Below are 47,623 nucleotides of genomic sequence, written 5' to 3' on the forward strand. Positions count from 1 at the left end.
AGAAGACAAGCCCTAGGGGGAGAACGTGTATGGGCCTCATCGGGCCTCCAGGGGGTTAACGAGTTTCTAACACGTGTTAATAATCGGTTACCTGAAGGGTGTCAAGACCCCCTCGTCCCCCGGCTGGCGCAATCCCTGGGTTTGACTTCTCGTAACGTTCGGCCGAAGGCCCGAGGGCCTGCCGACCGTTCCCGGCGGCTCCGAGCGCGTGACCCCAGAGCCCCCGTGAGTGCTCCGGCGGTCTGATCAGTGCCGCCCGGCTCCTGGCTCTGCCGGCGCGAAGGTCACCGCGCGCTGTCCGATCCGCGACCCGATCCTCGCGCGAACGCCGCGGCCTTCGTGTGGCAGCGTCCTAGCGAAGGTCCGGCAGGAGCCTTCGGATGGCGTCGGCGATGGCGGGGTCGACGGCGAACGACTGGATGAAGCGGGCGGCTGTCAGCCGCTCGCCGCGCAACTCGCGATGCAGGCCGACATAGAGGTTGGTCAGGGCCTCGTTCAGATGGAACTCGACCGTGTCGTACGGCGGGCCGGCGGGTGGCGTTCCATATCCCGCCAAGTCGCCAGTCACATCGTCGCGCTGCCACACGACCCGCGCGCCCTGGAAGGGGATCCGGGCCAGCTCCACGAGTGTGAAGATCGCGTACTCGACGAAGATCCCATCGGTGAACAGCGCCTTGCGCCCGTTGCGGTCGTTCGCGAAGCTGTGCGCCACCGGACAGGACCTCTGCAGCCAGTCGATGGACTCCAGATAGCGGGGCTTCGCGGCGTCCTCGACGACGACGAAGAAGTCCAGATCGGAGTGCTCGTCGAGCCGATCGTGCTCCGCGCCGGTCGAGCCGAGGCCGAGCAGCGCGAGCGCGTCCCCGCGCGTGGCCAGGTGTGCGGCGAGGTCGTCCAGCCGTCGCAGTATGGGGTGCATCCACGTCATCCCTCCGTGAAGAGTCGACGTTTCAGCCCGTACAGCCCCTGTGGCCGCCGAGGTCGCGACACCTGCTCTTGCGGTCACCGAGCGGTCCGGCCGAAGTTAACAGCCGGTTTCCGCAATGGGAAGACGTTGCAGATAATTGCTGCTTTGTTTCAAGATGCCTTGCGGCGTACAGCGGGAACTCGACCGGCCCCCGACTAGGGACAGATCGCTGCGAAAAAGATCGGATGCCCTCCAGGTCTCCGGAGTGCATGCGCTTAAGCAACTGTCCTCGGGTTTCGTCGTGCCGCCGGCTGGGCGCTCAACTCGCCCTCTCCGATCCCTGCAAGAAATTGCTATGAACGGAACACATTTCGGCTTGTCAGCCGATGTATCCACTCTGACCTGCGGAAATTATTGCAAGACTGTTGACAGTGGGGCAACGTTACCTCCAGTCTTTCGCCCGTAGAACACCTTGGTGGCGCGCAGCATCACGCCTTCCCGTTTCACCCTCCCTGAAGCCCCACCTACTTATGGTCGCCCGGAGGCCGATCCATGACGGCAGACAGTGACGTCCCGCATTCCCCGATCACCCTGGAGAGCGGGAAGGACCCCTTACACGGCGACGTCGTTCTCGGGTCGCCGCGCGCCTGGGCTCCTCACCTTTGGTGGATCAGCCTGCTCGGAGGCGGGGCCGGAGCAGCGTTCGTCTGGCTGGCCACGCCACACGGCCGGGAGATCCAGGCGGTGTGGCAACTCGGCGTCAAGCTGCTGGCCTTCGCCTGCCTGTGCTGCGCGATCGCGTTCTTCCCGTGGGCATCGCGCCGCCTGTACTGGCTGTTGTACGTCCCGCTCGTCTTCTTCACCGGCTACGTGCTCCCCCGGATCAGCTACTTCTACTACGGCGACACCGCACGGGCGCAGGGCGGCAGCTTCTACACGCACCTCTATCTGTTGCTCTATCCGGGGATTGTGCTGAGCGTGGCCGCGGCCTACCGGCTGGGAGGCGGAAGCCCCGGAAACTGCCTCAAGCTCGCTGTGAACGGCGTCATCATCGTGTTCTCCGGCTTCCTCGACATCATGTGGCAACTGGTGAACCCCATCCCGATTCCCGAACTCATCGACGCCCCCCACATCGCGGTGTTCACCGGCGGCCCCATCTCTTTCGGCGCAACGATCCTGTTCGCGCTCGCGCATGTCCCCATCGTCGTCGGAGTCGCACTGCTCCCGCTGGACCGATGGATCGACCGCCTGTTGGGGATCACACCCCCCGCAGTGGTGCGATGACCCGCCTCGCCGCCGGAACCAGGCCACCCGTGTACCCGAAGCCAGAGGAGGTGGAACCATGCTGACCTTTTCCAGTGGGTCCCCGGCCGCTACCCGCACCATCGACGTCTCCGTGGCGGCGCCCGCGTACAACGAGGCGGACACCATCGCGGCGGTGGTGGGCGAATGGCAGGACTACCTGGAGCGGCACCCGTCGGTCGGAGAGTGGGAGATCGTCGTCTGCGACGACGGGAGCACCGACGCCACAAGCGGTGTCCTGGCCGGTCTGTCGGGCGACTGCCCCCGGCTGGTGGTCGTCACGTTCGAGCGCAACCGCGGGGCGGGTGCCGCGATCGCCGCCGCGATCGCCCACACCCGGCTCGACTGGGTGGTGCTGCTCGATTCGGACGGCCAGTTCCCGATCGCCAACCTCGACCGGGTCCTGCCGCGCGTCCAGGCCGGGGAGGCCCTGGCGTTCTCCGGCGCCCGGATCAGGAAGGCCGACGGCGTGGCCTACCGGTGGGGGTCGGCGGCCAGCGGCGCGGTGAGCAACCTGCTCCACCGCACGCGCTACCGCGACTTCAACTCGATCTTCAAGGTGGTGCACGGCCCGCTCTTCCGGTCGCTGCCGCTGGAGTCGGCCGGGATGAACTGCTCGACCGAGATCACCGCGCGGGTCGCCGAGATGGGCCACGAGTGGGTGGAGGTCCCGATCGAGCACCGGGAGCGCGGCGGCGGCACGCGCGGCTGGCGCTACTGGCGCGGCGCCCGCGACCGGGCCCTGTTCGTCGCCTATCTCGGCTACCGCCACTGGCTGCTGCGCCGGGGCGTCCTGCGCGCCCCCGCCGGCCCGGGGCAGCGGCTCGCCGTCAGTGGGACCTCCTCCGGCCCCGGGGAGGCGCGATGAGTGCGGAGCACCTCGAGGGAGCGGCCGTGGTGCTGTTCAGCGGAGGCCGCGGCGGAGCCAGCATCGCTCGTGGACTCGTGCGGACACCCGGGACCACTCTGTCAGTGGTGATCAACGGGTACGACAACGGGTTGTCCACCGGGGTGCTCCGGCACTACCTCCCCGGAATGCTGGGGCCGTCGGACTTCCGCAAGAACCTCCTGCTCCATCTCGACGCCGGGAGTCCGGCGCAGGCGGCGCTGACCACCCTGCTGGAACACCGCCTACCGCCAGGGGCGACACGGCGGGACCTCGCCGCTCTCGTAGGCGCACTTGCCGTCCCGGGGCCGGGGAACGGTCCCCCGTGCGATGGCATCGGCAGCCGCCAGGACTGGCGGATGTTCGCAGCGCTGCCGTCGCGGGTGCGCGCTGCAGCGGTGCGGGACCTGTCGTTCATCGTAGGCCGGCTTGGCAGCCACCCCGAGGGAATCGACCTCACCGACTGCGCGCTGGGCAACCTGCTGTTCGCCGGGGCCTACCTGCGGCTGGGCGAGGACTTCAACGCCGCTGTCCGCGCCTGTGCGACAGTCTTCCAGTCACCCGCCCGCCTACTCAACGTGACGAACGGTGAGAACGCCTACCTGACCGCCCTCAAGCAGGACGGCCGTATCCTTGCCGACGAGGCCGACATTGTCGCGCCTCAGTGCGACACCGCCATCACCGACCTGTATCTGCTACGCGAGCCGATCACCCCGCGGCGCCTGGTCGAACTCGAGGCGCTCCCCGTCGAGCGCATCCGGCGGGCCCTGACCCACGCAGCGGCCGAGGTGACGCTGAACCCCGAGGCGGACCGCGCGATCCGCGACGCCGATCTCATCGTGTACGGTCCTGGGACACCGCACTCCTCACTGCTGCCCACCTACCTCACGCCTGGCGTCGCCGACGCCATCTCCGGCAGCAGGGCCACCACCAAGGTTTTCGTCGTCAACATCCACGACGACCACGACGTCCAGGGACTGGGCCCGCATGCGCTGATGCAGCGCACCCTGTCCTATCTGGGCGACCCATGCAATGAGCGGCGCACGGTCACCCACGTCCTATGCCATCGGGCCACGTCCTCCGGTGCCCCGCCACGCGAGACGGACCGCGGCGACTGGGCGGGCGCACGCTGGATCGTCACCGACCTAGAGGACCCCGAGCGCCCGGGCGTGCACTGCGGCCGGCGCACGCTCTCCGCTCTGGCGGCCATCGTGGGCACGACCGCCGGTGGGGCGGCCCTGGTGAGGGCCGGATGAGCGTGGCCCGCGCCCGGAAGGTCACCGCCACGAACACCACCGGCCCCGTGGACGCCCTTCCGGACGACATCCTGACGTCGAGGCTGGTAGCCACGCGGCGGGTCTGGCTGTGCGATCTGGACGGCACGTTGGTGGACTCCGCTCCGGTCCACGAGGCGGCGTTTCGCGACGCCATCGCCGAGGTCGCGCCGGAGCTGCTCGGCTCCTTCTGCTACGGAGCCCACGCCGGCGCCGCCACGCGCGAGGTGGTGGCCGCACTGGGCGCGGCCCCCGAGGCCGCCGAGCGCCTGATTCGGCGCAAGCAGCAGCTGTACCGTGAACGGGTCGAGGCCGGAATGGTTCCCCTCCTTCCCGGCGCCCGCCGGTTCCTGGAGCGCCTGACCGGCACCGGTCGCATGCTCTACCTGGTCACCGGCGGCAGCCGTGAGTCGGTCCGGCGGGTTTTGTCCGCATGTGCCATGGCCGGCTACTTCCGCGCCGTTCTGACCGCCGACGATGTCGCCAGCGGCAAACCCGACCCTCGCTTCTACCGGCACGCCTGCCTGCTGTGGTCCCTCGACCCGGCCGACTGCCTCGCGCTGGAGGACTCCGCCCACGGGGTGGCCTCCGCCCTCGGCGCCGGACTGGTGACCCTCCAGGTCCACGCGGCCGTAACCGTCCCGGGGGCCGTACCGGTGCGGCACCTGGACCAGCTCACACGCCTCATCGATGCGGAGACGGACGACAGTGAGTGACCTGCGTACCTGTGCGGTGATCCCGGCGGCCGGGCAGGGCAGCCGCCTCGGCATGGAGACCCCCAAGATCATGCTGGAGATCGCCGACGGCGTCACCGTGTGGTCCCTGCTTCTGCGCCGCCTGCGGCCATGGGTGGAGCACGTCCATGTGGTGCTCTCCCCCAGCGGCGAGGCACCGTTCCGGCGGCTCGCGGCGGAGGAGATCGCCCGCGGGGAGGTCTCCGTGAGCGTACAGGCCGAACCCACCGGCATGGGCGACGCCGTGTTCGGCGCGGCTCCATACTGGCGGGACCACGACGCCATCCTGGTGGTTTGGGGCGACCAGGCGAACGTGTCGGCCGCGACGCTCCGCCGGGTCGTCCACGTCCATGGGGAAACGGCCTCACCGGACCGGCCGGGACTCACCATTCCTCTGGTCCCACTGCCGGACCCGTACGTCGAATACGAGTACGACGCCGCGACCTCCGGGCTGCTGGGGGTACGGATGTCCCGCGAGGGCGACCTTTGCCGTCCGGGCGGCCTCGGCGACGTCGGTGTCTTCTGCCTCAGCACCCGGGGACTGACGGAAGCATGGGACCGTTACCTCGCCGAGGTCCTTCCCGGGACGGTCACCGGCGAGGTCAACTTCCTGCCGTTCCTGCCCTATCTGTCCGGGGAAGGCCGGCCGGTGACCGTGGTGCCGGCGGGCGATCCGGACGAGGCGCGCGGCATCAACACCGCGGCCGACCTCGAGTTCGCCCGGACCATCTACCTGCGGCGGGCGGACTGATGGACCGTCCGAACCGGGTCTACGCCGTCTGCTCCGAGGTTCCGCCCGAGGTCGTGGGGGGCCTCGGGCGGTACGCCGAGCGAATGATGGACCCCCTCAGCCGATGTGGCGTCCCGGTCGAGGTATTCGGGGCCGCCGGACGGTGCCGGGCGCCGCGGACCGAACGCTCCGGCGACGTCACACTGCACCGGCTGGCCTCCGCCGGCCTGGGCCTCGTCGGGAATCCCCGTCTGCCGCGGGCGCTGCGGCTGCTGGGCAGGACGGCCGGGCTGCTCGTGTTCAACTTGCGCGCCGCCGTGCGCATCCTGCGCGCCGAGGCGGACCGCTCCGGGCCCGGACGGGCCGGGGCGGCCGTCGCGGTGCACGACTGGATGGGCTGCCCGGCCGGGATCCTGTGCCAGGTGCTCGGCCGCATGCCGGTCGTGTTCCACGTCCACACCCGCGAGCTCAACGCGGCCCCAAGGCAGCACGGCCGGCGCGGGCGGCGCCGTCCCCCGCACGCCGCCGTGCTCGACGCGCTGGAGACGGCCCAGGCCCGGATGGCGCGCCTCATCGTGGTGCCGAGCGCCACGATGCGCGACGAACTGACGGCCCGGGGCTGGCCGGCCGACCGGCTGCGCGTCGTGCCACACGGCTTCGAGGACCCCGAGCTCCTGCGGCTGGCCGGCCTGCCGGGCGAGGAGCGCGACCGGATCCGCTCGGCGGTCCGGCGCCGCTACCTGCCCGGCGGCGAGGGCCGGCTCGTCGTCTTCGCCGGCCGCCTGTCCCCCCACAAGGGCGTCTACACCCTGGTGCGAGCCGTACCTCGGCTCGTCGAGGAGCACGCCGCCACCCGAGTCGTGCTCATCGGCGCCGAGCTCCCGCAAACCGACGACGCCACCGTGCTGGCCCGGCTTGTCGAGGAGACGGGCACCGCCGCACACGTGGTCGCGGGGAACCGGTTCCTGCCGTCCGCCGAGGTGTTCGCGCACTTCCTCGCCGCCGACGTGTGCGTCTTCCCCTCTGTATACGAGCCGTTCGGCCTGGTCGCCGTCGAAGCCATGGCACTGGCCCGGCCCGTGGTCGTCGGCCCCGGCTACTCGCCTGAGGTCGTCGGCGATGGCGCGCTGCGCTGCGCCCACGACGACCCGGAGGAGCTGGCCAGGCTACTGCTGCATTGCCTCCACGACCCCCAGGCCTCGGACCGGCTGGCCCGGAGAGGCTCCGCGTACGTCCGGGAGCGCTACAGCTGGGCCCGGACGGCCGAGCGCACCCTGTCGGCATACGGCGAGGCGGCGCGGTGACACCGGGGCGAACGGCGACCGGCGTGCGGGTGCGGGCCGCCGGACTCCTGGCCGCCCACGGCTGGGCGGTGGGGCCGACCCTGGTGAACGCCCTCGCCAGCGGGGTTTCCGCAGCGACCACCCTGGCCGTGGCCTGGGGCATCGGCGCCGCCGCCTTCGGCCGCTTCACCGTGGTCCTGTCGATCGGGTTGATCGTGGTCGTCCCCATGGTGATGGGCCTGCACTTCGTGATGTACCAGGAACTGCCGCGGACCGAGCCCGCCGGCCACCCGGCCCTTGTGACGACGGCTCTGCTGTCCACGCTGGTGCTGGGGACCGCCCTGTGCACCGCGGGACTGCTGGCCGCTCCCGTGCTGACCGCCGTGTTCGGCGTCGACGTCCGCACGCTCTGCTTCGGGCTCGCCCTGGCACTGTCCCTGACGGCCGCGTACCTGACCGAGAGCTTCCTACGCGGGCTCAGGAGGTACGCCCTCACCGCCGGCCTGAAACTCGCCGTCGCCGTCGCCTACGTCGGCACATCGGCGTACTGCCTGGTCGTCCTCGGGATCAGGGACGCCTACCTCTATCTCGCCGCCCTCATTACGTCTAACGTGCTCTTCGCCGTCGCCTCCGCGGCGGGTTTCCGGGTGGCGCCGCGCCTCTGGTCGGCGGCGCTGGCGCGCTCGCTGTACCGGCACGGCGCCTACCTGACCGCCCTCACCGCCCTCACCGCCGTACTGTTCGGGGTCGACGTCATCTTCCTGAACCACTGGACGACCCAGGCGGACGTCGGCGTCTACTCGATCTACAACAACTTCCCCAAACGGCTGCTCGGCGTGCTGTTCACCGACGGCGTCGGCCTGGTGCTGCTCCCCACGCTGGCGACCATGCACAAGCCCACGGCACTGCGGCGCATCGGCCGCCTGTCCCCCGCAGTCTTCGCCGCGACCGCGCTCGTCTCGTTCGCGGCCAGCGCGGTGTTCTTCCTGCTGCTGCGTGCCGACTACCCCTACTCGCCGGGGCTCATGGCGCTCTCGGCCGCGGGAATCGGCGTCCACACGGTCTTCAATCTGTACTCGCTCGCTCTGCTCATGGACGGGGTGCGGGGGGCGAGGGCCCTCATCGTCGCCCAGGTCGCGAGCACTCCCCTCGTGCTCGGCTGCCAGGCGGCGCTCATCGCCTGGCAGGGCCTGGCCGGCGGGCTGTGGGCGTTCGCGCTGTCCAATCTCGTCCTCGTCGCCGTCATCGTCGCCGTCTGCCGCCGGATGTACGGCCGGGCGGAGGCGGTGGACGACTGACCCGGCCCCGGAGACGTCACCATGAGGATCGCCCAGATCATCACCCAGTTCCCGCCCAACATCACGGCCGGGCTCGGCCGCTACATCGAGGAGATCACCCCTTATCTGGCGGCCCGCCACCGGCTGACCGTGTTCACCCTCAACGACGGCCGCCTTCCGGTGCACGAGCGGATCGACGGGGTCGCCGTGTATCGGCCCATGGGTCGCGTGCTCGGCGCGCTCGGCCGCCGCCGGCGCCTCAACCGCACGCGCGGCACGGACTTCCTCCTGCTCGGGCTGATGGTTGTGACGAGCAACTGGCGTTACTTCCTGCGGCTGTGGGGCGCGGGACGGGATGGGCGGCCCGACCTGGTCGCCGTCCACGACTCGACGAACTTCCTCGCCGGTCTGCTCTGCCACTACGTCCTGCGGCTCCCTGTGGTCCTCCACATCCACACGACGGAGTACGGCGTGGACCGCGGGCGGGGCGGCCTCGTGCGCACGGTGTTCGCGGCGATCGAGCGGTGGCTGGCCCGCGTCGCCCGACGCGTGGTCGTCCCCACCCCCGAGGTCCGGGAGCAACTGGCCGCCGCCGGTTGGGATCGGTCGTCGATCGACGTCGTGTGCCTGGGCGGCACCTTCGAACGGCTTCTGGCCGCCTCCGGTCCCGCCCTGGACGGGCTTCGCGCCGGCAGCGAGGCCCTGCGCACCAGGCTGGGGATCCCCGCCGGGGACCCCGTGCTGCTGTTCGTCGGCCGCCTCGAACGGCAGAAGGGGATTTATCAGCTGCTGGAGGCGATGCCGCGGATCGCCACCGCCGTCCCGGGACTGCGACTGGTGATCGTCGGGGAGGGCGACCATGCCGGAGTCCGGCGGATCGTCGCCGAAAGCGGGCTGGACGGGCGGGTGCTCGACTCCGGCGGCTGGGTGGACCGCCGGGCGCTGCTGGAGTACTACGAGATGGCCGACGTCTGCGTCTTCCCCTCTCTCTTCGAGCCGTTCGGCCTGGTGGCGACCGAGGCCATGGCGCTGGCCAAGCCGACGATCCTCGGCCACGGGTTCTCCCGTGTCTTCCTCGGCGACCGGGACCGGCCCGCCGTTCGGTTCGTGCGCGCCGCCGAGCCCGGCGACATCGCCCGTACGGTCGTCGAGGTCATGACCGACCCGGACCTGCGCCGGGCGCTGGCCGAGCGCGGCGAGCGGCTCATCCGCGAGCGGCTGAGCTGGGCCCGGGCGGCCGACGAGACGCTCACGGTGTACAAGGCGGCTTTGCGCCCGGCTGTCTCGTACGGGTGACCCCTCGCCCGAATAGCACCGTGCAATTGTTTCAGAAACCTTGCAAAAGCTGAAATCGTCGGTTAATGATCGGCGAGGGGCGCGAGGACGATGCAAGTTCGCCCAGTTCAGCAGGCACAAAGCGAGCTCCCGCCTGACGGATGTGATCGAAGACACAGGTACGACGGACGCCCGTCGATCTCGCAGCTAAACGGGCCGACAGTCACGGATTCCGCCGTCCACATGGCGACGAGACCGCGAATCCGTGAGCCGGAACCCGCTTGAGTGAAACGGATTTCGCAAATTTTCAGATTTTTGCGCAAGATCTAGCCTTGCCTTGCAGTGATCGACCCGACGTGGGAGGAACAGGTGACAAGGCGCATCACCCGCAAGATGGCGACTCTCGGCACGGGCCTGGTGTCCCTGCTGGGAGCAGCCCTGGCCACCGCGAGCCCCGCCAGCGCGGACGACGGCGCGGCGCCGAGCTGCGTCAGCTACTACCAGAGCTACTACTACCTGCAGGCCGAGAACACCTGCGATTACGACGTGCACGTCTACGCGGTTTATGCCTCGGGCCCGTCGGCCTCTTCCAACTACCTCAAGGCGCACACCGGCCCGACGACCATCGGCTCGGGATACGGCTTCAGCAACGTGCAGTCCCTGCGGCTGGCCGCGAAGGTCACCGTCTGGGTGCACTACAACGTCGGCTACGGCAACAACGTGGCCATCCGCGGCGACGCCTCGCCCCTCAGCTGGAGCACCGGGCAGGCGTGCGTGAACCGGGCCGCCGATCTGTGGGAGTGCACGGTCAGCGGCATTCCCGGCGGCACCAACTTCCAGTACAAGGTGCTGATCAACGACAGCACCTGGTCCACCGGTTCGAACTACACGGGCGTCAGCGGCCACGGCCACGACATCACGCCCAGCTTCTAGCCCTATGCGACGCGCTCCCGGACGTGGTCCGAGGGCGCGTCGCGCGTGACCTCGCACCCCACCTCATCCCCAGCATCAGGGAGAACCCTTGCGAAGTTCATCCGTGGCCGCCGCTCTTACGGCGGCCGCTCTGCTCGGCCTGCCCGCCGTGTCCGCGGCGGCGCAGACCGATCCCACTCCGCGCGCGGCCGAGGCGGCGCAGGGCGGCGACCACACCGTCACTCTCGTTACCGGCGACACGGTGAAGGCCCGCCTGGAGGGTCACGACCTGCGCGTCCTGTCAGTCGAGCCGGGTGAGGGACGCACAGGCGTAACCTTCTCCGTCACCGACCGCGGCGACCAGGTGTCGGTGGTCCCCTCCGACGCGGCCCCGCTCATCCGGGCCAACCGGGTCGACTCCCGGTTGTTCGAGGTGGGCACGCTGATCGCGGACGGCTACGACGACGCGCGCAGCCAGTCCATCCCGGTCATGACCACCTACCGCAAGAGCACGACCAGCGAGAACGCCGACCGGGCCCGCGACGCCTTCGGCCGCGCGGCCAAGCGCCGGCACGACTTCCCCCGCCTGGGTGTCAGCGCGTTCGCCATCGGCAAGAAGTCCGCCCGCGACGGCTGGCGCGTCCTGACCGGCGGCTCGGCCACCCCCAGCGGCCTGCAGGGCGGCGTCACCAAGCTGTGGCTGGACGGCAGGGTCACCGCCGGCCTCGACCAGAGCGTCCCACACATCGGCGCCCCCACCGCCTGGGCCTCCGGCTACGACGGCACCGGGGTCAAGGTGGCCGTGTTGGACACCGGATACGACACCGACCACCCCGACCTGGCGGGCAAGGTCCTCGCCTCCGCCGACTTCACCGGAAGCACGACCGGTGTCGAGGACATCAACACCCACGGCACCCACGTCGCCTCGACCGTCGCCGGGTCCGGCGCCGCCTCCGGCGGCCTCTACAAGGGCGTGGCCCCCGGCGCGAGCCTGGTCATCGGCAAGGTCCTCGGCGACGACGGCTACGGCTACGACTCCTCCATCATCGCCGGGATGAACTGGGCGGTGAACGACCAGGGCGCCAAGATCGTCAGCATGAGCATCCAGAGCGGCGGTGGCAACCCCGACGCCCCGATCCCCACCGCGATCAACAGCCTGACCTCCCAGTACGACGCGCTGTTCGTGGTCTGCTCGGGCAACTACGGCCCCGGCACCTCCACCATCAGCTCCATCGGCGCGGCCGGGTCGGCGCTGACCGTGGGCGCGGTGGACCTGACCGACACCGTGGCGAGCTTCTCCAGCCGCGGCCCCGTCGGCGACCAGGGCATCAAGCCGGACATGACCGGCCCGGGCGTGGACATCACCGCGGCCGTCCCCGGCGGCGGCTACGGCAGCAAGAGCGGCTGCTCGATGGCCACCCCGCACGTCGCGGGCACGGCCGCGCTCGTCAAGCAGCGCCACCCCGCCTGGGGCGCGCAGCGGCTGAAGGACGCCCTGATGGGCACCACCGCGGCCGCCGCCGGGTCCACCCCCTACACCTACGGCACCGGCCGGGTCGACGTGGCCCGCGCGGTCAGCCAGCAGCTCACCGCGAACCCGCCGAGCGCCGCCCTCGCGGTCACCACCGCGCAGCCCACGGCCACCCGCGCCGTGACCTACACCAACGACGCCGCCACCCCGGTCACGCTCAACCTGGCCGTCTCCGCCACCGATTCCGGCGGTACGGCTCCCGCCCCGGCGGGCCTGTTCACCCTGAGCGCCAATCAGGTGACGGTCCCCGCCAACGGCACCGCGCAGGTCACCGTGACCCTGCACCAGGTCAACGGCACCTACAGCCTGTACGGGGGAGTGCTGACCGCCACCTCCACCGGCGGGGCGTCGGTGCGCACCTCCCTCGGCGCCAAGGTCGAGCCGACGTCCACCACGACGACGGTGCGCGTCCACTACAACGTGGGCTGGGGCAACAGGATCACCATCCGCGGTGACACCTCCCCGCTGACCTGGAGCAGCGGGCAGGACTGCGTCAATAAGGCGGCCGACCTCTGGGAGTGCTCGATCACAGGCATTGCCGCCGGCCAGCAGTTCCAGTACAAGCCGCTGATCAATGACAGCACCTGGTCGACCGGCTCGAACTACTACGGCGTCGGCGGCCAGACCTCCGACGTGTACCCCACGTTCTGACCTGTCCCCGATCGGCGGGATAGCCTCCGGCCGCGGTGTCCTCACACCGCGGCCGGAGGTCGTGTCCCCGGTCGTCAACGGCGGCCACGTACGGTCTCGTAGCCGATCAGGTCGTCCGGCACGGCGTCCGGGACGTGCTCGTCGAACCGCGCCAGCGCCCGGAAGCGGGCCGAGACGAGCACGACCGCGGTGATGGCCAGGCCGAAGCACACGTACATGAACCCGATGCCGCGGCCGGCGCCGACCCCGATGAGGGCGCCAACGCTGTCGGCGAGCGGCCCACCCGGGGCAAGCAGCGGCTCGAAGACCTGCGCGCCGTACGGCGCGACGAGGCCGAAGCCGACGGGCAGGGTGGACCATGCGACCAGCGTGTTGAGCGCGATGACCCGGCCGTGGAACCGCTGCGGCACCTTGACCTGGATGATCGTGGCGTAGACGCCGTTGACCAGGGCGAGGCACAGCGACATGCCGAACGCTCCGGCCGCGATCAGGCCCAGGTCGGCCCGGAGGCCGGTGACCAGGCAGGCCCCGGCGAGGGCCAGGGTCGCCAGCAGGACACCGCGGAGCCTTCGCCGACGCGGGCCGCCCCAGACGGTCATGACCACGCCGCCGACGAACGCGCCCAGGCCGCCGGCGAACGACACCCGTGCCACCTCGGGGAGCCCGGCGAACGCCAGGACCAGCGGTGAGATCATCAGGAACAGCGGTGACAGGAAGACGTTCAGCGCCGCAAAGAATCCGAGCATGCTCCGGAAGCCGCGGCTGCCCCAGGAGTAGCGCAATCCGCCCAGCATCTCCGCCGCGATGCTCTCCCGCCGCCTCGCCGCCATCGTCCGGGGGAACCGGGTCACCAGCACCACTCCGATCGCCAGCGCGTAGCTGGCGACGTCGATGACGAGGATGCCCTTCAGGCCGATGAGCGACATCAGGCCCGCCGCGACGAGGGGGACGACGAGCTGGGCCGTCCCGGTCGCCATCTGGACGAATCCGTTGGCGTGGCCGAGGAAGCGCTTGGGGACGAGCTGCGGAACCGAGGAGGCGTAGGCGAGGCGCTGGAACGTCAGCGCGACGGACAGGCAGACGATCAGGGGGTAGATCTGCCAGATCTCCAGATTGTTCGTCCACAGCAGCGTTCCCAGGACCAGCTGGGTGCCTCCGGCGGCCAGGTCGCCCGCCAGCAGCACCCTGCGCCGGTCGAACCTGTCCACGATCACCCCGGCGAGCGGCGAGACCAGCATGCCCGGCAGCAACCCGAGCACGGCGAACAGTGCGAAGTTCACCAGCGATCCGGTGGTCAGGTAGATCCAGAGCGGTATCGCGAACTCGGTCAGCGCCGATCCGACGATCGAGACCAGCTGCCCGGCCGCCACCGTGCCGAACCGCCGCATGCTCGGACCCGGTTCACGTGCCTTCCCCTTGGGGGATCCCAGGCGCACGGCCGGCAGCGCCTCCTGCTCCGACGTGTCGTGCACCCACCACGTGGACTCATCCGTACGGCCCAGGCGTCCCGGGTCGCCGTCGGCCATCGCCCGGTGGACGGAGGTGAGGATCTGGGCGAGCTCCCCGGCCCGATACCTGAGGAAGAAATGTCCCGCCTCGTCGAGGACGGCCACGCCGGTGCGAGCCGACAGCAGATGCCACTCGCGAAACCGTTCCTGGTAGAACTCGGTGGCCGGGTCACGGTCGCCCACCACGGAGATGATCGGCGCGCGGAGCGGCCGCGTGCCCTCGTCGAACAGCCGGGTGAAGTACCGCTCCGCCTCCCTGGTGCCCTTGCGACGGTTGTCGATCACGAGCTTGAGCTGGTCGCGGCCCAGCTCGTCGACGTCCAGGCCGGCCGCCCGCAGCGCGTTGGCCCACAGCCGGTCGCCGCGCAGCCGGTCGGTGAGCTCCGGCAGGCGGGCCAGCCGGCTCTTCAGCCGGGCGAAGGGGAAGATTCCACCGAGGTAAACGGCGTCCACCTCGCGCCCCGCCGCCTCCAGACCGCGGGCGATCTCCACCGTCAGCATCACGCCGAGGCCGCAATGGCCGTACAGCGCGAGCGGCCCGTCGACGCCGTCGAGGATCTCCTGCACGCACTCGGCCGCGACCTCGTCCAGCGGCCTGGCTTCCTCCCCCAGCTCGTGCCCGGGGACGGCGATCGAGTGCAGTGCCCAGCCGGGGGGCATCTCGTCGGCCAGCGGCTTGTAGATGGCAGCGCTGCCCCCGCCGTACGGCGCGCAGACCAGCGTGGCGGTGGCAGGCCCGGCCGGAGTGAGCCGGTGCAGGAGCCGTCGCGGCCCGTCGTCCTCCCCGTCGGCGAGCCGTGCCAGCGCCCGCACCGTGGGATGCCGGAAGAGGTCCATGACCGTGATCAGCCGGTGCGGCACGACCGTCCGCAGCCGGGCGACCACCTGCATGGCGAGCAGCGAGTGGCCGCCGAGGTCGAAGAAGTCGTCGAGCGCCCCGACCCGGTCGAGCCCCAGCACCCGCTGCCAGACCTCGGCGATCGCCTCTTCCGTCGCGGTCCCCGGGGTGACGAAGCCGGCCTCCTGGTCGGGGCGGTCGTCGCCGGGATCGGGCAGCGCGGCGCGGTCCACCTTGCCGTGCGACTTGAGCGGCAACGCGTCGAGCCACATGTACCGGGACGGGATCATGTAGTCGGGCAGCAGGCCGCGCAGCGTCTCGCGCAGCTCGGTCGCGGCCGGCCGCGACCCGCCGCCGGGATGTCCGAGGTAAGCGATCAGGCGGCCGTCGCGCAACTCCACCACGGCCTGCGCGACGCCGGGAAGCCCGGCGAGCACGGACTCGATCTCACCGAGCTCGACGCGATAACCGCGGATCTTCACCTGGTGGTCGTCGCGCCCCAGGAACTGTAGGTCGCCGCTCGGGAGCCAGCGTGCCAGGTCCCCGGTCCGGTAGAGGCGGGCGCCGGGCCCGCCGTACGGATCGGGGACGAAGCGTTCGGCGGTCAGCCCCGGCCTGCCGAGATAGCCCCGCGCCAGCCGCTCGCCGCCGATGTGGACCTCCCCGGCCACACCCACCGGCACCGGCCACATGTGCTCGTCGAGCACCCGGATCGACGCACCCGGCAGCGGCCTGCCGATCGGCAGCGTCGTGCCCGCACCTTCGCCGCCCGGATCGCCACCGGGCCCGACGGTGAACGTGGTCACCCCCACGGTCGCCTCCGTCGGCCCGTAGTGGTTGACGACCCGGCACCGACCCGCGGCCGCGAGTTCCCTCGCCAGCGACCAGGGCGCCGCCTCTCCGCCGAGGATCAACAGACGCCGGGGCAGCAGTTCCTCGGGCCGGGCGTCGGCCAGGAGGGCGGACAGGTGGGATGGGGTGATCTTCAGGTAGTCGGCCCCGATCCCGGCAAGGTGGGCGGCGAGCGCGGGCGCGGCCGTACGTGCCGGGATGAGATGCAGCGTGCCGCCGGTCATCAGCGACAAGTAGAAGACGGTCACGCCGAAGTCGAAGGCCAGCGACTGCAGCAGGGCGAAGGTGCCGCCCGGCTCGACCTCGAACCGTTCGCGGACGCCCGCCAGGTAGTTCACGACCTCACGGTGCTGCACCGCGACGCCCTTGGGCCGGCCGGTGGTGCCTGAGGTGTAGATCACGTACGCGAGGTCGACGGGCCGGACGTCGCCCCGTACGGGGCCATCGTCCTCGTCCTCGAGATCCGCCAGGCTCACGGCCGTGACGGCGGCGGGGAGGCGGCCACGCAGCCCGGGCGTGACGACGGCGACCTTCGCCGCGGAGTCGGTCACGGCGTGTGCCAGCCGGTCCCGCGGGTGCTCGGGGTCGAGTGGCACGTAGGCGCCACCCGCCTTGAGCACCCCGAGAACCGCCACCGCGACGTCGACGGACTGCTCCATGCAGACGGCCACCCGCTCATCCCGCCCGACTCCGTGGCGCCGCAGGCGTCGGGCGAGCCGGTCGGACAGCCGGTCCAGCTCACCGTAGGTGAGCGTGGCGTCGCCGCAGACGACGGCGGGCGCCGCCGGGTCGCACCCGCGGATCAGCTCGTGCAGCAGCCCCTGCCCCCCGGACGGCGGTGCGGCTCCGAGGGCGAGAACCTCTGACCGCTCTTCGGAGTCAAGCAACTCCACAGCGGACACGGGCGTGCCGGGAGCCTCGGCGACCGAGCCGAGCAGGTTCGCGAAGTGGCGGGCCATCCGCTCGATCGTCGCCGGGAGGAACAGCGCGGTGTTGTAGACGAGATGGCCCTCGATGCCGTCACGAGTCTCGCGGAGGTAGAGAGTGAGGTCGAAGCGGGTGGTCTCCGTCTCCAGTCGGAACTCCGCCAGGCCGAGGCCGGTCCGCCACTCGGCCGGAGCCTGGAAGTTCTGCAGCACGAACATGACCTGGAACACCGGCGAGCGGCTGACGTCCCTGGTCACGTTCAGCTCGCTCACCAGCTGGTCGAACGGCAGCTCCTGGTGGGCATAGGCGTCGAGCGCACCGTCGCGCACCCGGTCGAGCAGCTCCTCGAACGTCGGCTCGCCGGTCAGGTCGGCCCGCATGGCGAGCGTGTTCACGAACAGCCCAACGGCGCCCTCCAGCTCGGGGAGCGCCCTGCCGCTCACGGGCGAGCCGACGGCGAAGTCCCGCTGCCCGGAGTAGCGGAAGAGAAGCACCTGGAAGGCCGCCAGCAGCACCATGTACGGCGACGCTCCACGGGCCGTCGCGAGGTCGCGTACCCGCGCGGCGGTGTCCCGCTCGATCCGGAACCGCCACCCCGCGCCGGTGAACGTCTGCTCGGCGGGCCTCGGCAGGTCGACCGGGAGGTCCAGGGCGGGCAGGGAGGCCAGCCGTTCCCGCCAGTACGCCACGTCCTCCCGCGCGGTCGGCCTGTCTCGCTGCCAGATGGCGTAGTCGCCGTACTGGAGGGGTGGCGGACCCAGAGGGGATCCCGCGCCGACGCGGAACGCGTCGTGCAGCGTGAGGGTCTCGCTCAGCACCAGGTCGTAGGACCAGCCGTCGATCACCGCGTGGTGCGCGGTCAGCAGCAGCACGTGGTCGAGCGGACCGAGCGCGATGAGCAGGCTCCGCAGGAGAGGTCCCTCCGCCAGGTCGAAGGGCCGCGCGAGCTCTGCGGCTATCCGCCGCCTGGCTCCGTCCTCGTCCGCCTCCACGACCGAGAACTCCACCGTGGACGCCTCGTCGATGATGAGGCGGGGACGCCCGTCCTCGGTGGTGGGGAACCGCATGCGCAGGCTCTCATGGCGGGCCGCCACCTCGCGCAGCGCCCTTTCCAGCGCACCGCGGTCCAGCTCACCGGACAGGCGGGTACACAGCGGCACGGTGTAGGCGGTGGTGCCGGGGGCGTACTGCTCCATGAACCACAGCCGCTCCTGCCCGTGCGACAGCGGCGGAATCCGTCCCGGCGGCCGGGCCGGGACGGACGACGAGAGCGTACGGCGGCGCAGCAGACCGGCGAGGACCGCCTGCTTGGCGGGGGACAGACTGCCGGGCGTCTCCGCGCCGGTGTCGGTCCTCATCGGGCGCTCAGCGGACGCATGTCCGTCCAGACCTCATCGATGTGGGCCAGGCAGTCCTCCTTGGCGCCGGTGAACCCGGTGGGCCGCCAGCCGTCCGGGACGTCACGTCCCAGAGGCCAGACCGAGTACTGCTCCTCGTGGTTGATCACTACCTGGTAGGCGCTCACTTGTCCTCATCTGTCACGGGTTCGAGCAGGTGCAGTGCTTCCTCGTCGGAGAGCCCGCTGAGGGTGTCGAGGAGGACCCCCTCGACGGCGGCGGCGAACTCCGCCACCGTGCGGCGCGCGAACAGCGTGCGGATCGGGATCTCCACGCCGATCACCGCCTTCAGCCGCGCCGCGATGCGCACGGCGAGCAGGGAGTGCCCGCCGAGGTGGAAGAAGTCGTCGAACGCGCCGACCGCGTCCATGCCGAGCAGGTCGGCCCAGACCTCCGCGACCAGCGCCTCGGCGTCGGTGCGGGGGGAGACGAACGTGGCGGCTCTGTTCGCGACGGGCGCCGGCAATGCCTCGAAGTCGATCTTGCCGTTGGCGGTCAGCGGCAACCGGTCGAGGGGCACCCAGGCGCCCGGCACCATGTGCGGCGGCAGGTTTTCGGCCCCGTGCCGCCGCAACTCCTCGACCGTCGCGGGTCCCACCACATAGGCAACGAGCGTCTCGTCGCGGGCGACCACCGCGATCCCACCGACGCCGGGGTGGGCCAGGTACGCCGCCTCCACCTCCCCCGGCTCGATGCGGAAGCCCCTGACCTTGACCTGCCGGTCGGCGCGTCCCAGGAACTCCAGCTGTCCGTCCCGCCGCCAGCGGGCCCTGTCCCCCGTGCGGTAGAGCCGGCCGCCGCCCCCGGCGAAAGGGTCGGGGACGAACCGGTCGGCGGTGAGACCGGGCCGACGGGCGTAGCCCCGCGCCACTCCGGCTCCTCCGACGCACAGCTCCCCCGCCGCGCCCGGCGGGACGGGTTCCCCGTGCTCGCCGAGGAGCCACACCGTGGTGTCCCCGATGGGCCGTCCGATGGGCGGGCGCCGGCCGGCTTCCCCGTCCAGGTCTGCCGTCGTCGCGATGACCGTGGCCTCGGTCGGCCCGTACGTGTTGACCAGCCTGATGCCGGGGAAGCGCTCGCGCCAGCGGCCGGCCGCCGCCCCGTCGACCTGCTCTCCGCCGAGGATGACCAGCCGGAGAGCCGGCGGCCAGGCGACGGCGCCGCCCAGATCGACCAGATGGTGCCAGTAGGCGGTGGGCAAGTCGAGCACGGTGATGTCCCGGTCGGCTGCCATCGCCTCGGGCAGCGCGGCGGCGCCGTCCGGAAGCAGGACGAGCGTGGCGCCGGCCACCAGAGCCGGATAGATCTCCTCCACGTGGGCGTCGAAGCCGAGCGAGGCGAACTGCACGACGTGGTCACCGGGTCGCAGCCCGTACTCCTTCACCATCCACACGACGCGCGCGGACAGGGATCCGTGCTCGACGACGACGCCCTTGGGGACTCCCGTGGAGCCCGACGTGTAGATCACGTACGCCGGGTCGCCCGGCGCGGCCTCCTCAGCCGCAGCGCCCGTCCCGATCACGTCCGCGGACGGGACGGGGATGACGGTCACCCCTTCGGGAAGGCGTCCGGCCAGCCGCGGATCGGTCACCATCGCCACCGCACCGCCGTCGGCGTACAGGTGCGCGAGTCTGGTCGGCGGGTGGTCGGCGTCGAGGGGAAGGTAGGCGGCTCCCGCGCGCAGGATCCCCAGCAGCGCGACCACGGCGTCGAGACCGCGCCCGAGGCACACCGCGACCACCTGGCCCCGGCCGATCCCCCGTGCTCGCAGCACCCCGGCCAGCCGGTCCGCCTCGTCCAGCAACTCGGCGTACGTGAGCCAGGCGTCGCCGCACCGCACGGCCACGGCGTCCGGGGTGCGGCGCGCGGTGCCGGCGATCAGCGACGGCACGGCGGCGTGGTCCGGGACGCGGCCGGAGGCGGGCGGCGGCGCGGCCAGCTCGCGCAGCGCGGCTGTGTCGGCGTCGGTGAGCAGCGGGAGCTCGCGCAGGGGGCGGCCCGGGTCGTCGGCGATCCCCCGGCAGAGGACGCCGAACCTGGCGGCGATCCCCTCGACAGTGGCCGGGTCGAACAGGGCGGCATCGTAGGCGAAGACCAGGGACAGGCCGTCGGCATCCCGCCAGACCTCCAGCGTGAGGTCGAGCTTCGCCTGCGTGTGACCGTGCGCGAACGGCTCCACGGAGAGGTCGCCGAACCGGTCCGTCATCAGTGCCCGGTCGTCCTGGCTATGCAGGATCAGCATGGTCTGGAAGAGCGGGGGGTGATCGGCGTCCCGGTCGAGGTCGAGCTCGGCGAGGAGGCGTTCGAAGGGCACCTCCTGGTGGGCCATGTCGGCCAGGACCGCGCGGCGGGTGGCCTCGAGGAACTCTGCGAACGGCGGGTCGCCGCGCAGGTCGCCGCGCAGCGCCAGGGTCCTGGTGAGGTTGCCGACGACGGGTTCGAGCTCGACCCGGTCCCTTCCCGCCGTCACCGAGCCGACGACGATGTCATCCTGGCCGCAGTGGCGGGCGAGCAGGACCTGATAGGCGGCCAGCAGGGTCATGAACAGGGTGGCGCCGTGCTCGGCGCCGAGCCGTTCCAGTCCCGCCGTCACGTCCACTGGCAGGCGCACGGACAGCAGCGCGCCGTCTCTACGGCGCCCCGGCCTCCTCGGCCGGTCGAGGGGAAGGTCGAGGACCGGCGGGCCGGCGAGCCTGTGCCGCCAGTACTCGAAGGTCTCCGCGTGCTCCCTGCCGCGCTGCCACGCCGCCACGTCGCCGTACCGCAGGGCGAGCGGCGGCGGGGAGGCCCCGGCGTAGAGGCTCGCGAGGTCGTCGAGAATGACGTTCAGCGACCAGCCGTCGCCGAGGATGTGGTGGATCACCCAGCACAGCACGTGGTCGTCGTCCGCCAGCCGGATGAGCGTGAGGCGGGCCGGCGGGGTGTCGGCGAGGTCGAGCGGTGCGTTGGTGCGCGCCGCCACCAGCCGGGCGGCCTCGGCCTCGTCCCGTGCGTCGAGGTCCTCCCAGGCGACCGGGCCGGGCGGATCGACCACGACGCCTGGTACTCCCCCTGCCTCGGGGAAACGGGTGCGCAGCGACGCGTGGCGCGCGACCACCGCGGTCAGGGCGGCGGCCAGGGCCGGGCGGACCAGCGGCCCGCGCAGCCTGCGCACCAGGTACATGTTGTAGGAGGGATCGCCGGGATCGAGCCGGTGCAGGAACCACAGCCTCTCCTGGACCGCGGACAGCGGCGGCGCGCCGCCGTCCATCCTGATCGGGATCGCCTCCCGGCCGTCCGGCTCCCGCGCCTCCAGCACGGTCGCCAACGCTTGGACCGTCGGGTACGCGAACAGGTCGCGCACCGGCACGTCGACGCCGAGAGCGACGGACAGCCGGGCGGCGGCCTTCGCGGCGAGAAGCGAATGGCCGCCGAGAGCGAAGAAATCGTCCCGCGCGCCCACGTCCTCGGCTCCGAGCACCTCGGCGAACACCGCCGCCACCCGGCGCTCCATGGCGGTCGCGGGTGCGCCGCCCGCGCCGGAGTTCAGGGCCGCGGGCTCGGGCAGCGCCTGGCGGTCGATCTTCCCGTTCGGCGTGAGCGGCAGCTCGGCGAGCGGCACGAAGACGGCAGGCACCATGTATCCGGGCAGGACGGCACGGGCATGCGCCTCGAGCGCGTCCAGGCCGGCGACGTCGTCCTCGGCTGCGGGGACGACATAGGCGACGAGGCGGTCGGCCCGCACCACCACGGCCGTCCGGCTCGCCGAAGGATGCTCGACCAGGCGGGCCTCGATCTCGCCGAGTTCGATCCGGTGGCCGTGCAGCTTGACCTGCCCGTCGGTGCGGCCCAGGCATTCCAGTACGCCGTCACCATGCCTGCGGCCCAGGTCGCCCGTGCGGTACATCCGCGCGCCGGAAGGTCCGAAGGGGTCCGGCGGGAACCTGTCGGCGGTGAGGCCCGGCCGGTTCAGGTATCCCCTGGCGAGGCCGGAGCCTGCGATGTAGATCTCGCCGGTCACCCCGTCGGGGACGGGGTTCAGCCACCGGTCCAGGACGTGGACCCGGGTGCCGGAGACGGGGCGGCCGATCTCCACCCGGTCCGGCACGTCCGGCGGCACCTCCCAGCACGTGGACCAGATCGTGGTCTCGGTGGGCCCGTAGACGTTGAACAGGCGAGAGACGCGCGGGCGCAGCTCGGCGGCCAGGGCCGGAGGCAGCGCCTCGCCGCCGGCGAGCGCCACGACCCCGGGACGGTCGAAACCCGCGTCGAGCAGCATCCGCCAGCCCGACGGCGTGGCCTGCACGTGGGTGATCCCGTGTCCGGCGACCAGCCGGTCGAGCGCGCGGCCGTCTCCGGTCTCGGTGGCGATGACGACTGTTCCGCCCGAGACGAGCGGGAGGAACAGTTCGAGCGCCGAGATGTCGAAGGAGAGCGAGGTCGCGGCGAGCCAGCGGTGCCCCGGGGAGGCGCCGAGCAGGTCGCGGAACGACAGCAGCAGGTTGGTCAGCGCGGCGTGCTCCACGGCGACGCCCTTGGGCCTTCCCGTGGACCCCGAGGTGTAGATGACGTAGGCCAGGTCGCCGGCCGCCGGGCCGTCCGGCTCGCGGGGTGGCAGGTCGTCGTCCGGCGTGTCCCACCCCTCGAGGGTGATCACGGGCCGATCCCGGGGCAGGCGGTCGCGCAGCCGATCCTGGACGAGCATCAGGTGGGCCCCCGAGTCGGCCAGGACGAAGGACAGGCGGTCGGCCGGGTAGGCGGGGTCGAGCGGCAGGTAGGCCGCCCCGGCCCGGGCCACGGCGAGCAGCCCCACCAGCATCTCCATCGACCGCTCGGCGCACAGCGCGACGATCCGGCCCGGCCCCGCCCCGGCCGCACGAAGGCGGCGGGCGAGACGGCCGGCGGCGGCGTCCAGCTCCCCGTAGGTGAGCGACCGCTCCCCGCACACCGCGGCGACGGTACCGGGATCGCCGTTCACCAGGGCGGTCAGCGACGCCGGGGGGTACGCGGCGGGTCCCCGCGAACGGGCCGAGATCATACGTCGCTCCCCGTCGCCGAGGATGTCGACCCGGGACAGCGGGACGTCGGGATCCGCCACGACCGCGCGCAGCAGCCTCGCGAACCGCGCGGCCATGCCCTCGACCGTTTCGCGATCGAACAGGCCGGCGTCGAAGACGAAGTACGCGTCCAGGCCGTCGCCGGCCGGGTGGATCTCCACCGACAGGTCGGACTGCGCCTGGGCGCCTCCGGCGGCGAAAGGCTCGACGGCGATCCCCGGGAGCATCAGGCGCTCTCCGGACTCCTGGTGCAGCGCGAACCGCGTGCGGAAGAGCGGCGCCCGGCCTCGTTCGTGACCGGGGCCCAGCTCCGCGACGAGACGGCTGAACGGGACCTCCCGGTGGGAGACCGTGTCGAGCACCCCCGCCCTGGTCCGGCGCAGCAACTCGCTGAAGCTCGGGTCGCCGGACAGGTCGCCCCGGAACGGCAGGGTGTTGAGGAAGGGACCGACGACCCGCTCGAGCTCGGGGGTGTCCCGGGTGGAGACGGCCGAACCGACGCAGATGTCGTCCTGCCCGCAGTGCAGGGCGAGCAACACCTGGTAGGCGGCCAGCAGCGTCATGAACAATGTGCAGCGCCGCCGCCTGGCCAGATCGGAGACCGCACGGGTGAGCTCGGCGGGCAGCCGGAGCTCCACCGTCCCGCCCGAAAAGGTGCCACCCAGAGCCCCACCTGGGGCGGTGCCCTCCGGCGGAGCCGGGTGGTCGGTGGGAAGGGCGAGCACGGGCAGGCCCGCCAGCCGCTTCCGCCAGAACTCCAGGGACTCGGCGGGCACAGGACGTTCGCGCTCTCGCACGGCGTGGCCGGCGTAGCCGGCGGGGGGAGGCGGCAGCGGCGAGGGGCGGCCGGCGGCGAACGCCTCGTACAGCGCGGACAGCTCGGCGACCAGGATGCCGATCGACCAGCCGTCCACCGCGATGTGGTGGACGGCGAGGTGGAGGACGTGGTCCCGCTCTCCGATCCGGATGAGGCAGGCGCGCATCACGGGCCCTTCACCGAGGTCGAAGGGCCGCCCGGTGCGCTCGGCCACGATCCGCGCGGCGAGCCGCTCCCCATCCTGGCCGGACGCGAGGTCGACACGGTCGAGCACGGGCAGCGGGCCCGGCGCCGGCCGGGGGACGCCGTCGACACTCGGATAGCGGGTGCGCAGCGTCTCGTGCCGTTCCGTCAACGCCGCCAGGGCCGACTCAAGTGCGTCCACGTCGAGGGGGCCGCGCAGCCGTTCGGAGACGAACATGTTCGACGACGCGTCGCCGGGGTCGAGCCGCTGGAGGAACCACAGCTGTTCCTGGGCGTGGGACAGGACGCCCCAGTGGGCCTTCAGCTCACTCATGGTTCTCTCCCAGAGCGGGCAGGACGCGTCCGAGGTCGCCGACGGCCGCGCGGGCGTATCCGAGGAACGCCTCGGCCAGCGTCGCGGCGGTCGACGGATCGTAGCCGTAGTGGTTGTAGACGACGGCGCAGAGCATGCGGCCGTCGCGCTGCTCCTCGACGATGAGCTCGGGGGCGCTGAGGTCAAGCTCGCCCGGATTGGCCGCCCATTCCAGCCGCTCCTGCTCCCGGGGGAACGGGAACGGCTCGGAGGCCAGCCCCGGGAAGTGGGGCGCGCCGAAGTTCTCGTAGTGGATGCGCGAGGGGTACGGCACACGCAGTCGCGCCTCCAGGTACGGATGGAACTGGTGCTCGATCGCGCCGACCACGACACCGCGCACCCGGTCGAGCAGTTCGGCGAAGGTCGGCGCGCCCGAGACGTCGAAGCGCAGGACCAGCGACTGCACGAGGCAGCCGACGAGCGTCTCGTGCTCGGGCAGGGTCCGGCCCGGCACCGGTGACATCACGACGATGTCGGTCGTCCCGGTCCACTCGGCCAGCAGCCATGTCCAGCAGGCGGCCACGGCCATGAAGGTGGTGGCGCCGCGCACACGGGCGGCCTCGCCCAACCGCTGTCCCAGCTCGGGATCGATGTCGAAGGCATGCCTGCGCCGGGAGAAAAGACCGGTCTCCCGACGGCCGGGGAACGGGGTCAGGGAGCGGGGGGCGCCGTCCAGCACGCGGTCCCAGTACTCCCGGTTGCGCGGCCACTGCTCCTTGGCGAACCGGCAGTACTCCGCGTACGTCAGCGGCAGCGGTCGCAGCGGGCTCGGATACCCAGTGCGCAGCGCCGAGTAGACGATGCCGAGCTCGCGCAGCAGCACGCCGAAGGAGAAGCCGTCGAAGGCGAAGTGGTGCACCGACAGGACCAGCACGTGGTCGTCGTCGCTTTCCGCGTCGAGGTGCACGACCAGTGCCCGCACCAGCGGACCGGCGATCACGTCGTCCAGGCGCATCCGCTCGTCCCAGACCAGGCTTTGGGCCTCGGCCTCGTCCCGCGCCCACGCCTCGGCGACGTCGGGCGCCGGTGCGGCGGCGACGCTCACGTCCCCGGTAGGACCGACGACCGTCCGCAGGGCCTCGTGCCGCTCGACGAGCGTTTCCAGGGCGCGGGTGAGCGCCGGCACGTCCAGCGTGTCCCTGATCCTTATCGCCGTGCAGCAGGAGCCGATGTCGCGGACCGGCTCCGCCTCGAACATCCAGTACAGGAAGTCCTCCTGCTGGGTGCTCAGCGCGGCCCCATCGTGCCCGGCGCCGCCCTCGGGCGATACTCCGCCGGCCGCCACGGCCTCGTCGATCCAACGCGCCTGGTCGGCGAGCTCCGGCCGTTCGAAGGCGAGCGCGGCCGTCGCCCGGACGCCGAACCGCTCGCCGACCAAGGCGGCAAGCTGGGCGGCGCGGAAGCTGTCGCCGCCGAGTGCGAAGAAGTCGTCGCGCGGCCCGGCGGCGGGAACCCGGAGCACCCGGCACCACAGTTCGGCCAGCGTCGCCCGCGCGGTCATGCGTTCCTCCAGCTCAGGACGCTCGGTCCGGTCGTCTCGAGTTCGCTCCGGATGCGCCGGATCAGCTCGGCGGCCTCCTTGAGCGCGGGCGTCGACAGCAGCAGGTCGTAGGTCTCGGGGAAACTCCACAGCAGGTCCTCGATCAGGTACCTCCAGTAGGCGAGGCGCAGCTCGGGGTAGTCGCGCAGCACCCGCTTCTGGTGCCAGGTGTGGTGGAACCGGTCGGCGTGCGACGGACCGTCCCACTCCTCGTTCTCGACGATCCAGAACCGCTCGGTGACGGGGCGCAGGTCGACGCCGAACGTCCTGGCCACTGCCGGGGCGACCCGCTGCTCGGCGAAGGTCTGCCGGACGATAGGCGCGGATTCCGCGGGCCCCGCGTTGCCCCGCATGAACGACAGCGCCGTCCGCGCGTACTCGGCCCGGTGGCGGTCGTCCAGAAAGACGGACACGGCCATGTTCGCCGCGGGGGTGTCGAAGATCCACCTCGACAGGTCGACGCCCGACGGGTTGGGCACCTGGGCGACCGGTGGGTAGACGGCGTTGCCCGTCGACTCCCAGTGCGCGAAGACGAAGCCGCCCCGGTCCAGGCCCTCCAGGGGACGGCGCAGGTACAGATCGGTGTCGAAGATCGCGAAAGGCGCGGGACGCAACGCGGCCGCGTAGCACTTCCCCGCCGCGAAGTAGAACAGCGGATCGATGTCGAGTTCGTCGAGCGCGTCCAGTTCCGTGCCGAGGTGGTCATAGAGGGCGTCGAGCCCTTGGCGGGCGAAGTAGGCGGCGCCGAAGGTATCGGTCACCAGCTCGACGCCTCCGTGGAAGCGCCGCCAGGCGTACGCGCCGTGCACGCAGGTGAGGATCTCCTCCACCGGAAGGGCGTACTCGCCCTGGTCCAGTGTCCGATCCCGGTGGCGGCGCAGCCCGGCCCGATGCGGCCCGGTCCACAGGATGTGGGCTCCCGGCACGATCATCGCGTCATCCCTCCGCCCAGGCCGTCCACCGCGGCGGCGATGCCCGCGATCGTCGGGGTGTCGTAGTAGAGGTGGAGCGGCAGGTCTGCGCCGAGGCGGGTGCGGACCCTGGCGGCGATCTGGGTGATGGTCAAGGAGTGACCGCCCAGCTCGAACAGATCGTCGTGGGGACCCACCTCGGTGACGCCGAGGACGGCGCACCAGATCTCGTGGACCAGGGCCTCCGTGCCGCTGTAGGCCACCGGCCCGGCGGTAACCGGGAGGCGTGCGGGCCGGGGAGACGGTGACGGCAACGCCGCGCGGTCGAGCTTGCCGTTGGGGGTGAGGGGCAGCTCCGCGAGATCGGCGAAGTCGGCCGGGATCATGTACGGCGGCAGCGTCCGCGCGCAGTGCTCGCGGATGTCGGACGGCACCCGTGGCACCACGTAGGCCACGATCCGCCGCTCGCCGTCGTCGTCCTTGGGGGCGATCACGGCGGCCGAGCGGACGTCTGGGTGTTCGAGCAGCCTGGTCTCGATCTCCCCGAGCTCGATGCGGTGGCCCCGGAGCTTGATCTGGCCGTCCAGCCGGCCGATGAACTCCAGCTGTCCGTCCGGCCGCCAGCGCGCCAGGTCGCCCGTGCGGTAGAGCCGTTCCCCACCATACGGGTCGGCGGCGAAACGCTCCGCGCTGAGCTCGGGGCGGTCCCGGTAGCCGAAGGCGACTCCGTTTCCGGCGACGCACAGCTCGCCGGGAACGCCGATCGGTAACAGGCCGAGCCGTCCGTCCAGCACGTACACGCGGGTGTTGGCCAGCGGCGTGCCGATGGGGACGGCGCCCGTGACCTCGGTGACGTCCGTGACGTCCGCGCACGTCGACCAGATCGTGGTCTCCGTCGGGCCGTACACGTTTACCAGCCGCCTCGTCCTGGCCAGCAGCTCGCGGGCCAGCGCGGCCGGCAGCGCCTCGCCCCCGGCCAGCGCGGTCACCCCCGGGCCGGTGAACCCGGAGTCGAGCAGCATGCGCCACCCGGAGGGGGTGGCCTGGACGTGGCTCACCCGGTGGCGCTCGATCAGGGCCACGAGCGCGCGCCCGTCCCTGGCCGAGTCGTCCGGCGCGACGACCACCCGCCCGCCGGTGACCAGCGGCAGGTAGAGCTCCAGCGCGGAGATGTCGAAGGCGAGGGAGGTCAGCGCGACCCAGGTGTCCCCCGGCTCCGCCCCGAGCCGGTCGCGCATCGCCAGCAGCAGGTTCGCCAGCGCGCTGTGCGGGATCTCGACCCCCTTCGGGCGGCCGGTCGACCCGGACGTGTAGATGACGTAGGCGAGGTCGTCCGGCCTCGGCCCGTCCGGGAGCGCCCCGGCCGGGGGACCCGGTTCGTCCGGCACGAGCTCTTCCAGCACGAGGACCGGACCGCGGTGGCAGGGCAGCCGCTCGCGCAGCCGCTCGCCGGTCAGCACGATCTCCGCCCTGGAGTCCTCGATGACCATGGCCAGCCGCTCCGCCGGGTGGTCCGGGTCGAGCGGGAGGTAGGCGCCTCCGGCGCGGAGCACCCCGAGCATGGCGACGAGCGTGCGGGCCGACCGTTCTGCGTGGATCGCGACGAGGGAGCCCTCCGCCACCCCCGCCTCGCGCAGGCGGGCCGCCATGCCTTCGACCTCCGTGTGCAGCCTCGCGTACGTCATCGTCTCGTCCCCGAACACGACGGCGACGGCCTCGGGCGTACGGCGGGCCTGTTCGGCGAACAGAGCGGGCAACGTGGTGGCGGGGTAGGCCGTGGCGGTGTCGTTCCAGGTGGTCAGGAGCGTCTCGGTCTCGCCGGCTCCCAGCAGCGGTACCTCGGAGAGGGACGTCTCGGGGTCCGCCGCCACCGCATCGAGCAGCCGGAGCCAGTGGGCGGCCAGCCGCCGGACGTCCGCGGGTGACATGGCGCGCGGGTTGTACTGCAGGATGACGCCGAACTCCTCGGGGCCGTCCACCACGTGGACACGCAGCGCGCCGCGCACGGTGTGGTTGAACAGGGCCCAGTCGACATGGGCGGACACCTTGGGGAAGTCCGGCGCCGGCCCTCGCCTGCGATAGCCGAGCGACACCGGCGCGAGCGCGACTCCGGGGCGCACCCCGCTCACCGCCCGGGACAGCGGCACCTCCCGCACCCGGAACAGTCCGCGCAGGTCCCCGCGCAGGCCGTAGGCGAAGCGCTGGTCCTGCACGAACCGGCGGAAACTCCACTCCGGATCGGGCCTCGCCTCCACCGGCAGTTCGTTGACGAAGCAGCCGATGTGGCGGCGCGTGTCCTCCGTACGGGTCCCCAGGTCGACCGCGATCACCGGCGTGGAGTTGCCGTACCGATACAGCAGCACGTGCAGCGAGGCGAGCACGATCTCGAAGCGGCTCGCGCCGATATCCTTCGCCAGCCGGTCGAGCGCCGCGCGCCGCTCGTCCCTCAGGATGAACTCGACGGCCGCGCCGCCGTCCGTCGCGGGGACCGGCCCGGTCAGGCCGGGCAGGATCACCTCGCCGGGCTCCTGCCTGCGCGGACTCCAGAACTCCCGCGCGAAGGAGAGCTTGGCGGCGACGCGGGCGTCCTCCTGCTCCGCGAGTCCGCCGAATCCGAGCGGCGCGCGGTCCACTCGGTCGCCCACGACCTCGGCCCGGTAGAGATCGGCCAGGTCGTCAAGGAAGACGGAGGTCGACTCGCCGTCGAAGACCAGATGGTGGACCACGACGAGCAGCCGGTGCAGCCTCGGCCCAAGGACGAGCAGCGTCATACGGATGAGCGGACCGGCCTCCAGGTCGAAGGGGCGCAGGATCTCCGCGCGTACCCGCGCCTCGGCGTCCGCCGGGTCCGCCTCCTCGATGCGCAGCTCGGGCCGCTCCGCGGCGGCCACCATGTGCGGCACGCCGTTGCGCTCGCCGACGGCGCAGGCGAGCAGGGGGTGCCGATCGACGAGGGCCGAGCACGCGGCCGCCAGGGCCGGCACGTCGAGAGGCCCCTCGAAGGTGACGGAGAACGGCATCGAGTAGACCGTCCCGATGCCGCCGAGGCGTTCGTTGAACCAGATGCCCTGCTGGGCGAGCGTCGCGCGAGCAGGTGAACGAGCGGGAGTCGCGGACATCGCTGGATTTCACTTCCGATCAGGTGTGCGCAGAACGGATTCGGCGCGGATTCAGGAGACAAGCAGGCTCAGGTGGCGGGTGAAGGATTCGAGAGCGGCCCTGGCCGACGGCCCGGCGCAACGGCAAGACAGCGATCCGTCCGGCCGCTCGGTGACGACCAACCGGGGCGGCGCGTCCGCGAGCACCCGCGGCGGCAGCGTCAGCGGCTCTGCGACGCCGCCCGGCCAGTACGGCTCGGGCCGCAGCCCCTGGAAGGTGAAGCGCCCGGTGTGCGCGGGGAATCCGTCCCAGACGAGGTGCGGCGGGCTCTCGGCAAGCGCCTCCCGCACCCGCTCCAGCACGCCGGCTTCCGGGGAGACCACGACGGGGACGTTCCGGGCGACCGGTCCGACCAGCGCGGCGGCCCCGGGACCCTGCCGCGCCGGGGAGCCGACGAGGACGAGGGGCTCCCCCGGCTCGCCGGCCGTCAGCTCCGCCAGCGCCTTGCCCCAGGCGGCGAGCGCGACGGCCGCTGTGCCAGTGCGGGCCGCGCCGGCGGTACGCCGGATCGCGCCAGCCACGCTCGGGTCGAACTCCCGGGAGCAGGCGGTGCCGGCGCCGGGCGGCGCCGCGCGCACGAGCGGCACGGCGAGAGCGGCCGGGGTGAGGGTGAGTGCCGCGGCGGACTCGCTCCGTTCCCCGGCGCCCTCGTCGAAGCGGCCCGGCGGGGGCAACGCGGCCAGCTGGCCGGACAGCGTGGCGCCGTACACGACGGCGAGCTCCTGCAGGATGACGTCGAGCGACCACTCATCGCACACCAGCGGATGCGCGGTGAGCCCGAGCAGGTGCCCGTCCGGCGGTTCCGGCGTCACCACGGCCCGCAGCAACGGTCCGCGCTTCGAGTCGAAGGGGCGTGCCAGCGCCGCGGCGAGCACCGCCTCGGGGGGCGTGCCGTCCACGCTCTCCTCGAACAGGACCTCGGGGACCAGGCCGGGGACGATCCGCGCGGCGTCGCCGCCCTCCTCGGGCGGGAAGGTGAGACGCAGCGCCTCGTGCCGCCCCGCCACCTCGTGCAGGGCCCGGCGGATCATCGCGGGATCCAGGCCGCCGCGCAGGCGGATCGCCATCTCCACCGGCTCCGCCGTCGCACCCCCCGACGCGAACCACGCCTCCTGCGCGGCGGACAGCGGCACCCGGCGCCCGCGGTCGGCGAACAGCTCCCGCACCGCGGGTTTGAGGATCTTCCCGGCCGCGCCCCGCGCGAAGTCCTCGACCACGACGATCCTCGTGGGCATCTGGTGGCGGGCCAGCCGTCCCGCGAGGAACTCGCGCAGCTCACCGAAGGGAACGGGACGGCGCAACCGCACGGCCGCGGCCGGAACCGACCCCATCACGGAATGCGGCACGCCCACGACGGCGGCCTCCGCCACCGCCGGGTGCTCGTGTAGCGCCTCCTCGATCCGCAGGGTGGAGACCTTCAGCCCTCCGGACTTGATGACGTCGCTCTGCCTGTCGACCAGGAACAGGTAGCCGTCCTGGTCGAGGTAGCCGACATCTCCCATGCGCACCCAGCCGTCGCGGAAGACCTCCGCGCTGCCGGCCGGGTCGTCGACGTACGAACGCGGCGGGGCCGGGGAGCGCAGCCAGATCTCGCCGGCCTCGCCCGCCGGGAGGACCCTTCCCTCCCCGTCGCAGACACGCAGGTCTCCCGGATCCGTGGCCCTGCCGAGGGAGGCCGGCCGCTTCGGATCGAGGATCATGGCCGTCCGCGCGGGGACGGCCTCGGTGGAGGTGTAGTAGTTGACGATGGTGGCGCGGGGGAAGGCCGCGGCCAGGTCCGTCGCGACCGCCGGGGGCAGCGCGGCGGCCGACGAGCCGACCAGCACGAGGCTCGACAGGTCGTGCCGGGCGCAGGCGGCCGAGCCGAGTAGCTCGATGGCCATGGACGGGACGAGGAACGCGGTGCCCACGCGGTACGCCTCGACCAGGCGGCAGAACTCCTCGGCGTCGAAACGGGCGAGCGCCAGAGCGGCCGGGTGCGCGGTGAGCGCGTCCATCAGCATCATCTGCGCGGCATTCGTGCCTATCGGGAAGGCATGGAGGAAAAGCCGTGAGTGCGCGTATGCCCGGTGGCGTGGGCGGGCGACGTGGCCGTGCGTGAGGTTGGCGTGGCTCGCCCCCACCCCCTTCGGCGTCCCCGTGGTTCCCGAGGTGTAGATGATCTGCGCGAGCTGATCGGGGCTCACGTCGACGCCGACGGGCGAGCGGTCGTCCGCCTCGACCTCCCCGAGGCGCGCGGTCCAGCACTCGACCGGCGGCACGTCCCGGGAGTGGTGCAGCACGGCCACGGCCGAGCAGCGGCGGACGATGTCGGCGACCTCGGCGTCGGCGAGCCGGTCGGAGAGCGGGACCGCCACGCCGCCCGCCTTCTGCACCCCGCAGCAGGCGATCGCGTAGTCGATCCACCGCTCCCCGCCGAACAGCAGACCCACCCGGTCTCCCGGGCGCAGCCCCCGCTCCAGCAGACCACGGGCGACGGCGTCAGACCGGCTGTCCCACTCGCCGAAGGCGAGCTCGCCACGGCCGTCCACGACGACCGCGGCCCTGTCGGGCTCGATCTCCGCGCGCTCCGCCAGCAGGCGCGGAACGGTCAGCGCAACCGTGTGGTGCACTTTCGGCTTCTCCTCGTACGTCGTGACAGGGGCGCGGCTTAGCGGCGGACCTTGGGACCCGAGCCCGTCGAACCGCGCACGATCAGCTCCGGCCGGAAGACCAGCTCGTGGTGTCGTGAGGGGGCGCCCCCGATCACCTCGAGCAGGGTGTCGACTGCGGCGGCGGCCATCGCCTGGACGGGCTGGCGCACCGTGGTGAGCGGCGGGTCCGTGTACGCGATCAGCGGGGAGTCGTCGTATCCGACGACCGATACCTCCCCCGGGACGGCCAGACCGCGTTCCCGGCAGGCCCGGATGGCGCCGATGGCCATCAGGTCGCTGGCGCAGACGATGCCCGTGCAGCCCCGGTCCAGCAGATGGGCCGCGGCCGCCTGCCCGCCCTCGACGGAGAACAGGGAGTGGGAGATCAGATCGCCGACGTCCGTCACGCCGAGCAGTTCGGCCAGCGCCTGCCGATATCCCTCGATCTTCCGGATCACCGGGACGAACCGGGCCTGGCCGACCGCCAGCCCGATGCGTTCGTGCCCGAGATCGACCAGATGCTGTACGGCCAGCCTCGCCGCCAGCCGGTCGTCGGGGGAGACGAAGGGCGCCTCCACGTCCGCCGCGTGCCCGTTCATCAGCACGATCGGCACTTTCTGGGTGATGAGCTCGGAGTACCGGTCCGAGCGTGCCGTTGTGTCCGCGTGCAGCCCGGAGACGAAGACCATCCCGCTCACCCCGCGGTCGAGCAGCAGTTCGGTGAACTCGTCCTCGGGTGCGCCGCCCGGCATCTGCGTACACAGGACCGGCGTGTAGCCGTACTGGGTGAGCGCCTTCTCGATGGCCTGCGCGAAGGCAGGGAAGATCGGGTTGTCCAGCTCCGGGGTGATCAGCCCGATCAGCCCGTTGCTCCGCTGCCGCAGCCGCTGCGGCCGCTCGTACCCCATCAGGTCGAGAGCCGCGAGCACGGCCTGCCGAGTGGCCTTCGAGACACCCGGCTTGCCGTTCAGCACCCGGCTGACGGTCGCCTCGCTGACGCCGGCCTGCGCGGCGATGTCCGTCAGCCGGGGAATGCCGGCCGCTAGGGGGCTCAACGACATCAGCGTTCCCGCCACCACGCGGCGGAGTCCGGGGCCAGGACGATCCTTCCGTCGCTCACCTGGACGGGAGCGCTCGCCAGCAGGAGTTCGCCCTCCACCGTCAGCTCCACCGGCCGGTCGCCGAGGTTGATCGTGCAGACGAAGCCATCGCCGCGGGAGAAGGCGATGCTGCCCTCCGGCGCGTCGAGCCACACGAGGGGCCCGTCGCCGAGGCCGAGCAGCTCGCGGCGGAGGCGGAGGGCCCTGCGGTACAGGTTCAGCGTCGACTCCGGGTCCTCGGCCTGCGCCTCCACACTGAGTTCCGCCCAGGACTCCGGTATCGGCAGCCAGGCGCCGTCGGCGCCGGGCGGCGCGAAGCCGAAGGGCTTGACCTTCGTCCAGGGCAGCGGCACGCGGCAGCCGTCGCGGCCGCTGTCGGGGTCGCGCAGTCGCTGCGGGTCCTGCAGGTACTCCTCCGGCAGGTCGAGCACCTCCGGCAGCCCCAGCTCCTCACCCTGGTACACGTACGCCGAGCCCGGCAGCGCCAAGGTGAGCAACGCCGCCGCGCGGGCGCGGCGGCCCCCGAGATCGCCGCCGCCGTAGCGGGTGACGTGCCGTTTCACGTCGTGGTTGGACAGCACCCAGGTCGGGGGCGCGTCCACCAGCGCCGACGTGCGCACCGACTCGTCGATCACCTCCCGGAACGCCTCGGCGTCCCAGGGGGCGGTCAGGAAGTGGAAGTTGAACGCCTGGTGCAGCTCGTCGGGGCGGACGTAGTTGGCCAGCCGCTCGGGCGAGGGCGCCCACGCCTCGGCCACCCCGATCCGCTCGCCCTCGTAGGAGTCGAGGATGCGCCGCCAGGCCCGGTGGATCTCGTGCACGCCGTCCTGGTCAAAGAACGGGACCACCTCCATCCCGATCATCCGCGCCTGACCGGACCGGCCGACATCCGGGAGACCCGGAGCCTTGACCATGCCGTGCGCCACGTCGATACGGAAGCCGTCCACACCGAGGTCGAGCCAGAACCGCAGCACGTCGGCGAACTCCTCGTGCACCTCCGGGTGCTCCCAGTTGAGGTCCGGCTGCTCGGGGGCGAACAGGTGCAGGTACCACTGGCCGTCCTCGACCCGCGTCCAGGCGGGCCCGCCGAAGATCGACTCCCAGTCGTTGGGCGGCAGCTCGCCCGCCGCGCCCTTGCCCTCGCGGAAGATGTAGCGCTCCCGCTCCGGACTGCCCGGCCCGGCCCGCAGCGCCGCCTGGAACCAGGGGTGGCGGTCGGAGGTGTGGTTGGGCACCACGTCCACGATGATCCTCAGCCCGTGCCGATGGACGTCGTCGATCAGCGCCTTCGCGTCGTCCAGGGAACCGAAGATCGGGTCGACGTTCCGGTAGTCGCTGACGTCGTATCCGAAGTCGGCCATCGGCGAGGGGTAGAACGGCGTCAGCCAGAGGGCGTCCACGCCAAGATCGGCCAGGTAGGGCAGACGGTCGCGGATGCCGAGCAGGTCACCGATCCCGTCCCCGTTGCCGTCCGCGAAGCTGCGGACGTACACCTGGTAGATCACCGCGTCCCGCCACCACCGGGTGGCGACCGCCGACGGGCGGACGGCGAGTTCTGTCACTGGGCTTCCCCGATCCTTGTAAGAGATGGAATGTCCATGAGTGCGCCGTGAAGGGGTCACATCTTCGTGGCGCCGCTGGTGAGCCCGGCCACGAGATGACGCTGGACGAGCAGGAAGACGACCGCGGCGGGAATCGCGATGAGCACGGCCGAGGCGGTGAGCAGTCCCCAGTCCGACCAGTGCTGGCCGACGAACTGCTGGAGCCCGACGGCGAGAGTGCGCTTCTCCTCCTGCGACATGAAGACCGTGGCGTACGCGACCTCGCCCCACGCGGTCATGAAGCAGTAGAAGGCGGTCACCGCGAGGCTGGGCCTGGCCAGCGGCAGCACCACCCGCCAGAACGTGCCGAACGGCGTCAGCCCATCCACCAAGCCCGCCTGATCGATCTCCCTGGGGATGGTGTCGAAGTAGCTCTTCATCATCCACGCGCAGAACGGCACGGCCACGGTCAGGTAGGCCGCGACGAGCCCGGGAACCTGGTTCAGCAACCCGAGGCCGGCCATGAGGTTGTACAGCGGCACGATCAGGATCGCCACCGGGAACATCTGGGTGACCAGCAGCAGCCACATGACGCCCCGGTGACCCGGAAAGCGGAACCGGCTGATCGCGTAACCGGTGGTCGCGGCGACGAACACGCCCAGGACCATGGTCAGCCCCGCCGCGAGGACGGAGTTGAGCAGCCAGAGGGGGAACTCGGTGTCACCGAGCACCCGCGCGTAGTTCGTCAGCGACGGCTGGTTGAAGAGCTCCAGCTCGGACGACAGCCACCCGTCCCGCGGCTTGAGCGAGGTGAGCACCAGCCAGACCACGGGGAACAGCGAGATGAGGGTGGCGACCAGGAGTGTCCCGTGCAGGAGGACCGAGCCGGCCAGGCTCCGCTGCTGCCGGCCGTACGACCTCGTGTGAGTGGTGGCGGCGCTCGGCATGTCGGTGCTCACCAGGCCTCCCCCTGCTTGCGCAGCGCTCTGCGGTATACGAAGGTCATGGCGACGAGCAGCATCAGGATGATCACGCCCCAGGCCGCCGATCCGGAGTAGTTGCGCACGCCGGTGAACGCCTCACGGAAGGCATAGGTGACCAGGATCTCCGTGGAGCTGCCGGGGCCGCCCCGGGTGATCAGGAAGATCATCGGGAACATGTTGAACGTCCAGATCGTGCCGAGCAGCACGACCGTGCTCGACACCGAGCGCAGGCCCGGCAGAGTGATGTGCCGGAACCGCTGCCAGGGGCTGGCCCCGTCCACCTCGGCCGCCTCGTACAGCTCGGCCGGGATCGACTGCAGGCCGCCGAGCAGGGCCACCATCATGAACGGCACGCCCACCCAGACGTTCACGGCGATGACCGCGAGCTTCGCCGTCGTCGGGTCGTCCAGCCAGCCGACCGCGCCGAGCCCGGCGGCCTTCAGCATCGCGTTGATCACGCCGAAGTCGCTGTTGAACAGGTAGCGCCAGATGAAGGCGGCCACGAACCCGGGAATGGCCCAGGGCAGGATCAGCAGCATCCGGTAGACCGAGCGGAGCCGCAGCCGGCGATGCAACATCATCGCCAGGCCGAGGCCGATCCCGTAGTGGAGGCCGACGCAGACGACCGTCCACACGGCGGTCCAGGCCAGCCTCTCCCAGAACAGGCTGCTCGTGAGGATGTCGACGTAGTTCTCAAGCCCGACGAACTTGTACGTCGCCGGGATGACGTTGACACCGATGGTGCGGCCCACGTTGGCCTCGGTGGCGTCGGTCAGGGACAGGTAGACGCCCCGGGCCAGCGGCCAGCCGACCAGCACGCCGATGACGATCACCACCGGAGCGGTCATCGCCCACGCGTACCAGTGCTGGGACAGGAAACGCCGCACCGGTCCGGGCCGGCTTCCGCGGTGGCCGCGGGCGCCGAGCGCGCCCGCGGCCCCGTCCCTGGCCGTGCGGGAGGCACGTCCAGTCGTGGTCGCCACGATCAGCTCCAGTCCTTCATGATGCTGTGGTACTTCTCGTCGACCTGCTTGAGCGCGTCCTCCGGCTTGGTGCCGTCCAGCAGTGCCTGGTAGCCCTCGAGCAGCGGTTGGAACAGCTGGCCGCCTTCGGGGATCCACGGGCGGGCGACCGCCGTGTCCAGGATCGGCTTGAAGACCGCCACGTCCTGGTTCTCCTTGACCTTCGGGTCGTCGAAGCTGGACGCGCGGGCCGGAAGGAGGCCCAGCTCACTGGAGACGGTGGCCAGAGAGCTCGCCGAGCTCATGAAGCGCAGGAACTCGTAGGAGGCGTCGAGGTTCTTGGATCCCGCGTAAACGGCGTAGTTCCACCCGCCGGTGGGCGCCCCGGCCTTGACCGAGCCCGCGGGGACGGGCGCGATGCCAAGGTTGCTCCTGTCCTGGAACTCCTTGCCCTGGTAGACCTCCGAGAGCGCCCAGGGACCGTTGTAGATCATCGCGGTTTTGCCGTCCTTCAGGGCGGTCATCGCGTTGGCGTAGCTGTCCTGGAGGGCGGGCTTGGGCGCGGCCCCCGAGCTGATCAGGTCGGCCACCTCGCCCAGCGCCTTGACGTTGGCCGGCGAGTTCACGACGATCTTCTTGCTCTGCACATCGAGGAGGTCGCCGCCCTCGCCGTAGATGAACGGAAGCAGGAAGTAGGAGTCCACGTTCAGGGTGAGGCCGTTCACCCCGGTCTTCGCCTTCACGTCGAGGGCGACCTTCTTGAGCTCGTCGAAGGTCTTGGGCGCCTCCTCGTAGCCCGCCTTCTTCAGTAGCTTCTTGTTGTAGAGCAGAGCGAGGGTGTCGGTCACCTGGGGCACCGCGTACGTCTTGCCCTCGTACTTGGTGCTGCTCAGCGGCCCGGGCAGGTAGTCGCTCTCATTGTCGATGGCGCGGGTGCCGTCGAGCGGCTGGAGGTAACCGAGCGAGGCGAACTGCGAGGTCCAGGCGACCTCCGAGCGGATGATGTCCGGGGCGCCGGTCCCCGCCTGCGCGGCCGTCTGGAACTGGCCCTGCGCCTGGTCGGACGGCACGTTGACGTACTTGACCTTGATCTTCGGGTACTTGGCCTCGAACTCCTTGATGAGCTTCCGGAAGGTCGGCCCCTCGCTGTCCGGCCGCGTGGTGTCCCACCAGGTGATCTCACCGCTGATCTGGGTCGGGTCCGCGGGGGCTGCGGACTTCTCGGTCGCCGCCGACGTGCCGCTGTCATCGCCGCTGCCGCAGGCGGAGGCCGCCAGCGCGAGAGCCGCGACGACTGTCACGGCCGAAATGGCTCGCCGCATGTCTATCTCCTCATGGGGACGTTCAGGGGATTGAAACGCGCCGGCGAGAGCCGCTCGCCGGCGTCTTTTTGGGGGTGAACATGACGTTACGCGGCTGCAAGAAGTTTTGAAAGACCTTGCAATGATCAACTGCTATTTCGTTATCTACGACAAAGCGTCACCTTGTGATTACTGATCGCAATATCTAGGATGAGACATTCGGGCAAATCAGACAGACGCGAGCATTACTCGCACTGGCACCGAGACATGTTCTGGAATTTTCTGCAAGCTATTGCAATCCGAATGGCCGCTGAGTAACTTCCAGGCAACACCTGGGAAACCTGGACATGGAGGCCCCTACGGTGTGCCCATCCCCCACCGGCTCGAGGGCGCCGCCGCCGCCTCACCCGCATCCCGCGATGTCGGGGCCGGGCCGTCAGTTCGTCCTCGCGTGTGCCGTTCTCATGCCATCCGCAGTGGCGCGGATGAGGACGCCGCCGCATCGTCACGGCAGCTCATGCCGTCGTCCTCAAAACCCGTACGCCTTCTCGCAGGCGTCACGCATGGAAGCGGGCCGGGTGTTGACCCCACCCGGCCCGCATCAACGGGATCCCGTCCTGAGTTCTGGAGACCCCCCTTTATGAGACTGTACAAAGCAATCGTTGCGGGCGCGTTAACCGCGACCGCGGCGGCCGGCACCGCCGTGGCGCTGCCCGTGCTGACCGAGACCGCCGCCAACGCCGCCTCCGCCCCCGGAGTGACCGTCAACCTGTGGAACTGGAACTGGAAGTCGGTGGCCAGGGAGTGCACCGACGTCCTGGGCCCGGCCGGGTACGGCTCGGTGCAGGTGTCCCCGCCCAACGACTCCATGTCCAAGGGCGGCTCGGTCTGGTGGGACATCTACCAGCCCGCCCGCTACACGCTGACCAGCAAGTTCGGTGACGAGGCCGCGTTCAAGAACATGGTCGACGCCTGCCACGCCGCGGGCGTGAAGGTGCAGGTGGACACCGTCATCAACCACATGACCGGGCAGGGCGCCACCAGCTACGGCGGCTACGGCTTCAGCAAGTACAACTACCCCGGGCTCTACTCCTCCTGGGACTTCCACTCCCCCACCTGCGGGATCGACAACGCCGACTATGGAAACAACGCCTGGCGGGTGCAGAACTGCGAGCTCGTCAGCCTGTCCGACCTCAACACCGGCTCCGACTACGTGCGCGGCCAGATCGCCGCGTACATGAACAAGCTGACCGACCTGGGCGTCGACGGCTTCCGCATCGACGCCGCCAAGCACATCAGCCCAGACGACCTCGGGGCGATCAAGTCGAGGCTCAAGGGCTCGCCCTACATCCACCAGGAGGTCATCTACGGCCAGGGCGAGGCGGTTCAGCCGAGCCAGTACACGGGCATCGGCGACGTGGACGAGTTCGTCTACGGCCGCAAGCTCAAGGAGCAGTTCACCGGCCAGATCAAGTATCTGCAGAGCTTCGGCCAGAGCTGGGGCCTGTCGGTGGGCAGCGACAAGGCCATGGTGTTCGTCGACAACCACGACACCGAACGCAAGGACGCCTCCGCCGGCGACGGCACGCTCAACTACAAGTACGGCGCCACCTACAAGCTGGCCAACGTCTTCATGCTGGCCTGGCCGTACGGCAAGCCCAACGTCTACTCCTCCTTCACCTGGAGCAACAAGGACGGCGGGCCGCCGTCGGCCAACGGCGGGTTCGTCACCGACACCAACTGCTCCAACGGCCAGTGGACCTGCTTCGACCGCGAGATGACCGGCATGGTCGGCTTCTACAACGCCGTCCAGGGCACCTCGGTCGGCAACTGGACCGACAACGGCGGCAACCTGATCGCCTTCAGCCGCGGCGACAAGGGCTGGGTCGCGATCAACAACGAGAACGGCAGCGTCACCCGCACCTTCACCACCGGCCTGCCCGCCGGAACCTACCCGAACGTGGCCGGCGGCGGCTCGGTGACGGTGAACTCCGGTGGGACCGCATCGGTCACCGTCCCGGCCAAGAGCGCCGTCGCCATCCGCGTCGGCACGTCGGCCACGCCCTCGCCCACGGTGACGCCGACCGGTGACAAGACCGCCACCGTCTACTACAAGACGAGCTGGGGCACCGCCAACATCCACTACGGGATCAACGGCACCTGGACCACCGTCCCCGGCGTCGCCATGGACACCGCCTGCACCGGCTGGAAGAAGAAGACCATCCAGCTCGGCGCCGCCACCACCTTCCAGGCCGTCTTCAACAACGGCTCCGGCACCTGGGACAACAACGGCGAAAAGAACTACACCATCGGCACCGGCACCACCACCGTCAAGGACGGCGTGGTCACCGGCAACGCCGCCAACCCCTGCGAGGGCACCACCCAGAACAGCGCGACCGTCTACTACTTCACGGGCTGGAATCCGGCGAACATCCACTACGGGATCAACGGCACCTGGACCACCGTCCCCGGCGTCGCCATGGACACCGCCTGCACCGGCTGGAAGAAGAAGACCGTCGACCTCGGCACCGCCGCCACCTTCCAGGTCACCTTCAACAACGGCTCCGGCACCTGGGACAACAACGGCGGCAACAACTACACCATCGGCACCGGCGCCACCACCGTGAAGGACGGCGTGGTCACCGGCAACGCCGCCAACCCCTGCGGCGGCTAGACGACGCCGGCGCGTCCCGGTCCCGTCCGGGCCGGGACGCGGTCCCACCCCCCAGCAGAAGGAAAGGACCGCAATGAACCGCAGACGCGTTCACCTTGCCGCGGCCACGGCGATCGTCGCGTTGTCCAGCCTGATCCCGATGGCCGGCGCCCGTGCCGCCAACAGTGCCACGGTGTTCTACAAGACGGGATGGAACCCGGCCAACATCCACTACGGGATCAACGGCACCTGGACCAACGTCCCCGGCGTCGCCATGGACACCGCCTGCACCGGCTGGAAGAAAAAGACGATCGACCTCGGCACCGCCGCCACCTTCCAGGTCACCTTCAACAACGGCTCCGGCACCTGGGACAACAACCAGGGCAGGAACTACACCATCGGCACCGGCACCACCGTCGTCCAGAACGGTGTGGTCACCGGCAACGCCCCCGACCCCTGCGTGACGGCCTCGCCGTCCCCTTCCCCCTCACCGTCGAGTGGAGGCAAGGCGACCGTCTTCTACTACAAGAAGACCAGGGGCTGGAGCTCCGTGAAGATCCACTACCAGCCCACCGGCGGCTCGTGGACGACGGTCCCGGGCATCGACATGGACGAGGAGAGCTGCGCCGACTGGGCGAAGAAGACGGTCGACCTCGGCAGCGCGACCGGGCTCAAGGCCGCCTTCAACAACGGATCGGGCACCTGGGACAACAACAACGGCGCCGACTACGCCATCGGTCTCGGCACGACCACGGTCAAGGACGGCGTCATACGCGCGAACGCGCCGGAGCCGTGCACGCCCGACCCGCCGGACACGACCGCGCCCAGCGTGCCCACGGGCCTGGCCGCGACCGCGTCGGGCACGACCGTCACGCTCACCTGGACGGCGTCGACCGACAACGTCGGTGTCACCGGTTACGAGATCAGCCGGGCCAAGGGCGAGGAGACCCCCGTCGTCCGCTCCGCCTCCGGCACCTCGTACAAGGAGTCCGGTCTGGACGCCAAGACGACCTACACCTACAAGGTGCGGGCACTGGACGCCGCAGGCAACAGATCCGCCTACACCGATGCCGTCTCGGTCACGACGGGCGACGGGCCGCCACCCGTCACCCAGGGCACCCCGCTCGGCGGCGATCCGCGCAAGGACTCCATCTACTTCGTCATGACGGCGCGGTTCTACGACGGCGACACCTCCAACGACAGGGGCGGAAGCCAGAACATCCGCTCGGGAAACGCGGCGAACAACGACCCGATGTTCCGCGGCGACTTCAAGGGCCTCATCGACAAGCTGGACTACATCAAGGCCCTCGGCTTCTCCGCGATCTGGATCACCCCGGTCGTGCTGAACCGCTCCGACTACGACTACCACGGCTACCACGGCTGGGACTTCTACCGGGTGGACACCCGGCTGGAGACGCCCGGCTACACCTACCAGGACCTGATCAACAAGGCCCACGCCAAGGGCCTGAAGATCTACCAGGACGTCGTCTACAACCACAGCTCCCGTTGGGGCGCCAAGGGACTGTTCGTCCCCCCGGTGTACGGCGTGCGCGACGAGCAGTGGAAGTGGATGTACAGCGCCAAGGAGGCGGGCCGGGAGTACGACCCCATGGTCGAGCATCAGGGCGACGACCCCGGCATGACCGCCGCGCAGAACCAGATGGCCAAGGGACGGCCGTACAACGGCGACCTGTGGTCGACCGAGGAGCCGGCGGGCAACACCTGCCGCAACTGGGGGACGCCGACCCAGTACTACAGCCCCGAGGGATACCGCATCTACAACTGCCAGTGGCCGAGCCCGACCTCCGGGATGTTCCCCGCGAAGTACTACCACCAGTGCTGGATCGGCAACTGGGAGGGCGAGGACTCGCGCAGCTGCTGGCTGCACGAGGACCTGGCCGACTTCAACACCGAGAACGCCGAGGTGCAGAAGTACCTCATCGACGCCTACAACCGGTTCATCGACATGGGCGTCGACGGCTTCCGCATCGACACGGCCGTGCACATCCCCCGGGTCACCTGGAACCGCCGCTTCCTGCCGGCGATCTACGACCGCGTCAAGGAGAAGTTCGGCGAGGACAAGGCGAAGGACTTCTACGTCTTCGGCGAGGTCGCCGCGTTCGTGAACGACAAGTGGAACCGCGGCTCGGTCAACCACTCCGCGCAGTTCTACACCTGGAAGGAGCGCAAGGACTACAGCGCCGACGACGAGAAGGCCGCGATCGAGCAGTACAACTACGAGGAGCAGCTCGGCACGGGCAACCAGCCCACCAGCACCAACGCCTTCCTGGACGGCAACACCTACCACGCGCCCGACCACTCGAAGTTCTCCGGCATGAACATCATCGACATGCGCATGCACATGAACTTCTCCGACGCGCAGAACGCCTACAACAACGGCAAGGACTCCGACGACAGCGTCAACGACGCCACCTACAACGCCGTCTACGTCGACTCGCACGACTACGGGCCCAACAAGTCCGGCTTCCGCTACAGCGGCGGCACCGACGCCTGGGCCGAGAACATGAGCCTGATGTGGACCTTCCGCGGCATCCCCACCCTCTACTACGGATCGGAGATCGAGTTCCAGAAGGGCAAGCAGATCGACTGCGGGCCCACCTGCCCGCTCGCCACCACGGGCCGCGCCTACTACGGCGACAAGATCGAGGGCACCGTCACCACGAGTGGCTACGGCGAGGTGTCCGGCGCGTCGGGACCCGTCGCGACGACGCTGAGCCAGCCGCTGGTCAAGCACCTGCAGCGGCTCAACCAGATCCGCCGGGCCATCCCGGCGCTGCAGATGGGGCAGTACTCGACTGAAGGCGTGTCCGGCTCGATCGCCTACAAGCGCCGCTACACCAGCGGGTCCACCGACAGCTTCGTCCTGGTGACCGTCTCCTCCGGCGCCACCTTCACCGGGATCCCCAACGGGACGTACGTGGACGCCGTCACCGGAGACAGGAAGACCGTCACCGGCGGAACCCTGTCGATCGACCTGAACGGCAAGGGCGACATGCGCGCCTACGTGCTCGACCTGCCCGGCAACCCGGCCCCGGGCAAGATCGGCACCGACGGCCCGTACCTCAAGTAGTCCCTTCGACACGTCGGGGCGGGGAGCGCGCTCCCCGCCCCGACGGGCGCCGCGGGGCCGGCGGGCAATCACCGCCGGCCTGTCCGCCCCGCCTTTGCGGCTATCCGGCGGCGGGCAGCTTCGCGGGCACCGGCGCGGTGGAGCGGCGGACGACCAGTTCGGGCCGGTGGAGCAGTTCGGTGCGCGGCGCGGGCAGCCCGCGGATCTCGTCCAGCAGGCTCGCCACGGCGGCCAGCCCCATGTCGCGGACCGGCTGGCGGATCGTGGTCAGCGGCGGATCGAGGTAAGCCGTCATCGGGGAGTCGTCGAACCCGACGACGGACACGTCCTCCGGCACTCGCAGTCCGGCCTGGCGGATGCCCCTGATCGCCCCGATGGCCATGATGTCGCTGCCGCAGCAGATCGCCGTGCAGCCCCTGTCGAGGAGCTGCTGCGCGGCCGACTGGCCGCCCTCCACCGTGTAGAGCGTGTTGACGACCAGCTCGGCCGTGTCGGCGACACCCGCGTACTCGGCCATCGCGCGGCGGAAACCGTTCGTCTTGCGGATGGTGGGCACGAACCGCTCCTGCCCGACGGCGAGACCGATGCGCCGGTGCCCGAGGGACGCCAGGTGGCTGACCGCCATGTCGAGTGCGGCGGCGTCGTCGTTGGAGATGAAGTGGGCGTCAATGTCCGGCCGGTAGCCGTTGATCAGCACCATGGGGAGGCCGAGCTCGATCAGCCGCAGGTAGCGGGAGCGGTCGGAGCGCGAGTCGGCGTGCAGGCCGCTGACGAAGATGATGCCCGAGACCCCGCGTTCGAGCAGCAGATCGGTGTAGTCGTCCTCGGCGATACCTCCGGGCGTCTGCGTGCACAGGACGGCGGTGTAGCCGGACAGGACCAGCGCGTTCTCGATCACCTGGGCGAACGCCGGGAAGATCGGGTTGTTCAGCTCGGGCAGGATCAGGCCGATGAGCCCGGTGTTTTGCTGCCGCAGCTTGGGCGGACGCTCGAAGCCGAGGACGTCGAGGGCGGTGAGCACGGCCTGCCGCGTCCCCGGCGCCACTCCGGGCTTCCCGTTCAGCACCCGGCTCACCGTCGCCTCACTCACGCCCGCTTGGGCGGCGATATCGGCGAGGCGCATGGTCATGATGGTCAACTTACCTTTCCTTGCCCCTGCACCCGGTCCCATGCCGTCATACCTGGCATGCGGGGGCGCCGGGGCACGCCATAAGGTCGCCCCTAGCGTATCGAAGCGCTTACAGCTCTTTCAGCGCTTGCAAACCGTGAAGGGTCAGAACCCGACGATCCCTCGGGAGGCGGAGCGCTGTCCTTGCAAGAGCCCCGCCTCCCCTACCGCGGGCCTGGGGCAGGGGCCTGTGGAGGCGGCAGACGATCAGCTCGGGGTCGAAGAGTTGCTCGCCGCCGCTGTTGCCGCGACCCTTCACCTGGTCGGCCAGCGCCCGTGCGGCGGCGCCGATGGTGAGCACCGGATGGGCCGTCGGTGTGGTCCTGGCTGCCCGGGGCCGGACGTCCGCCTGCCGTTCCTCGGCGTGCCCGCGCCCATTCCGCGGCTCGGGGCGGACCGGATCCGTGCGGACGATGCGCGTCTTCGCCGCCCGCACGTCCTGGCGCTCCCTCGTCCACTCGTGGTCGATCCTCAGCTCACACGACACGGCCCGCATCCGTTGTTCGGAACTCGACGGCCCGCGGCTGCGGATCGGCGATCGAACGATCCTGCTGGCGGCTCCGACGCGACAGCGCCAGCGCAACTGGCCGAACCACCGCGCCGCACGCTGGCCGGCGACCTGCAACCCGCACCTGTTCGTCAACGTCTACACCGCCGTGCGGACTGGGCGGGCTCAGCAACGTCTAGGCCAAGAAGAAAGTGGCACGCACGTCCGGCAAATCCACGAGGACCGCATTCTGCATGAGGCCACGCCCCAGCGGGGACACTCGACACGGCTCTGTGATCTGTTCGGTCTGTCCATCAAGAGCGCCCAACGCTACACCGCGCTCGCCACCGACCTAGGCGCCGCCTAGGGCCTGTCTCAAAGCCTGGTGAGCCAGTCGTTGATGGCGCTTACGTGGACGGCGGCTTGGTAGCGGACGGCGAGTTTGTCGTACCGGGTTGCGATGGCGCGGTTGCGTTTGAGCCGGTTGATGCCGCATTCCACGGCATGACGGGCGCGGTAGTCGCGGGCGTCGAAGGTGAACGGACGACCGCCGCGGCTGCCGCGCCGCAGCCGCGCGGCGATGCGATCGGCCGGCTCAGGGATCGTGCACCTGATTCCGCGGCTGCGCAGGTGAGCGCGGATCGCCCGGGAGGAGTAGGCCTTGTCGGCGCGGACCACCTCAGGCCGGGGTACGGGGCCGGCCGGGCCCGAGCCTAGGGACGCGGATGCCGGCCATGACCGCTTCGAACTGCGGGGCATCGCCCCGCTGCCCGGCGGTCAGCACCAGCGACAGCAGCCGTTGACCCTGTTCACGGGCCAGGTGCAGCTTGGTCGACAGGCCACCGCGTGAGCGTCCCAGCGCGTGGTCGACCGGCTCACTGCTCACTCCGCCCGGCGGTTCGGCCTGCAGACGCGGATCACGCCGCGCGCCTGCCGCATGCTGGTGGGCCCGCACGATGGTGGAGTCCACCCCGACCTGCCAGGTGATCGATCCGGCGGCATCAGCCCGGGCCTGCAGCCGGGTGAGGATCTTCTGCCAGACGCCGGCCCGCTGCCAGCGTCGAAACAGGGCGTACACCGCCTGCCAGGAGCCGTAGCACTCCGGTACGTCCCGCCAGGGAGCGCCGACCCGTACCCGCCACCGGATCCCGTCGATGAGCTGCCGCTTGGTCCACTTCGACGGCCGCCCTGGTCTGCTCGGCGCAGGCAGGAGCGGCTCCAGCCGCGCCCACTGCGCATCGGTCAGGTCGAACCGCCTCGTCACCGCTAAGGTGGCCAACGAGGTCTCCGGTGTTCAGGTTCTTCTTGGTCGATGAACCCTCTACCGGAGACCTCTTTGCATGTCCGGGCGACACGCCGTCAGTCAGCGGACTTGGAGACAGGCCCTAGGGCTTGTCTTCA

Annotated in this window: 28 protein-coding genes; 13 read left to right on the forward strand and 15 right to left on the reverse strand. The window is 70.8% G+C overall.

Annotated features, from left to right (window positions below):
- Positions 1 to 352: 352 nt before the first annotated feature.
- On the reverse strand, positions 353 to 919 hold the full coding sequence (locus AAH991_RS35565) for a hypothetical protein (RefSeq protein ID WP_346230335.1): 567 nt from the start codon (positions 917 to 919) through the stop codon (positions 353 to 355).
- Positions 920 to 1,459: 540 nt separating this feature from the next.
- Here AAH991_RS35565 and AAH991_RS35570 point away from each other — a divergent pair.
- From AAH991_RS35570 to AAH991_RS35615, 10 genes are all read left to right on the forward strand, one after another.
- The gene (locus AAH991_RS35570) at positions 1,460 to 2,191 is read left to right on the forward strand and encodes a hypothetical protein (protein WP_346230336.1); all 732 of its coding nucleotides are present in this window, start codon (positions 1,460 to 1,462) and stop codon (positions 2,189 to 2,191) included.
- Between the two features lie 58 nt (positions 2,192 to 2,249).
- A complete protein-coding gene (locus tag AAH991_RS35575; RefSeq protein WP_346230337.1) occupies positions 2,250 to 3,077 on the forward strand; it encodes a glycosyltransferase family 2 protein in 828 nt (275 codons plus the stop codon).
- A gap of 26 nt (positions 3,078 to 3,103) precedes the next feature.
- Positions 3,104 to 4,351 carry a 2-phospho-L-lactate transferase CofD family protein gene (locus AAH991_RS35580; RefSeq protein WP_346230338.1) on the forward strand — a complete coding sequence of 416 codons (1,248 nt, stop codon included), beginning with the start codon at positions 3,104 to 3,106 and terminating at the stop codon, positions 4,349 to 4,351.
- Positions 4,348 to 5,085 carry an HAD family hydrolase gene (locus tag AAH991_RS35585; RefSeq protein ID WP_346230339.1) on the forward strand — a complete coding sequence of 246 codons (738 nt, stop codon included), beginning with the start codon at positions 4,348 to 4,350 and terminating at the stop codon, positions 5,083 to 5,085. The genes AAH991_RS35580 and AAH991_RS35585 overlap by 4 nt, the downstream gene beginning before the upstream one ends.
- Positions 5,078 to 5,854, forward strand: coding sequence for an NTP transferase domain-containing protein (locus tag AAH991_RS35590; protein ID WP_346230340.1), 777 nt, complete (start codon positions 5,078 to 5,080; stop codon positions 5,852 to 5,854). The genes AAH991_RS35585 and AAH991_RS35590 overlap by 8 nt, the downstream gene beginning before the upstream one ends.
- Entirely contained in the window at positions 5,854 to 7,137 is a 1,284-nt protein-coding gene (locus tag AAH991_RS35595; protein ID WP_346230341.1) for a glycosyltransferase family 4 protein, read from the forward strand. The genes AAH991_RS35590 and AAH991_RS35595 overlap by 1 nt, the downstream gene beginning before the upstream one ends.
- A complete protein-coding gene (locus AAH991_RS35600; RefSeq protein WP_346230342.1) occupies positions 7,134 to 8,414 on the forward strand; it encodes a lipopolysaccharide biosynthesis protein in 1,281 nt (426 codons plus the stop codon). Before AAH991_RS35595 ends, AAH991_RS35600 begins: the two co-directional genes overlap by 4 nt.
- A 21-nt stretch (positions 8,415 to 8,435) precedes the next feature.
- Entirely contained in the window at positions 8,436 to 9,689 is a 1,254-nt protein-coding gene (locus AAH991_RS35605) for a glycosyltransferase family 4 protein (RefSeq protein WP_346230343.1), read from the forward strand.
- Between the two features lie 348 nt (positions 9,690 to 10,037).
- Positions 10,038 to 10,601 carry a CBM20 domain-containing protein gene (locus tag AAH991_RS35610; protein ID WP_346230344.1) on the forward strand — a complete coding sequence of 188 codons (564 nt, stop codon included), beginning with the start codon at positions 10,038 to 10,040 and terminating at the stop codon, positions 10,599 to 10,601.
- 88 nt (positions 10,602 to 10,689) lie between these two features.
- Complete coding sequence (locus AAH991_RS35615) at positions 10,690 to 12,762, forward strand: S8 family serine peptidase (protein WP_346230345.1); 2,073 nt, start codon at positions 10,690 to 10,692, stop codon at positions 12,760 to 12,762.
- 74 nt (positions 12,763 to 12,836) lie between these two features.
- On the opposite strand, the gene AAH991_RS35620 is transcribed toward AAH991_RS35615, so the two are convergent.
- From AAH991_RS35620 to AAH991_RS35675, 12 genes are read right to left on the reverse strand one after another with little or no spacing between them, the layout of a single operon-like run.
- A complete protein-coding gene (locus AAH991_RS35620) occupies positions 12,837 to 18,245 on the reverse strand; it encodes a non-ribosomal peptide synthetase/MFS transporter (protein ID WP_346230346.1) in 5,409 nt (1,802 codons plus the stop codon).
- A complete protein-coding gene (locus AAH991_RS35625; protein WP_346230347.1) occupies positions 18,242 to 18,412 on the reverse strand; it encodes an MbtH family protein in 171 nt (56 codons plus the stop codon). The genes AAH991_RS35620 and AAH991_RS35625 overlap by 4 nt, the downstream gene beginning before the upstream one ends.
- Positions 18,409 to 24,654 (reverse strand): non-ribosomal peptide synthetase, encoded by a 6,246-nt coding sequence (locus AAH991_RS35630; RefSeq protein ID WP_346230348.1) that lies wholly within the window; start codon positions 24,652 to 24,654, stop codon positions 18,409 to 18,411. The genes AAH991_RS35625 and AAH991_RS35630 overlap by 4 nt, the downstream gene beginning before the upstream one ends.
- Entirely contained in the window at positions 24,647 to 26,194 is a 1,548-nt protein-coding gene (locus tag AAH991_RS35635; protein ID WP_346230349.1) for a condensation domain-containing protein, read from the reverse strand. The genes AAH991_RS35630 and AAH991_RS35635 overlap by 8 nt, the downstream gene beginning before the upstream one ends.
- Positions 26,191 to 27,165 carry a hypothetical protein gene (locus tag AAH991_RS35640; protein ID WP_346230350.1) on the reverse strand — a complete coding sequence of 325 codons (975 nt, stop codon included), beginning with the start codon at positions 27,163 to 27,165 and terminating at the stop codon, positions 26,191 to 26,193. The genes AAH991_RS35635 and AAH991_RS35640 overlap by 4 nt, the downstream gene beginning before the upstream one ends.
- Entirely contained in the window at positions 27,162 to 30,263 is a 3,102-nt protein-coding gene (locus AAH991_RS35645) for a non-ribosomal peptide synthetase (protein ID WP_346230351.1), read from the reverse strand. Before AAH991_RS35645 ends, AAH991_RS35640 begins: the two co-directional genes overlap by 4 nt.
- Positions 30,264 to 30,314: 51 nt before the next feature.
- Positions 30,315 to 32,915 (reverse strand): AMP-binding protein, encoded by a 2,601-nt coding sequence (locus AAH991_RS35650; RefSeq protein WP_346230352.1) that lies wholly within the window; start codon positions 32,913 to 32,915, stop codon positions 30,315 to 30,317.
- Positions 32,916 to 32,953: 38 nt separating this feature from the next.
- Positions 32,954 to 33,991 carry a LacI family DNA-binding transcriptional regulator gene (locus AAH991_RS35655; protein ID WP_346230353.1) on the reverse strand — a complete coding sequence of 346 codons (1,038 nt, stop codon included), beginning with the start codon at positions 33,989 to 33,991 and terminating at the stop codon, positions 32,954 to 32,956.
- Between the two features lie 5 nt (positions 33,992 to 33,996).
- The gene (locus tag AAH991_RS35660; RefSeq protein WP_346230354.1) at positions 33,997 to 35,598 is read right to left on the reverse strand and encodes a glycoside hydrolase family 13 protein; all 1,602 of its coding nucleotides are present in this window, start codon (positions 35,596 to 35,598) and stop codon (positions 33,997 to 33,999) included.
- Between the two features lie 56 nt (positions 35,599 to 35,654).
- Complete coding sequence (locus AAH991_RS35665) at positions 35,655 to 36,536, reverse strand: sugar ABC transporter permease (protein ID WP_346230355.1); 882 nt, start codon at positions 36,534 to 36,536, stop codon at positions 35,655 to 35,657.
- Positions 36,533 to 37,543 carry a carbohydrate ABC transporter permease gene (locus tag AAH991_RS35670; RefSeq protein ID WP_346230356.1) on the reverse strand — a complete coding sequence of 337 codons (1,011 nt, stop codon included), beginning with the start codon at positions 37,541 to 37,543 and terminating at the stop codon, positions 36,533 to 36,535. The genes AAH991_RS35665 and AAH991_RS35670 overlap by 4 nt, the downstream gene beginning before the upstream one ends.
- Before the next feature lie 2 nt (positions 37,544 to 37,545).
- Positions 37,546 to 38,844 carry an extracellular solute-binding protein gene (locus tag AAH991_RS35675; RefSeq protein WP_346230357.1) on the reverse strand — a complete coding sequence of 433 codons (1,299 nt, stop codon included), beginning with the start codon at positions 38,842 to 38,844 and terminating at the stop codon, positions 37,546 to 37,548.
- A 619-nt stretch (positions 38,845 to 39,463) separates the two neighbouring features.
- Between AAH991_RS35675 and AAH991_RS35680 the strand changes: the two genes are divergently transcribed.
- Positions 39,464 to 41,497, forward strand: a complete 2,034-nt coding sequence (locus tag AAH991_RS35680; RefSeq protein WP_346230358.1) for a carbohydrate binding domain-containing protein — start codon at positions 39,464 to 39,466, stop codon at positions 41,495 to 41,497.
- A 73-nt stretch (positions 41,498 to 41,570) separates the two neighbouring features.
- Positions 41,571 to 44,567 carry a carbohydrate binding domain-containing protein gene (locus tag AAH991_RS35685; protein ID WP_346230359.1) on the forward strand — a complete coding sequence of 999 codons (2,997 nt, stop codon included), beginning with the start codon at positions 41,571 to 41,573 and terminating at the stop codon, positions 44,565 to 44,567.
- 100 nt (positions 44,568 to 44,667) lie between these two features.
- On the opposite strand, the gene AAH991_RS35690 is transcribed toward AAH991_RS35685, so the two are convergent.
- Complete coding sequence (locus tag AAH991_RS35690; protein ID WP_346230360.1) at positions 44,668 to 45,696, reverse strand: LacI family DNA-binding transcriptional regulator; 1,029 nt, start codon at positions 45,694 to 45,696, stop codon at positions 44,668 to 44,670.
- Between the two features lie 452 nt (positions 45,697 to 46,148).
- Here AAH991_RS35690 and AAH991_RS35695 point away from each other — a divergent pair, with 452 nt between their 5' ends.
- Positions 46,149 to 46,589: a hypothetical protein gene (locus AAH991_RS35695; protein ID WP_346230361.1), complete on the forward strand. Its 441-nt coding sequence runs from the start codon at positions 46,149 to 46,151 to the stop codon at positions 46,587 to 46,589.
- Between the two features lie 8 nt (positions 46,590 to 46,597).
- On the opposite strand, the gene AAH991_RS35700 is transcribed toward AAH991_RS35695, so the two are convergent.
- Positions 46,598 to 47,486, reverse strand: a protein-coding gene (locus AAH991_RS35700; RefSeq protein ID WP_346230362.1) for an IS5 family transposase whose coding sequence is annotated in 2 segments (ribosomal slippage) — positions 46,598 to 46,909 and positions 46,911 to 47,486 — 888 coding nt in all. Because the reading frame shifts where the segments join, the coding sequence is not laid out codon by codon here.
- Positions 47,487 to 47,623 lie beyond the last annotated feature (137 nt).

This window comes from Microbispora sp. ZYX-F-249 (assembly GCF_039649665.1).
Classification (GTDB): domain Bacteria; phylum Actinomycetota; class Actinomycetes; order Streptosporangiales; family Streptosporangiaceae; genus Microbispora; species Microbispora maris.

Bases quoted from the DNA above. Each gene is read 5' to 3' on its own strand.
- AAH991_RS35645 (WP_346230351.1), bottom strand. From the start codon at position 30,263: ATGTCCGCGACTCCCGCTCGTTCACCTGCTCGCGCGACGCTCGCCCAG.
- AAH991_RS35640 (WP_346230350.1), bottom strand. From the start codon at position 27,165: ATGATCGTGCCGGGAGCCCACATCCTGTGGACCGGGCCGCATCGGGCC.
- AAH991_RS35675 (WP_346230357.1), bottom strand. From the start codon at position 38,844: ATGCGGCGAGCCATTTCGGCCGTGACAGTCGTCGCGGCTCTCGCGCTG.
- AAH991_RS35630 (WP_346230348.1), bottom strand. From the start codon at position 24,654: ATGAGTGAGCTGAAGGCCCACTGGGGCGTCCTGTCCCACGCCCAGGAA.
- AAH991_RS35575 (WP_346230337.1), top strand. From the start codon at position 2,250: ATGCTGACCTTTTCCAGTGGGTCCCCGGCCGCTACCCGCACCATCGAC.
- AAH991_RS35620 (WP_346230346.1), bottom strand. From the start codon at position 18,245: ATGAGGACCGACACCGGCGCGGAGACGCCCGGCAGTCTGTCCCCCGCC.
- AAH991_RS35685 (WP_346230359.1), top strand. From the start codon at position 41,571: ATGAACCGCAGACGCGTTCACCTTGCCGCGGCCACGGCGATCGTCGCG.
- AAH991_RS35635 (WP_346230349.1), bottom strand. From the start codon at position 26,194: ATGACCGCGCGGGCGACGCTGGCCGAACTGTGGTGCCGGGTGCTCCGG.
- AAH991_RS35595 (WP_346230341.1), top strand. From the start codon at position 5,854: ATGGACCGTCCGAACCGGGTCTACGCCGTCTGCTCCGAGGTTCCGCCC.
- AAH991_RS35695 (WP_346230361.1), top strand. From the start codon at position 46,149: ATGCGCGTCTTCGCCGCCCGCACGTCCTGGCGCTCCCTCGTCCACTCG.
- AAH991_RS35605 (WP_346230343.1), top strand. From the start codon at position 8,436: ATGAGGATCGCCCAGATCATCACCCAGTTCCCGCCCAACATCACGGCC.
- AAH991_RS35680 (WP_346230358.1), top strand. From the start codon at position 39,464: ATGAGACTGTACAAAGCAATCGTTGCGGGCGCGTTAACCGCGACCGCG.
- AAH991_RS35570 (WP_346230336.1), top strand. From the start codon at position 1,460: ATGACGGCAGACAGTGACGTCCCGCATTCCCCGATCACCCTGGAGAGC.
- AAH991_RS35585 (WP_346230339.1), top strand. From the start codon at position 4,348: ATGAGCGTGGCCCGCGCCCGGAAGGTCACCGCCACGAACACCACCGGC.
- AAH991_RS35690 (WP_346230360.1), bottom strand. From the start codon at position 45,696: ATGACCATGCGCCTCGCCGATATCGCCGCCCAAGCGGGCGTGAGTGAG.
- AAH991_RS35565 (WP_346230335.1), bottom strand. From the start codon at position 919: ATGCACCCCATACTGCGACGGCTGGACGACCTCGCCGCACACCTGGCC.